Here is a 57,671-nt window from a genome sequence, read left to right as displayed (position 1 = left end):
GACGCCAACCCATAATCCTTTGGAGCCTAAAGATCGTGTGACAGCTAAAGCTGCCCGTTGGTTGCCATCCAATACCAGGATTCGAGATTCCATGCTTCTCTTATGTTCTGTGTAGTAAAGAAAACGATCTTAAGTTAGCATAATACTTAACAATTAGGAATAAAGTGCTGTATGAGAGCTGATTCAGGCACAACTGCCAAAATAGCGCGCTTAAATGACAGGAGTGTACGCCAGAAATATCTCTTTAACCGTCGATGAGGACCGGGGCCGTGCAGGTTCGGAAAATTTGAGTTCGCTAAGTGGTCACCATGGATCATACTATTGATACTCCATTGATTAGCTCGATATACAATCGATACGGTTCCAAGAAAGGGTTCTTGAGATACCTTTTTTTTCAGGCTGCCATGTATTTGGGTCGATATAATCGATATCGAATCAAAAATCTTGAACATATACAACGCATTGTATTCGTTTGTATGGGTAATATTTGTCGTAGCCCACTGGCTGAGGCTTACGCCACATCTTTTGGTATTGAGGCTGAGTCCTGCGGTATTTCCTGCCAAGAAGGATTCAAGGCTGATCCTAGGGCGATCGCCTATGGTAAGTCGCTGGGGGTGGGCCTCGAAAGTCATCGAACACGAAGTCTTCAGAATTTTGAGTTTAGACCAGGTGACCTGGTGGTGGGTATGGAGCCCGCTCATCTGACGGCGTTGAGGAAAATGGCCCTTCCAGGGGTATCCATTGGCCTTGCTGGCTTATGGTGCCGACGAAAAATTGCTTACATACATGACCCATACAATTGCTCGAAAGGCTATTTCAGTCATTGCGAGAGCTTGATCGTAGATTCGGTAGGGAGGCTTCTTGATCAGAAAAAAAAAGCACCTTAGCGAAGTCGACTTGTATCAACTGAAGGTTTCCGACTATTGGCGTGCCTTCTGGATGGAGTCTTTTTCCTATTGGATGATATGCGGATACCTGTTTACTGAGTACGTCAGGCCGCAGTCTATTTGGACTTGGGCAGATGTTTTACCATGGGCCAAGCTTTTTTTAGTATTTGCTCTGGTCGGGTGGTTTTTTAATTCCAAGGAGAAGTGGCAAAACTCCAGAATTAGCAGATGGCTCCTGTTATTTCTGTTTAGTGTGATTGTTTCAAGCGTCTTTGCCTATTGGCCTGAATATTCTTATGATCGCTTTTCTTATTTTGGCTTATGGGTGCTCATCTATTTTCTGATCATCAATATCGTCAACTCTGAAAAGCGACTGATCATCTTTTTGCTTATTTTCCTCGTTGCAAGCTATAAGATTTCACTGTCGCTCTCATTGGTTTGGGCATCTCGGGGATTCAGTTTTACTGACTGGGGGCTGCAAGGGCCTCCGGGTTTTTTCCAGAACTCGGGCGAACTGGCGATCCAGATGTTGGTGTATTGGCCTATTGCGGCGGCACTGGCACTGTCGTTCAGCTCCCAACTCTCCAGAGTTAAGTATTGGATAATGATGTCTTTTCCAATTACAGCAGCGATGGTCATCCTGGGAGCCAGCTCCCGCGGAGGTCAACTCGCGTTACTGGTTCAACTGGCGGTGTTTTTTCCCAGGAAGTTGCTGAACCCTAAGGCCATTGTCGCGCTGCTGGTGATCCTGGCGCTTGGCCTTGCGCTATTGCCTGAAAGTCAAAAGGAGCGGTTTCAGTCGATAGGTGATGATCGGAGTTCGAGGCAACGATTACTGTATTGGGAAAACGGCATTGAGATGATGAACGATCACCCAGTCACCGGGGTTGGGTACTTTAATTTTGCGCCATATTATGAGCGCTATTATACCGACGACATGCTCTATGATAAGGCCCAACTTGCGCACAATATATTTATTCAGGTGGGGGCCGATCTAGGATATCTAGGGCTATCTATTTATTTGATGTTGATTGTTATCACCATGTTGGAGACCAAGAGACTGGAAGTAATAGCGAAGGGGTTGAATAGTGCGATACTTCGAATACTTCCTCGTTATCTCAATGTTTCTTTTTTGGGTTTTTTGGTTGCCGGTCAGTTTGTATCTGTTGTTTATTATCCCTTTATGTGGATACATCTGGCATTTGTTGTGTGTACGGGGAATTTGATCAGAAAAAGGGCAGCCGAACGAAAGCATGTGAAGCCCGGCAAGCAGATTGTTAGGCGTTAATCCTGAATAAGCGACCAAAGGAAAGGACTGACTAAGATGCGAATTGCGTTAGTTTGGGATGCGGATTATCCATGGGATGTAAGAGTCGAAAAAGTCGCCTCCAGCCTGATCAAGGAAGGGCATGACGTTCATTTGATATGTCGAAATACCGATCAGCGTATCAGGTATGAGGAAATAGCCGGGATAAAGGTGAATCGCTTGCCAGTGGTCGTTCGCAGGCTGCGTTGGCTCAATTCGATTTTAACGTTTCCAGCCTTCTTTAATCCGATTTGGCTGTATTTTATTTGGCGGATCGCCAGTCAAAACAAGGTGGAACACATCATCGTTCGGGATCTTCCACTTTGTCCCGCCGGTATATGGGTGGCCAAGTGGCTGAAGGTGCCCTGTAGCATGGATATGGCGGAATGTTACCCCGAAATGCTCAGATGCATCTGGAAATTCGAAAAATTCAGATTTCAAAATATCTTGGTGCGGAACCCCTATTTGGCCGACCTTGTAGAAATGTATTGCCTAAAGCGGCTTAGCAAGATTTTTGCGATGATTGAAGAGTCCCGGGATCGGCTGATCAGGAAAGGGGTGCCTGCTGAGAGAGTCAGTATTGTTAGCAATACGCCAAGTCTGGCATTAGCGGACAGTTATAAAAAGGCCCGTGTTCCGCAAGAGGTTTTTCAGATTGTATACCTTGGAATTCTCAATCCCTCCAGGGGGCTTGACACAGTGATTGAAGGGATGAGTGTGCTCCAAAAGCAAGGAGTGGGCTGCAAGCTGGTCGTAGCAGGTACCGGCAAGGCTGAGGCCGACCTCCGCTCACTGGTTCAGCGCCATGGCGTCTCGGAAAGTGTGGAATTTCTGGGGTGGGTAACCCGGGATAAGGTCAAGGACCTTTTTGCCTCCGCCAGTATTGGCGTCGTTCCTCATCATGTCTGTGGGCACTGGAACTCTACGATCCCCAACAAACTGTTCGACTACATGGCGGCGGGTGTACCCGTCGTTTCGACCAATGTCGGCCCCATGGAGCGCATCATCACTCATAACGATTGTGGCCGAATTTATACAGACAATGATCCGGAATCCTTTGCCCGGACCATTGTGGAGCTTGGCGATCGTAATTTGAGGGAAAGGCTTGGCGAGAATGGCCGGCAGGCTGTACTGAAGACCTTTAACTGGGAAAATGACGAACTGAAGCTGACTCTGGCATTTTCACCTACCTGAGTTGGCTGTTGCGATCCGGGACAAGGCAGGGAGTCCACGTTGAATTGCCTGATGCAAAGTTTGTCACGCAGCGCTCCTCACGCAACGCTGTTTCAACCAATGCGCGCTTTAGCAGGGAGAGATTCGAGTCATGAACTCAGCCGCATCGAAATTTTTACTTTACTATCCCAGCACCTTGCTCAAAGGCGAGCCCATCCCGTGGCTGATTGGGGAGTACCTGGCCAATCAGCATGCTTCAAAGCAGGAACTGGAAGCCCTTCAGCTTCGCAGATTTCAGGCAATACTCGACTATGCGCTCACCCGCAGTGAATTCTATCGCCAGTTATACGGCAGGGCAGGGATGCAGCCTCACAACCTGCAGTCGTTGTCGGCGCTCGCTGAGCTGCCGACCATCGAAAAACTGGATTTGATTGATCACCTGGAACAAATCTCGCCAAAGCGAAATGGGCTGACCCGTTCCACCAAGACGACGGGCGGCTCAACAGGGCAGCCTGTCAGGCTGTACAAGAATCCAATGGCGTTGGCCAGAGAGCGGTGTGCTACTTGGCGATCCTATGGTTGGGCTGGTGTTGGCGTGGGGGACGCTCAGCTGCGTTTTTGGGGAGTGCCTCATGCTAAGGGGTCGGAACTGAAGGCAAAGCTCACGGATTTGATCGCCAATCGAAAAAGAATTTCTGCTTTTAATCTGACAGAGCAGTCGCTAGAAGCGTACTACCGTGAAGCAATCCGGTTTAAGCCCAGGTATCTGTATGGTTATGTCAGTGTGATTGATCAGTTTGCCAAGTACGTTATTGATAACCGGCTTCCGCCCATCCCGGGCGTGCAAAGTGTGATTACAACCTCTGAGATATTGAACAGCTCCGCCAGGGCGACCATAGAGCGAGCCTTCGGCGTGAAGGTTTTCAACGAATATGGTTGCGGAGAGGTCGGATCGGTTGCCCATGAATGTCGTGCAGGGAACATGCATTTGATGGCAGACAATCTCATGGTTCAGGTTGATGCTCCTCACGGCCAGGCTGGGGAGATCATCGTCACTGATTTCTTCAATTTGGCCACACCGCTGATCCGGTATCGTCTAGGAGATTTTGGAACTCTTTCGGATAAACAGTGTGAGTGCGGTGTGGGTTTGCCTTTGATCGAGGCTATCCATGGCAGGGCTTATGACATCCTGGAAACACCGTCCGGACGTCGTGTTCACCCGGAAGCAATAATTTATACCTTTGAAACACTCCAAACAAAAACAAATGCATTTAAACAATTTCAAGTTATTCAATTATCTCCTTTTAATATAAGTATTAATATAATTGCAAACACAAGTTGGAGTGATGAAGTAAAACAGGCTTTGCTTGAAGGTTTACGGTCAGATATCGGTAAAGATATTGATTATCGGTTAAACTTCGTTAACGAGATATCCAGGGAGAAATCAGGGAAGATGCGCTTGGTCAAGAGGGCCTTCTAATCGCTGTATTCTAAGCAGGTTGGCTGGAAATCTCATTAAAATTATTGGGTTGAGATACCAGCTTTTGGTCTGGAAATAAGGAGAGCGTCGCCAGGTTCTGACTAGGTGATCAACGCTTTGTCGTGTTGGGCTTGGTGTTTTGGTTAACTCTATTTTCACTAACAAATAACAAGTTGCAAGGCTATAATGATTTTGTTGTTGAGTAAAATGGATTAATTGATTGTATTTATTATGTTTTCTTTATTGGATGGCCGTCTTGGGATTTTAAGTCTTCAAGGATTGACGTGCTCCCTATGCCATACAATAATTTGTTAAATAAGGGTGAAGGTCTTTTATATTAAAATGTAATATTAGGGATTTTCATATAGTGCATTGGAAATCAAAGCCCAATGGGCAAGAATCAGAGGCTGATAACCATGACGCATTTACGATATCTTCTCGGATTTTCCCTGGCTTTAGTTCTAGGTGCGGGCTTGGGGTATCCGTCTTCAAGTACGGCTGCAGTCATTTTCGCCGATGACTTTTCGAGTGGGGATTTTTCAAAATCGCTTGGCAGCGCCACATGGGGGCATGCGACCCGCGTGGATGTTTCCGGCGCGCAAAACATCGTAGGGAGCAGCTCGGCCGCTCGCTTCACCTTTGAAGGCAGCAGCGATTTGTCTCGTGATGCGATGTCTGAGCTTCGTTTCGATCTTGGCAAAATCTATCCGGAAGTCTGGCTCCAGTACTACTTGTATGTTCCGTCAAACTATTACCATCGTGATGCCTCCGGGTCCGACAATAACAAGATGTTAAGGATTTGGGGCCAAGACTATGGCGACGGCGAGAAAGTGGGGCTCTCCACCTGGGAGGAGTCGGCAGGTACGTCCCGTGTCATGGCGGATTGGAGCCTGCGAGGGCAGGCCATCGGTCAAAAGGGTGATCGTTATGCTTCCTTCATAACCAGCTCAGACCGTGGAAAGTGGATGAAGATTCGAGTTCATGTTGCCGCTGCCCGATCAACGGGCGACTACGGCACGATACGGGTTTGGAAAAACGATGAGTTGGTCATTAACAACTACCAGACCGTGGACAACTTCCATTCTGGCGAGTCGCATGGATACCGTTACGGGTATTTGTTGGGCTGGTCTAATTCGGGATTTAACGAAACCACTCAATTGTTCATCGATGGGGTAACTTTTGCCACGTCAGTCAACGATCTGGACGGAGGGGCGGATGTCAAAGCGCCACCAATGCCCCCCGAAATTCAAGTGAATTGATGGCCGTTGGAGCACCCTCCTATGCTACACGCCTCCAAAGTCAGCCTCTGAGGGTGGTGTGGCATCCAGGAGGGGCGCTTCGTATCGCCCCGACTTGGGAAGGTTCGCTATAACGTCAGTGCACCCGCCAATGCGTCAGGTCTCGTCCTAGCCACTCCTCAAGCAGCGTGATTTCCTGTTCGAACTCCTTTGTCAGATCTCGACGAAGCTTGCCATCGAGCTGACTGCCGGTTTCCCGCTTTTCGTTGAGCTTCAGAAGTTGTTGGGATAATCCCAGCTTTTCGATGCCAAAAACCTTCTTTATCAATGCTACCAATCGGTCCAGGACTGAGTTGGTCAGTAAAAGCTTGTTGATAGACGGATAACGATTGGCCTTCCTCTGGTTCAACACGGGAAAGCTGTCGGTGTCATCAGGGGGTAAGCCGAGGAAGCCGAGCACTTCTTCGTATACCTTTTTGGTATTCGATTTAAAGTCGTCCAAAACAATGACCTTGAGTTGATCGCGGGGCACGATCTGGCTCACTCTATGAAGTTGACTTCCAAGGCTGCAAACATCTTTGTATTGAAGCCGGATGGGTTCGGCTATGTGTTTGGGGATGCTTCTGCCTGCTTGCCTTTCTGGCTGTAGTTTCCAGGCTTCCTCAAACGTTTTGGCATCTTCTTCCAGGCCATATACGAACTGTTTATACAGCGATTCCGCCATGTCGACCGGGTTTCTGATCATGACGATAATTTTTGCGTCCTGGTTGTAGTCCAGGATGTTCGGCACTGCCTCTTTGGAGTATAGGTACCAGGTTGAGGCCTCCCCGATACGGGCAGGTTGCTCTTGCTCATCCGCTGTGGAAAAGCAGGCTTCGTAGTCGTCCAGATTTCTGATTCGGCGATAGCCGGGAAGGTCAGTAAGGAAATAGTGCGGTTCCTTGGGAATCGAAATTGTGACTTGGCGGTGGTTGGCCAGGTAGCCAATCAAAGACGTTGTGCCACATTTAGGAGCACCAATGATAAAGAAATTAGGTTTGGGCATGCCTCAACCCCAAATGCATGAGTGTGTAGTGTGATGATCTGATCCAGGCGTTGGTCGTCAGGCGGACTCATTGCGCAGCGAGTCTGGCTTGCTGTCGGGGACAATAAGCGGGTAGCCGAAGCGCTCAATTTCCTCCCCAGCCACCTGGTTTATCTTATCGAACTGCTCCGGTGTCAGATTGGAAATACTCACCTGATTCAGGTCGGTTACTCTGCCCTGGCGCTCATGAACAGCGAATTCGGTGCCGCTAACGCTCTCAGGGAACGATGAAATACCAAGGAAGCCGGACAGCTTATTTAATGTGGCCTGGGGATCCGAAGCGAGCTCTTCGTAGGTTATCCAGATAATGTGCTTCAGTTTTTGCGCATCTTCTCTCAAAACTTGATTGCTGCGGGCCCATTGCCAAGCCGCCTTTTCGATGGGCCAGCCCTCTTTAAGATGCTTGGGATCGGCCTTGCGACTAATGCCTTCAGCCACTGCGTAGCCGTTGCGAACGATGGCTATGAAATAGGCATTTTCAAAATTCTCCTGAAGCCAGAGAGTCCGTGCGGTGTTTGGCGGTGACTTTTCTAGCAGAACGGGTTTTGAGCGGTTCAGTCTCATTCCCCATTCCTTCTTGAGCCGAATTACATCTGGGCCCTGGTCGTTTTCATCGAGTCGAAAGAGGTCTTCTCTATCCACCCACATTCGCGGGAGTCCGATTTGGTAGTCTTTAACGAATTGGTCGGTGATGAAATGCCCTTCGGTTGGCATTCCCGAAATATCCGGGTGCTGCGCCAGGAGCTTGGCGAGCAGGGTGGTGCCTGAGTTGTAACAGCCTACGACGAACAGCCACTTTTCAGGTTTCGGTACTGGGGTTAGGGCGATCCTTGTCTCCCGCCAAATATTCCCGATACTTTCTCTCAATACAGATTTAAGGCGTGTACCTTGCATTTATCTGTGCTCCGTCTTCAGGGTGAACGGCGTGGGAGCTATTAGATTCAATAATCGGTGGGTTTTATGGCCAAATGTGATGTGGGTAAGGCACATGGCGATTATTCTTCCTTGAGGGTGTGTAGTCTCCAATTTTCTACTGGGTTAGTATAACTGACTCGGATGGGTAATCGAGGGGAATGCGCGACTTCGTTAACTGGATCTCTATCCTGTTCTTCCGTCGATAAATGGACTTTGCAAACTAAAGGGGGAAGTGTGGTTGCACATTCCAAAGGCAAATCCAGGCCAGGATTCCTTATGGCAGCAAACTGGGATTCTGACGTCGGGTATGCCTGGTGGCTGATGGAGAGTTACTGGATAGCTCTTGCCGAACGTTACCAAAAGACGTTGGTTCCCCTCCTGGCCTATCCCAGCATTTCTAAAATTCCACATGGCATTCAACAGAGTCCGATTACCGTCCGACAGGTGAACTTTGCCAAGTTGGGATGGCGCTGGTTGTTACCGCAAATCAGCTTTTTGCTGTCGCAAAAGGTTCGGGTCATGTATTTGACCGATAAGCCGGTGTTTCACTGGACCTATTTGTTGTTTCGACTCATGGGGGTTCGACGAATTGTGGTCCACGACCATACCCCTGGCTTGCGCACAAAACCCCAGGGACTGCGTCGTGGGTTGAAAAGTCTGCTCTGTCGAACTCCGGGCATTTCCGCTAACGTTTGTATTGGAGCCACCGAATTCGTTCGCAATCGTTTTGTCGACGTGGGATGTGTACCGGCCACAAAGTGCTTTACCGTAGCCAATGGAATTCCCGTGGAACTCCCCGCCGCAGCCAGTGCACACGAAGCCTTTGGTATTCCCAGGGATAAAAAGCTGATTTTCACCGCGGCTCGCGCCCACCTGTACAAGGGAGGAATGTTTGCCTTGGACGTGTTGACCCAGGTTGCAAGATCAACAGGGCTCGATGGTTGGCATTACGTTTACTTTGGCGACGGTCCCCACCGAACGAGCCTTATCGAGCGCGCGAGGGAGTTGGGTCTCGAAAATAACGTCAGTTTCCCAGGCCGGGTAGAGGGCGTCGTAAAATTTTTTCAAGATGGCGATATCGCCTTTCACCCTTCCCGGGGGGAAGTAGGCTATTCCTTGTCGATTCTAGAATATATGTTGGCGGGCTTGCCTGTGGTAGTCCCGGATAACCCGTCGGTCAGCGGTGCAACTGAACATGAACGAACCGGCCTGGTCTACGCAGAGGACGATATCACCGATGCGTCCCTTGCCTTGCTTCGGTATTTGAAACATCCGCAAGAAGGTGCACGTATGGGGGCGCTTGGCTCTGCTCGGGTCAATGAGTGTTTTTCCCTCAATGTCACGCATCGTACGCTGCTGAGCGTGTTCGATGGAGCGCTAACAGGAATTGTCCGTGACTACTGAAGCGGTTGGTAGTAAACGCAGTGCGGCATCCAATATTGCGATCTATGCGATTGGCAATGTTATCAGGCAGCTCGCAGGTTTTATCATGCTTCCCATATACACCTCCTACCTGACTCCTGCGGATTATGGGGTTGTTGGATTGCTGGTGGTGATGGTGAGTCTGTTTGAGGCGCTGATTGGCGCTCGGTTCGCTCAGGCCATTCCAAAGTTCTATTACGAACGCCAGGACCCGGAAGCACGGAAAAGGCTGGTCAGTACGGCGTTAATCATTACTTCTGCAGTCAGCGCGGCTTCGGCTTTACTGGTCGCTTTGGCCAGCGGCCCTATTTCCAACGTTTTGTTCGGCAGTGGCGAGTACAAGGTTCACGTGGCGCTTTATGGCACCATGATGTTTACCACTGCGGTGGAGATCTACGGCCTGACCTTCATGAGGCTGCAGGAGAGGGCGATGCTGTTTGTCGCCAACTCGATTTGCAAGCTGGTCGTGCAGTTGGGGTTGAACATCCTGTTGGTTGTCCATTACGAAATGGGGGTCATGGGGGTGGTGGTCTCGGCGGTCGTTGCATCGGCATTGTTCGGCCTGATTTCTGGCGTCTACATTGTTTGGTACAACGGGGTTGAGGTCAGCGGAAAGCTTACCAAACGACTGGTCATTTTTTGCTGGCCTTTGTGGCTGGCAGGGATTGCCGGATTGTACATCGGCTCGTCTAATCGGGTTTTCATCCGCTTCTTCGCCGATCTGGATCAGGTCGGGTTGTTTGAACTTGCGGCCAAGTTTTCGCTGATCCTTGGCATGCTCATCTGGAGCCCTTTCCTGCAATGGTGGCAGGCAGAGCGCTTCAAGATTTACCAGAATTCGGATCGAGGTATCGCTATCTATCCTGCGGTATTTAATGGGTTGTTGTCAGTGATGGTGTTGGTGGGTGCGGTTATTTGTCTCTATGGCGATACCGTCATCGCCATTATGTCAGCGCCTGCGTTTCACCCAGCCTCGTTGGCGATTCCCTTTTTGATTGGTGCCGCCATCTTCGGTTTTCTTAATCAGTTTCTGTTGTTCAGTTTCATCGTGAAAGAGCGGACGATACTGGTGGCTTATATACGCTATGGAGCCGCTGCCGTGATCACACTGTTTTACGTGTTGCTGATTCCTGGCTGGGGCTTTATGGGTGCTGCTGCTTCGCTAATGCTGTCGCAGATGGTGATCTTCGGATTTTCTTACTATCAGGCCAAGCGTTGCTTCGATCAGGGTATTCGGCTGAAATTCCTGTTGATTATGATGGGTGGCGCATCGGCGATCGTGTTGTTGGATATGACGCTGTCGGTGGGAACCTCTACTTGGTTTAACAGCATGTTGATATCCAGCCTCATGTTCACACTGGTTCTTGGGCTGGTGGCAGTCATGATCATGAAAGATGAGACCCTGCGGCATTGGCTCTTGGGTATTTTCCGGCAATTAAGATCCCGCCATGCGCTTGCCAGGGAAGAAAAAAAATAGCGGGACTGAATCAAGCCTTATGCTCAGCCGTGGCAATGCTGCTTAGGCTCTGATATAGCTCAAGATAGTGCTGAGTACACACGTTGACATCAAACCGGGCCCTGATGTGGCCCAACCCTGCTGACGTTTTCATTCTGAGTTCCTCGTCATTGCTCAGGGCTGACCGTACCGCCTCCACATAGCCTTGCACTGTATGCTTGTCTACCAGCCAGCCGCATCGTCCGCCATCCAGTAATTCGGGGATGCCGCCGGTATTGTGAGCGATGATCGGCAATTCGAACGCCAGGGCCTCCAGGACCGTCATGGGTTGGCCTTCATGATCAGAAGGCATCACCAATGCGTCCAATTCGTTGAGCGCCGTTGTCAGCGGGTCGACGAACCCTCTGAACTCGATGAGTTCGTTTGCGTTCAATGTCATCGCCAAACTTTGCAAGTCAGCGAGCTGGGGACCGTCTCCCAGGATCGTGCCCCTACAGTCAAGGCCCTGGTCATTGAGTTGCCGGACTGCTGAAATGAACAGGTCGGCGCGTTTAAGGGCAACCAGTCTGCCCACGAAGCCCAAATTAATGGGCCGCTGGCCGATAGGTCTCTGTTGTTCTTTTCCCTTTCTGACTGTATCGACATCAATAAAATTGGAAATCTTGACTACTCGTCCCGAGTAAACCTGTTCCAGCTTGCTCTGCAGTTCAATTGAGACGGCAATGATGGCTTGGTGTGCTTTCTCGTTCAGCAGGTGGTCCAGTGCGTTGATTGCCCAAGACACCGGATTGCGCAGCGATTTCGGGGTTTCCTGATTCCCGTGGACGGTACGTACCGATTTGGGCACGCGAGCGAGCCATTTTGCCAGTGTGCCGAGAATGTTCTCTTTAAAACCATGGGTATGGAGAATATCGGTCTGATATTCGCGGCAATGACGGCTGATGGCCCGCACCATAGCGACACCTCCCGACTGGTTTTCATCGACGATGGTCACGGGTACTCCCAAGGCCTTGAGGCGTCGGCTCAGAACGCCTTCGTTGAAGAGTACGGCGGTGGGGCGAATGGAATGAATTGACTGGAAGCCGACAAACAAGTTGTAGACTTGATTCTCGGCGCCAGCCCAAAGATCTCCAGAAACGATGTGGGTAACGACCGATATCTGTTTCATAACAGGCCTCGGCCCAACGTCGCGAGAAAGGAGCGGGCAGACCCACTGTTATTGTCGTGCAAGTTATAGCGTTTCAGTGTGAACGGATCGCAGCCGGATGCATTGCAGCCGCTCCGGGTGGTGCAGGCCCCGTGGAAGTGTTGTCTTACCAGGACCTCTCCGTACTCGGAAATATCGCCATTCGGGTAGCAGAACGTCTTGGCTGGCTGCAATTTCAGCGCTTGAAGATCCTGTTGGCAGCCGGCGATCTCATCCATTAAAGCATGTGTCGAATTCAGGCGATTGAGCCGGAAATGGTGCCGGGTGTGGCCGCCGTAATGGGCGAGTCCGGAAGCGTGCATTTCCTGCAGTTCATTCAGATCGAGAATTACGCGTCTGGGGCTATCTGTAGCCGGGTCGGTACGAGCCAGGGAAGTGGTTTCCAGTCCGGCAATGATGCTCTGGTCATCAAGCTGCTTAAGGTTGGAGACGACACGGTCCGCCTCTTCTCGGGTCAATGGGCGTTCCGCTAGGGGCAAGCCCGTCAGATGAGGTCTGAGCCAGTCGAATTCAGGCCTGTCTATGGTCAGTGCGCCATGGTTCATCACCAACTGCATAACCCGTTCCGGCCAGAACGCCTGCCCTTGACCAATCGCGTTGGTGACCAGGAAAATTGTAAAGGGCACTTTTTGCTGGTGCAGGATCGGGTAAGCGTGTTCGTAGTTGTCACGCCAACCATCATCGAAGGTGACTGCCACGGTCAGCTTGGGTACCGGCTTTCCCTCCTGATCCAGTGCGATCCAGTCATCCAGGTGCATGAACGTAGCGCCGAGACGTTGCATGGTCCGAAGGTGGAGTTGAAACAGCTGAGGAGAGACAACCATGCCAGGCTGTTCGGAGTCTCTGTGTTGGTCCTTTGTAGGAAGTACCCGGTGGTATGTGAGGATGATCAGTGTGGGTCTGAGGAGCGATTTAATCCTTAGAAAGGCGTAGCCGGCCAGCACGCTATGGACCACGAATTTTAGCCACGATTTAACACTGGCCATGGACGCACTACCTCCTTTAATTACCCCGAATTGGTTTAGGGAGCCTCTGATTAACTCCGGATCGCCTCTGCGTGCTCTGATGGCCATAGGGTATCGGGAGTTAATCAGAGGCTCCCAGGGTTGTGTGTTCCGTACACAATAACCCGAACCTGAGTATTTACCAGTAGTTGCCGCCTAAGTCACGTGGTTGGGATCTGCCGCTACTAGTTTGAGATCCAGTCGTCTACTATGCTCATACACTATGGACAAGGTCTCGGGGAATAAGGAAAGATGCTCACGACCCTCTTCTGGATATCCGTATTCGGTGTTCTTTTCAGTTACTTTTTCTACCCACTGATTCTCGCTTTGCTACCAGCACGGCGGCCCGCCCAGTTTGGCAGTGGACCCGCAGTGGACCCATCGGTAACGCTGATCGTCACAGCACACAATGAAGAGCATCGGATTCGCACAAAAATTGAGAACTGCCTCGCTCTTGATTATCCCAACCTGGAAATCCTGATCGCCTCCGATGCGTCTGATGATGGCACTGACGCTGTAGTTGCTGAATACGCCAGTCAGGGTGTAAGCCTGGCCAGGGCCGAGGAGCGTAAAGGGAAGGAGCATGCCCAACTCCAGGCAATTCGTAAGGCCACCGGTGAAATATTGGTGTTCTCCGATGTCGCCACTACCATTCCGCCAGATGCGATCAGGCGCTTGGTACGATATTTTGAGGATCCCGAGGTAGGCGCTGTCTCCAGTGAAGACCGTTTTCTCAGCCGCGACGGCAACGTCGTTGGAGAGGGGGCTTATGTGAGGTACGAGATGTGGCTCAGACGCCTGGAATCCCGGCGGGCCGGCCTCGTTGGATTAAGTGGCTCATTTTTTTCGGCCCGCCGTACGGTGTGCGATGACTGGGATATCTACGCACCCAGTGATTTCAATACCGCATTGAATTGCGCCAGGAAAGGCTATGTGGCGGTATCCGCCTCTGACGTTTTGGGGTACTACCAGGATGTGGCGGACTCATCAAAGGAGTACCACCGCAAACTTAGGACTATCATCCGCGGCTTGACTGCCCTGGCTCGCCATCCGGAGGTGCTCAATCCACTGCGGTTTGGTCTGTACTCCTTCCAGGTTATCGGCCACAAGCTCATGCGTTGGGCGGTACCCTGGTTTCAAGTACTGCTTTTTACCCTGTCGCTTTTGCTTGCTGGCAAAGGGGGAGTGTATAGCCTGGCGTTGGTGGTTCAGTGCCTGTTTTACGGGCTTGTACTCATGGGCCATTCCAATCCAGCTCTGCGTTCGCGTGGCTATGTACGGATCCCGTACTTTTTTGTTCAGGTGAACATCGCGATCGCTCATGCGACGGTAAGCTTCCTGGGTGGCAAACGGATGACCGTGTGGTCGCCATCCCAGAGGTAAGAGGAAATCTGGAATCCACATTGGCGGGATGCTGTTAGATGATTGCCAAGTTACGACCCGTCGGAAGCAAAGTCGCTGTGCCGGGAAGCGGCCGCGATTGCAAGTCGCGAGCACTGCCCTGGAGTAGAGACTATCTCACGGTTTTTACCAATTCCGGGACAGCCGCATTGTCCTGGGCGGTGTCGATCGCCAAATCGGGTAAACCTAACGAACCCGCACCAGAAGTGCTGGTTTCTGCCTATGGATGCCCAGATCTGGTGGCTGCCATTGTCGCGCAGGGCGCTATTCCCGTACTGGTTGATCTTGAACCCGATCAACCTCGGCTAGACATTGACCAGGTTCGTAGCGCCATTAACCACCGGACAGTGGCTTTGATTGCGGTCGATTTCCTCGGATTGCCAGAGGATCTGGCAGGCTTGGCAAGGCTCTGTCAGGCCACGGGTATTGCGCTGATTGAAGATGCTGCCCAGATGTTCCCGCCAGCGAGCAGTCATGATCCGTTTGCGGATTTCGTTGTGCTGAGTTTTGGTCGTGGTAAACCAGTCAACCTCCTGGGTGGGGGCGCATTATTGATCCGGCGGGCAAAGGGGATGGGTTCGATTTTGCCCCCACCGGGGCTTGCTCAAATCAAGCATCCTCTCGGGTTGGCATGGCACGTCAAGCGGTGGTTATTTAATGTCCTGCTCTCGCGGTGGTGCTATGGAGTTTTGTCTCGCATTCCAGCATTCGGTGTTGGTCTCACCAGATTTCAGCCCCTTACCAGAATTGAGCAATGGTGCCTGAAGCCGGAAATACTGAATGCGGGTTTGAATCGTTATTGGTCCCAGAATTTACTGCATCGTCGGTACGATGCCGAGTTTCAGGTTCTGGTCGCCAAAGGGTGGGCCTTGCTGCAGCCGGAGTTCGGTGCCGTACCTGAAGGCGATGTCTACCCCAGGCTCCGTTATGCCTTATTGGCGCCCAACCAATCGCTTCGGGACCGGGTGCTCAAAGCTCTTAACAACAATGGGATAGGGGCCAATGCACTCTATGAGAAGCCGTTAACGGCCATTGATGGTGTGGCACCGTTGCTGAGGACTCCCCTGGTACACTATCCGTCTGCTCAGAAGTTTGCAGACAGGCTGATTACTCTGCCAACCCATGAAGACGTGAGCGACGTGGATTTGCACACCATCGTCAGGACGGTGAAGCAGATAGCCGGCGCATCTTAACATGTGGGCAACGGCGGGATGGATCAGTTCCCGTCTGAGGCGGAGCCTAGTGGTACAGTCTCCAGAAACTGGCGAAGGTTGTCTCGCGGCTGCTGGCACCCAGGCTGCTGTTGGGGTGAGCATTCAGAGGCTAATGCCCACATTACGGCGCGGCCATCGCCGAGAAGCTTCTTTAAACCGCCCATGATTTTCACATTGAATTCCGAAATATCCCGATAGCTTCCCAATTCGTACCAGGACCAAACCACCAGCGTGTCATCCCCGCGGCGATCTTCGAGTACCGTTTCCCTGAACCTGGGCCTCATGTCTGAGCCCGCGAGCTGGGCCGATTGCACCGTGCTGGAGGCTTCGCGCCAATCGCCGTTGTCATACAGCCGGTTCTCATAGTAAATCAGTTCCTTCCCTTGGGTTTGGTTACGGTAGCCGATGACTTGAAGCTGGATGCGATTCAGCTCAGGCGAAACGTATATACCGCTTAAATCAATATCTGGATTCTTAAAGCTGGGCTCCCAAAACTCGGCGAACCTGATGGGGCCGCGCCAGGCACTGGACGAATCTGGAAGTTCCGGGGACCAGTTCTGCTGCTCCGGCGATTGGGGGTTGGACTGAACGATTGTCACCGCAGGGATTAGCGCAATCAGCAAGGTGGGAAGCACTAGCCAGGCGGCAGCTTTGTTGCTGATGGCATTTTGCGATGGTTGAGCGCAGACGGCAACCGTTTGCCGGAGCGGGGGCTCCAGTTTTCTCGATATGAGGAAGAAGGGCAGTAGCATCACACAGACAAAAATAATCCAGCCAAAGACTTCATGATCGGTCACCAACGAAGTCTGCATTTGCGAATGGTGGCCTGCGTAGATGATGCCGAAGACTCTGATCCAGTTTGCCAACATCGACAGGAAACCCGCGATTACGAACAGCAACACCGAGCGGTAGACATTGTTGTAGAACAACAGGCCTGAAAGAGATGCCAGAAAAAGCCCGATCATAAGGTAACGAACCCCACTGCAACCATCGGCCACATGAAAGGTTCCATCGGGAATCAAAATGTAAAAGTCCTGAATGACGGCGGGAATATCGAAGACATCCAACAGTCCTTGGTTGACCCAGACAGTGATTTTCTGGAGTAACGGTGAGATGTCGCCCCAGATTGGGGTAGCGAATAAGATCAGCAGGAGCGGGGGGGCAACGATCCGTGTAAAGGCGAAACCAAATATGGCCGTTCCCCAAGCCAGAATGAGCATGGGAGCCAGGAGTAGCCTCAATACCTGAATATCGGCGAATCGTACAATCAAAAACACACCGGTTAAGGCCGTCAACAAACACAACGCGGGTACTGAGGGAGCGACGGTGAGTGTTCGTATGGCTTCCCGCTTGCGCAACAGCAAATAGCCGATACTGGCGGTTACCAGAAAGCCGTGGGAATAGATAATGGAGTCGGTCCAAAGCAGTGTGAAGTCGCGCCATTCCGGGTACAGGGCGAAAACGAAAAAAATGATGGTGAGCGATACCACGGCGTATCGGGCTGGCGTATTGGTGCTTCGAATCACGGGAAATCCTTTTTCCATATCACATCACGACTCGGCGAGAGCTGCATGCCTAAAGCCCACAGTATCCGGGAGGTATTCCTAACCTAGTATAAGCCAGGAATAATGCCGAATCAGGGCCTTGCGGGTACTTTTGCTCAACGCTTGCAGCCGAAAAAGGGCGTTTCCCATGGTTGCAGAAGCCGCCCCACCGGCCCAAAGTACGGCAAGTGGGGCCGGGGATATTAGTTAACCTGATACGAAACCGGGTCTGACGGGTTGCTGGCCAATCCATCGGTATCGACAACCTGAATACTGAAATACCAGGTGCCACTGTTCAGTCCTTCAAGTGAGTATGAGGTCTGCTCGCCACTGACCTGAACATTGTTGTCCAAATTGGCTTCCGACTGGCCATAGCTGATTAGGTAATGGCTGATTTCACTGAGTGAAAGCGATGAACCATCGGTACGCGTTGACGGTGCCGTCCAGGTCAGGTTAACCGTGTCTGACGGTGGCACCACGGTACCGCCATCGGAAGAGTCCGACGTGCCTGAAACATCCTCCAGTGTCCAAGGGTGCAGTTCGCTCTGGTAAGCCTCGATTGCCGTCACCCCTGAAGCGTTGTAGGCAGTGGCTGCGTCATTGAGCAGCATATTCGTGCCGTATTTGAGCTCCCAGTAATCCGGGATGGAGTCGCCATCGCTGTCTTGATTACCGGTGACTGAAAGGTCCGGACTTTGCACCGCGCTGCTTTGGGTCAGGACATCGCCCGTACTCGCATCTGTGATACTGAACTGGGCGGTGGCGCCGCGCGCGTTCTCATAGTACTCAATGGTAATGGGCACAGTTGTTCCGGCGGATAATGACGCCTGATGCTCATAGGTGGTGGGGGCTTGATCAATCCAACCGTTGATCACTGTATTGTTGCCGAGCATTACCCGAACCCCGTCGTCAGCTCGAACGGCAAATACGTAATCCCTTTGGCCTGAGCTGTGGGGTGCTGTAAAGATGCCCGTCCACCTGACACTGAACTGGTTTTCCGGTACTGGGCTGAAGGGGGAGGTCTGTTTCCAGGCATAATCCACGGTTTCTTGCGATCGGGATGCAATAAACTGGTCAAACTCCATACCGCTAAAATATTGCCCAACAAACCCGCCGGCGAACTCTTGGGTTACGGTTTCCGGGCTACTTTCCGGGTTGTCGATTTCGGTGTTGGCCTGATACTCCTCGAGGTTGCTGAAGCCGTCATTGTCCGCGTCTTCTGAGGCGTCTTTGGCATCCAGCGGATCAAGTTGGTAGGCAAACTCGGTGCCATCAGGAATCCCGTCACCGTCACTGTCCGGGTTGTTTTCGCGAGTCCCGAGCAAGAACTCATCAGCCGCAGTCAGGAAGTCGCCATCGGGGTCGGTTGTGGCGTCTCCGGCGTTCGTCGGATCGAGTCCGTTGACCACTTCCCAATTGTCGTAAATACCGTCCAGATCTTCATCCAGGGGCGGGAAGGACTGATTAAACGCCAGGTTTCCCGTTCCATCCAGATAACCGACGCGGTACCCCAGTGAATAGGCTTCCTGGGCGCTGGAATCCTCAAACTGCGATTTTGCGTAAGTCGACAGATAATTGCCATCGATGATTTGTTGACCGATGCCAGGGCCTTCCCAGGCTACAGTGAAATGATCTCCGCCAGAGCCTTCCTTGAACAGCACTTCGAAGTAATATCGTTTACCGGCCTCAAGCGTAATGTAACTGGAGACTTGAGAGCTGTATTTCGTATAGTTCTGGGGCCCAGTGTAGCCTGGCACTGTTGCCACTAAGGCTTTGTCACTTACGGAGGTTGAGGTGCTCAGCCAAAACTGTGTTTCGTCGTCGCCGCTGACCATAAACCGAAAATCGCCGCTGGCTGGCGCTGTAATGTAACCGCGTACCAAGCTGCCGTAGCTGTCGCCTCGACTGGCGGGAAGATTCAGTGAGGTGATCTCGGCCACTTGGCTGGGGGAGTCGGGAAAGGCGGGATTAGCTGTCAGATCAGTTACATTAGTACCTGTCACTCCGTCATAGTACCAGACTTGCACTTTCCCTTGCTCACTGACGTCTGGTAGAGCTGCAGGCGCATCAAGATCGCCCAAATCCCTGTATTGCCAGCTCTGACACCCAGCGAACACACTCACAGAGCTTGCGAGCATAAGCAACTTGACTGAGTTCATAGGTCACCTATCTAAACCGGGACGAGTTTATTCAATTAGTATTGAATCAGTTTAAACCCGCTGCCACTCAGTGCTTGGAACGTTTTGATATTTGACGGACAGCCTTATATCTAACCGAATAAAACTGGCCCATATTAGAGCCAGCCTGTTCGAATATTAAAATTAGGAGTGGATACCCGTGGGACGGGCATAATATTTATTGACGTTTATATTGCAGTAATCTGCAAGTTTATTGGCGAACGCGTTAGCGTTACATGTTCTGAAGTACTTGCTTGGCCTTTGATTCCTGTCCGGTGGCTTTATAGGCCTCTGCCAGATGAAAGGCGATCTCGTCAGCGTCGGGCTGCAAGGTGTGCGCTTTCTCCAGGATGGGGACACTTTCGATTTGGTTTCCGGCTTTAAATAGAATCCAACCATAGGTGTCTGCAATTGCCGCGCTTTCGGGTTGCGCTTCGTACGCCCGTTTCGCCAGGGCGAGCGCCCGCTCGTCGCCGGCCTCGAAGTAAAGCCATGCCAAATTATTAAGGGCTAGGGCATTGGTTGGAGCAACATCTATGACGGCTTCATAGGCGGCTTGCGCCTGAGCCTGCTGATTGTTGCCTTGATAAAGCAAGGCCAGGGTCAGCTGAATATTGGGATGAGCTGGATTGACCTCGACAGCGGATTCCAGTACTTCGATGGCTCGACCCGGTTGGCCGGAAAGTTGTAGGGATCGTGCGTAGGCGAGCGCAACCCCTGGCTCACGGCCTTTTGATAAAGCGATCTTGAATAACTCTGACGCTTCTCGGTATTGCTGTTGGGATTCCAGATAGCTCGCCTCAGCGATATACGGCTTGGGCGATTCAGGATGGGTACGCTTCACGTCCTGCAAAATAGCCCGGGCTTCAGCAGGATCGGACGAGCGGAATGCCAGAACAGCGGACTGAAGGCCAATGCCCAGATTGTTGGGGAAGAGGATACGGCCTCGGTTTAGCACGTCGCGGGCCTGATCGAACTTCTCCTCTTGCATCAAATGCTCTCCAACGCCGCTGTAGATGGTTGCCACCATGGACGCCGCCGGAGCTGGCTGGTGCTCGCTGTCACGTGCCATTAACTCTGCCGTCAACTGCTCGGCCTTGACATCGTCAGCGTCTTCCAGCGCTGTTTCCAACAGAACCAGTTTCGGGCCGATGGCATCCGGTTGCTCATTGAGAATGCTTTCCATCAGCGCAATGGCCTGATCTCGTTCAAAGGCGGTGGCAGCGCCCCTAAGGGCTGCACGATTGTTCGGGGCGAGGGTCAGGGCGCGGCGATAATAGTCCTGGGCAGCTTCTGACCGACCTTGATGACGTGCCAGGTTGCCCAAGGCAACCAGCGGATCGGCCTGATCCGGTGCCGCTTTGGCAGCCTGCTCAAAGTAACGGCCGGCGTCCACCTCATCACCGCTTTCCAAGGCCAGTTGCCCGCGGGACAGGAGTGCGGGAATGCTGTCCGGCTGGGCCTTGACCCAGGCAGTGGCCGATTCGGTGGCGGCGGCGTTATCGCCAATCTGCACGTAAGTGCGGATCATTAACAGCTTGGCGGCGTCCAGATCTGGCCGTGCTTCCAGCGCCTGGCGGGTGAGGTCCAGCGCCTTATCCGGTTGGCCTCGTTGGGCCAGGTAGCTCGCATACCGCAGTCGCAGGTTGTGGTTGTCAGGATTCAGTTCCAGGGCCTTCTCGATAAAATCCTCGCCGGCTGCAATGTCGCCACTGGCCAGTGATGCGATGCCAACAAGAGCGAGAATGTCGGGATCGGACTGATCGCTCTCAAGATCTTCAAGTAGGGCACGGGCGCCCTCGGGATCGCGCATTTCCAGCTTGGTGGCAGCCAACAGTTTGTTGACTGCCGTCGAGTCGGTGTATTCGGCAAGCGGGGCGAGTAGTGCCTCGGCCTCTTCAACTCGGCCCTGGCGAAACCGAATCATGCCGAGCATGAGCGTGCTTTGTTCATGGGTGGGGGTTTGCTCGAGAATTTCCTCCAGGTATCGTGCGGCGGTTTCAAGTTCACCGGAGGTAAAGGCGTCCCTGGCGGCAGCCATGTTGCTCTTTATGGTGCCCGGCGCCGACTTGGCAAGCATCTCTTCATAGACGAAGGCTTCAGAGGTTTTACCCTGTTCACGCAGTACACGGACCAGCGCGGACATGGTTTCATACTTCCGATAGGTCATGACATCGTACTGGCCGATGTCTTCCAGTGCCTTGATATAGGCGTCCTCTGATTTCTGCCATTGGCGGTTAGCTTCGCTAACCTGAGCCTTCCAAAGCCAAAGCTCTGGGTCTTCGGAATCTTTCTGCTCGGCCTCGGCAATGAGCTCGGTGACGCGAACATGATCTCCGTTTGCGAATGCAATGCGTGACAGTCCAATCAGCGGGTAAACTGCTTCGTTGTCCAGGGATCGCGCGGCTTCATAGGACTGTAGGGCGTCGGCGAGACGGCCGCTCGCCTCCTGGATCTTGGCCCGCATCAGCTCGACCTCGAGTTGCAGGGCCTTATCGGGTTCCTGAACCTGTTCGAGTGCGTTCAGTGCTGCATCGAACTCGCGCTGCATGAGTTGGGATTCGGCCAGGAGTAGTGCGGAACGGTTGGCCACCTGTTCGGTAAAGAACCCGTCAGGCATCACTTCCCTGAGTTGGTTGAGCTGTCTCTCGGCGTTGAGCGCATCGCCGGCGGTGATCAGATTGCGTACGATGATGAAGTAGGGGTCCGACTCTGAGGGTTGTAGCTCAATGGCGCTGCGCGCTTCCAGGGTGCTTGCCTTGAGCTCACCCTGGCGCTGGAAAAAGCGGGCCTGATCCAGATGGCCGATATACTGGATTTCTTCCTGGCTCATGTTGTTGTCGTCGCAACCGGCCAGGCCGAGCGCGAGGATGGCGGACATCATCGTGGCCCGTAGCAGTGGGGGGAGCTTTACGGACGCATTCCTTCTTTTCATGGCTGACTGTATCCCTGTGTTGCCTAATGCCGAGCGCCTAGTGTCTGGTGCTGTTCGCTTCCGCAGACGATTCGATCTTGTACTTGTCGGTCAGGTTGTAGAGAGTGGGGCGGGTGACCCCGAGCAGGCGAGCCGCTTGAGCCATGTTGAAATTGCTGGACTGAAGGGCCTGCATGATGGCCTGGCGTTCGGCCGCCTCCCGGACCTGACGCAGATTGAGCTGGTTGTCGAGGGGGTTACTGGCGGACTCCAGCTCCAGGTCTGAGGCGGTGACGCGCTTGCCTTCAGCCATGATCGTCGCCCGTTTCACCTTATTGATCATTTCCCGCACGTTCCCCGGCCAGCCGTAGCTGTTGATGGCGCCCACGGCATCATCGGAAAAAGACAGGGTCGGGCGGTCCATCTGCTTGCCAAGGCTTTTGAGCAACGACTGGGCAATAACCAGGGCGTCCCCGTCCCGGTCACGCAGCGAGGGCACATCGAGGGTGATCTCGCTAATTCGGTAATACAGGTCTTCGCGGAAATCGCCAGCATCGATCAACCCGCGTACATCCCGGTGGGTTGCGCAGACGACCCGTACATCCACCGGAATGGGGTTAATACTGCCCACCCGGTCAATGACCCGTTCCTGCAGGAAGCGCAATAACTTGGCTTGCAAAGGCATGGGCATGTCCCCGATTTCATCGAGGAACAGCGTGCCACCATTGGCGCTTTCAATTTTTCCCTTCTTGCTCTGGGTGGCACCTGTGAATGCGCCTTTTTCATACCCGAACAGTTCGCTTTCCAGCAAGGTTTCCGGAATTGCGGCGCAATTGATGGCCGCGAAGGGCTTGTCGGCGCGATGACTGAGATCGTGAAGTGCCCGAGCCAGCAGTTCCTTGCCGGTACCGGTCTCACCGGAAATGAGAGTCGTTACGTCCGTAGGAGCCACCTTCTCGATGGTACGGCAGATGGTGAGCATTTGCGGGCTAGAGGCGACAATGCCCTTGATGGAGGTACCGTTGGTTCGCTGGCTGAGTTCCTGATTCTCTCGTTCCAGTTCGGCGAGGCGCAACGCCCGATTTACTACAAACGTCAGAATGTCGGCGTCCAGGGGCTTTTGATAAAAATCGCATGCGCCCATGCCGATGGCCTTGACGGCATTTTCTTTGTCTTCCCGGCCGGTGACGACAATAACTTTGGTGTTTGGGGAAAGGCGGAGAATGTCTTCAAGAAGCGCAAAGCCTTCCGTAGCACCGCCGGGGTCAGGGGGGAGGCCCAGATCGAGCGTGACGACATCCGGTTCGAGCCTTCGCAGTGCTGCTAGCGCGGAATCGCGGCTATCCGCGACGGTCACTTCCAGGTCATCGCTGAAACACCAGCGCATTTGACTTTGAAGCCCAGGATCATCTTCAACGATCAGAAGTCGTTTACCCACAACCGCTACAAATCCTTTTTTGCACAGTGGAGAAGTTCAATGAATCAGTTTTAGCCGTACAGTGACATAATGCAATCTGGACGGCCAGTATTTTTCTAACCCGCCATTTATTCGGCTGTTTTTGCTCGAGAATAGGGTTGGGAATCTGTCGTTGACGCGGTCTCGCCAGATTTTAAGGTGGGTGGCTGGGCGATGGGCAGCCGAACCGAAAAGCATGAGCCAATGCCCGGCTCACTGGTGACATCAATGTTACCGCCAATTTTTCTCGCGTACTCGCGGGACTGGTAAGCCCCGATTCCCATACCCGTTAAGCCCTTGGTGCTTTCAAAGGGTTTGAACAGTTGGAACTTGATGAAATCCTCGGTCATACCGCACCCGGTATCCTGGATGAACAGCACCGCCTGGCCGTGGGAGGTCTTCAGGGTCAGAGTGATTTCGCCGTCAGGCGGCGTGGCATCCTGGGCGTTTTGAATCAGGTGGCTCAATACGTTGTGCAACTGCTCGCCGTCCGCTCGGATCAGCACTCGGTCGGAGCTGCCGATGAAGCGTGGGACCGGGCGTCCGGTGTTGTGCTGTGTAATCAGCTGGGTAACCGTTTGGTGGAGATCGACAAAGTCTGAATTGCTGGTGTCATCCGCCGGTTTTCGAATGTGCTTGACCAGATTCGACATCTTCTTGGTGGCGTGTTCAACGGTGTGGATCATGTCGTCAATGAACGCCGGATTATTCCGGTGTTTTGCGGCGTTGTTGGCCAGCAGCGTCATTTGAGCGATCAGGGTCTTGAGGTCATGCGCCATGAAGGCGGAGGCTTTGTTGACGGCTTCAAACTGCATGGCGCGGGACAGCCGATTCTGGGCATCCGCCTGCGCCAGCAGGTTGCAGGTTTGACGGGCTACCACTTTGATAAGGTCAAAGTTTTCCCAATTGAGTTCAACCTTGGCGTAGGGGTTGCCCACCAGAACCAGACCATACAGCGAGTTGTCCAGATACATGGGGATGATCAGCCAGCCCTCGCTGAACTTGGTGATGGCGTCCGGAATTTCCAGCAGCTTGTAACGTACCGGATCGTGATGGTATTCCTGCAGGTTGATGATCCACTCCCGGCTTTGCAGGAACCGGATCAACTCGGCCTGGCCGTCGATCGTGGTGTACTTCGGCGGGGTAAGGTTGGTTGCCGCCTGCAGGGCGAAATTGCCGTCTTCATCCTTGAGCCAAAGTACACCGGCGTTACTGTCAACCAGACCCGCCAGTATGCGGATGACTCGTTCCGGCAGCGGCGGGGAATCATCAAGATTGGCCAGTTCTCGGGTCATTTTTAGCCACTGTTCACGATAGTCGTACTTATAATCGAAAAAGTTCTGGCTGATAAAAATCATCAGCCGGGCACGAATCCGCCGAGACGTGATCAGGGTGGCGAAAAACACCATGGAAAGGGTAATGAACAGAACCTGCAGAGCTTCTCCCCAGTCACCTCCCATGACCTTAACGTAGTAGCCACCCACCGCCAGGAAAATGAGATACAGGCCTGCGAAGGTCAGAGTGCCGACGTGGTATACCGCACTGCGGGAAAGCTGGAATTCCACGGGTTGCTTGCGGGTGTTCACCACGTTAACGGCAAACAGCGGCACGAGTAGAGCGTTGACCAGACCGCGGGCCGTCCAGAAAGGATCGGAAATCTGTCCGAACAGCAGGGCATCGGCATACATGAAAAAGTCGAACGCCATCAGTGTGGCGGTGCCAATGCAGATGTACTTGAGGCTGGATCGTCCCAGTTTACCGGCGTTGCGCCAGATCTGTTCGACCAGAGAAAGGCCTAGCAGGGCGAGGGCGATCTGGCCTACGACCTTGGTTTTGCCATCCAGAACGGCAATGCCGAAAACGTATTCGAGAATGCCTGAGGTCAGTAGCAGCAAGAGCAGTGAAATGGCTGCGGCGCTCAGCGCGGAGCGAATCTTGCCCATGAAATGCCCGGTCCGGGCCGCATCCCGGAGTAATGTCAGCAATAACGCAATCCAAACGGCGTCGCGAAGCAACTCAAGAAGGTAGCGAACAAAGAAACTCGGCTGCTGCCAGAGCACCTGACCCAACAGTGAGAAGGCCCAGAGCGCGGACACCAGCGCGGCCAGGAACAGCGTGCGATCTACGTCACGGCGAAGGTATTTGCTGGCGATCAGAACCGCCAGCATCAGAAAAGCGAGGACTGACGAACCATGGCTGATTACGCTTAGATTAGTCACCATCCCGTACCAGCGGTTGAGAGATGAATCATGCAATCGGGAGCGCAGCGGCGTCAGTGGCAATCCATGCCGGCAAATGACCCGCCCTGGTCGGTCCCGATTGGTTCACTCGAGCTATTGGGTTATTCGAGCTAATGATTTACCCGAACTAATGGTTTACCCGAACTATTTTTCTCCCGAGCTAAAGGTTTGCGTGAGCCAAACCGTCAAACGGGTTTTTTGTTTTCTCGATAATAGCGGAAAATTTCCTTTAGCGGGCGTTTAGGGGTGAATCCAAACTCCTTGGCAAACAGCCGTCCGTCGATGACCACTGGATATTTGAAAAAGTTCATCAAGTACGATGGAAAGCTCTTCAGATTGAGGGTTCGAAGAATGAACGCACTCAGTGCCGGTGGGATGGACGGTATTGGAACCCGCGAGCAGCCACACAGTTTTAATGCATGCTGGTAGGCCACCCAATCGTCCGCTGCGACGTTGAACAGGCCTTTTTTGTTCTTGCTGTAAGCCAGCACAATGGCGTCTGCCATGTCGTCGATGTGAATGAATTGCATCATTGGCGAAAAACCGGCCAATACCGGCGCACGGGCGCTGGACAGCAGGGTGCTGATGGAATTGCGAACGCCGGGTCCGACGATGTTGCATGGACGCAGGATGGTGATATTGAGGTCTGGATAGCGCCAAAGATAAATATTGGCGAGATTCTCCAGTTCCACCGAGTCAACCAGGTCCATGGTAAGGCCTGCGCTCTTGAGCGGGGCATCTTCGTCAATCAGCGCGGGGTTGTAGGCAACGGCGCCGTAGACGTGATAGGTGGACAATACGACCACCCGGGAAACCCCATACTTGTGGCTCAGATCGAGGAGTTTCTGGGTGCCCAGCACGTTGGCATTATAGCGGCGCATACGGGTGAGCTGGCTCGACTGGATGCGTCCAAGGTGGATCACCCCATCAAACTGGTACCGTCGAAACAGGTCTTCAAACACCCGTTTGTTGAAATCGATGCAGTAACTGGGAATGTCATCGCCGAGGTAGACCTGTTCACGGAAATCGACCGCCACCAGGTCGCAATCGTTGCGCAGGCGGTTGATAACCTGTTGGGCCAGTGCGCCCGCTGCGCCGGTAACAAGAATGTGAGGTCTGCGTTTTTCCGTCATCAGAACAGCCTTTTCCTTTCAGTCAGTCCTTTATCAATCAATTCGCTGATCGCTGCCTTAACCTGTTCGACTCGCTCGGTGACGTCTTCTTCGGGAATCTCCGCATCGTCGAACACCATGGGGTCGCCAAAGTTGAGATACACCTTGGCGGGCAGGATGGCCGGCAGCGCGACCGGCGCATAGGGCACGCCCAGTAATTTGGCCAGAGGCTTGATGTTGGCGATGGCGGGAATGGTCTCCTCGCAGCCAACTACGCCGACAGGAATGATCGTTGCCCGGTATTTCATCGCCAGATGCATGAACCCGTTACCAAACCGCATCAGGCGGTAACGATCGCGATAGAGCTTGCCGGAACCGCGAACCCCCTCGGGGAAAACTATGACGGCCTCGTCGTTGGCCAGCATTTTGGCGCAATTGATGGGGTCGCCCAGCACCGCACCAAACTCGTTCAGTAAGTTGCCCAGGTAAGGGACGGTGGGGAAGAAGCGCTCAATCATGGCGCGAGGAATGCGTGGGTTCTCCTGACGAGACGCCAGTGCGTATCCGATCAGCAGGCCATCGATGGGCAACTGCCCGCTGTGATTGGCGATGAGCAGTACCGGTCCTTCGGCTGGAATTTTCTCCACGCCGGAAGCCTGTACTCGGAAATACTTTTCGTACAAATGCTTGCTCAGCGAGAAGCCGAGTTTAACCGACTCGTTATTGAATCCCCAGGGATCATAGCCCAGTGAGCCAATCGGCTTGCGAATCTTGTTGAGCTGTTCATCGAGGGTCGGGGAGACGAGTTTGGATTTAATCAGCGAAACTAGGCTCATGAATGTTCCTTGGTTACATGAGAACGTGTGATCATCACGCCGAGGGTATGGCTTTGCCCACTATTAAGCAGCCGGAAATCGTGGAGCACATTGGCGGTTTCGACGCAGACCATGGATTTCCAGTCCTGTGCCGAAAAGTCAGACAATTGACGGGCTTTGTCAGGGCCGGGGTTCCAAATGACCGCGGAGCAGCTACCGCTGCTGGTGAGGTGCAGGCATTGACTGCCCGAATGCACGGTAATGGCCTCGCCGCCTGTCTGATAGATGCGGTCGACTTCACCGGGAAAGGTCACGTCACCTTGCTGGCGGAACTGGGCCCAATCTTTCAGCGTATCTGTATAGCTGGCGCCATCCAGGCCAGTGATGACGGTGTCCGATATCGCTGCCGGCAGATAGGAGTGAAGCGCCTGGGAAAAGGCCAGCGCAGACTGACCCAGATTGGTAGTTGTCAGGGCGATCTGACAGGCGTCGCGAGTGAAGCGGAAAGTGAGCAGCGCCGAGGCGTGGCCGCGCCAGCGATCCTTGAAATCGTCATTCGCCAGTAGGCTGAGGCTGATCTCGACCGAATCCGTGGCTTCCACCACTTCCTCCAGTTGCCAGACCTCATTACGGGCAAAGCCATGGGCGGATCTGGTACGGATAGTTTCCCTGACATCGGGCGGGTTGCGGTCCGGCACGCCAAACCAGGGCCAGCAAATCGGAATGCCTCCGCGAATGGCGCGCCCGGTTTCGAACCGTGCGCTGTCGCTGAGCCAAAGCCAATTGGCGTGGCCGGTCGGTGCGAAATGGGTCAGGTGGGCTCCTTGCAAGAAGAGCCGGGCGCTGAAGAGTGGGTGGCGGACATCCAGTGCTTCTAACTGTTCGACGGAGGTCCATCGGGTGAATGACCACTGGCCTGGGATCGTTCTCAAAAGTTACCTCGTTACCGCTGAGACAGGAGTGTGCTGTGATGCCAAAGTCAATGCCCTGGTCAGGCTCCCAGGTCCGAAAAACCGGAGGCAATAGGGGCTGTCTGCGAATGTTCCCCAAGTATAGCGACAGCTTAGGGGAATCATAGTCCTCCGAACAGGTTTGGCTGCCCGAGAGGTTTGGCTCAACATGGCAGGTGAACCGACAATTGCGAAAATGGGGATTGAAGACCACATCGGTGCCTGTTAACATGCGCGCCGCATCTGAACGAGCTGGTTCGGAGCGTTATGGTGGCCCTGCTGGTGCCTCCGCAACAATAAACCGTGAACCCGGTCAGGCCCGGAAGGGAGCAGCCGCAGCGGTGGACTTGGGTGCCGGAGTGTTGCTGGTGGGGCCACCCCCATCCTTTCCTGTCTCCGTTTTCCCCGTGCTTTTTCAGGCAGTTGTATCCTGTGCCATTGGCTTCTTATCGAGTCGGGTCCATGCTATGGTTTAGCCCGTTCACAGTCGCAGTTGATGAAAAATGAGCTACCAGGTTTTAGCCAGAAAATGGCGTCCCCAGACTTTTCAGGACATGGTCGGCCAGGAGCATGTGCTTCAGGCGCTGGTCCATGCCCTGGACAATCAGCGCCTGCACCACGCTTACCTGTTTACCGGTACCCGCGGCGTCGGTAAGACCACCATTGGCCGCTTGTTGGCTCGTTGCCTCAATTGCGAAACTGGCATCACGCCCAGGCCCTGCGGTGAATGCACCAGCTGCCGTGAAATTCAGGAAGGTCGCTTCGTTGATCTGATCGAAATTGATGCGGCGTCGAGGACCGGTGTCGATGACATGCGGGAACTGACGGATAACGTGCAATACGCTCCCAGCCGGGGGCGGTATAAGGTGTACCTCATCGATGAGGTACACATGCTCACCAATCAGTCGTTTAACGCCTTCCTCAAGACGCTGGAAGAGCCGCCTGAGCATGTGAAATTTCTGCTGGCCACCACCGACCCGCAGAAGCTGCCTGTGACCATCCTGTCACGCTGTTTGCAATTCAATCTCAAACGCATGACTCCGGAACACATCGCCGGCCACCTTAAGCACGTGCTCACGGCGGAAAGTATCCCCTTCGAAGAGCCCGCGCTCTGGTTGCTGGCCAGGGCAGCCGATGGCAGTATGCGGGACGCGTTGAGCCTGACCGATCAAGCCATCGCCTTCGGTAATCAGAAGCTGGCTGCCAGCGATGTCAGCAGCATGCTGGGTACGATCGACCAGCGGGATATCGAACGGATGGTGGATGCGCTGGTTGCCAATGACGGACCGGCGCTAATGGCAGAGATCCGAAGAGTCTCCGATTTTGCGCCAGACTATGGCGTCATCCTGGCCGATATGCTCTCCCTGTTTCACCGTGTCACGCTCGAACAGGTGGTGCCTGGTAGCGCCGACAACGCCTTGGGTGATGCCCACCAGGTTCAGACCCTGGCACGCCAGTTGAGCGCCGAAGATGCCCAGCTTTTTTACCAAACGGCCTTGCTTGGACGAAAAGACCTGCTGGTCACGCCCGACGCCCGCATGGGCTTCGAAATGACCTTGCTGCGCATGCTGGCGTTCCGACCCGGCGCCGATCGCCGGGAACCGCCGGCAATGTCTGCCAGCCAGCACGGCAAACCGGCCGGTCAGGATGAACCCGAGCCTGCAGCTCTCGCTCCGGTCTCGGCCGAAACCGCCGAGCCGCCCCCTCCATCGATTCAGGAGAGTCAGCGCCCGCCCTGGGAATCCAGCGACGATCCAGTGGCTGCGAGTGGCGAGCCAGCCCAAGAGGGCCTGCCTCAGCCGCAGCAAGCCGGCGCCAGCCCGACGAGAGTGCCCGAGCCAGTGCCCGTGCCCGAGCCGGAGAACGGAGCCGCGGTTGACCAAGAAGCCTTTAACGAACAGAATCAGCCGCGCCCTGTGGGAGTAGCCGACGGAAATGCGTCTGCCTCAAGCCAGGCTGGCGCTGAGGCGCCGGTGGAGTATGGCGCGACGACCGGGCCTGAATATGGGGTGCCGGGTGACGAATCGGTTTCGCAGATCAGCGAGCAAGAGCCAGCCGAGTTTGTTTGGGCCCGAGATTTTCGCAGCCTCGATATCGTGGGGATGCCTGGCAACCTGGCCAGCCATGCGGCGATGGAACGGAAGGGCGATGACATTGTTCTTACCCTGGACCTGGGCCATCAGCGACTGTTGACCGAACGGCACCGGGAACGCATTGCGGAGGCGCTGAAACGCCGATTTGGCGATCAGGTGGTATTGCAGGTGGAGGTCGGGGAGCCGGGTGCGGATACCCCGGCGGCGTGGGAAGAGCGTGCCCGCATCGCCCGTCAAAAAGCGGCTGAAGCGTCGATACAGAATGATCCGCTGGTGCGTTCGATCGTTGAACGATTCGACGGGCGAGTGGTCGAAGATTCAATAAAACCGTTGCCTTAGCCTATCGCAAGGTGGCAGCGGTCATTGGCGAAAAATAGAGGTAGGCCAGATGATGAATGGTATGGGCGATCTAATGAAAAAAGCCCAGAAAATGCAGGAAGAAATGCAAAAAGCCCAGGAAGAAATTGCCAAGGCTGAAGTAATTGGAGAGTCCGGGGCTGGCCTGGTCAAGGTGACCATGAACGGGCGACACGACGTCAGTCAGGTCGCTATCGATTCGTCGTTGATGAGCGAGGACAAAGAAATTCTGGAGGACCTGCTGGCCGCAGCGGTGAACGATGCGGTGCGTCGCGTGGAAGCCAACCAGAAGGACAAGATGTCCGGCATGATGTCTGGCCTGGGCATGCCCCCGGGTTTCAAGATGCCATTCTGATGCTTGTGTCGCGCACCTACGAGGATTGACCATGGCGTTTAGTCCGCTGGTGGACGAATTGGTGGAATCACTTCGCTGCCTGCCCGGTGTGGGTCAGAAAACCGCCCAACGTATGGCGTTCCATTTGCTGGAGAAGGGACGCAGTGGGGGCGAACGACTGGCCCACGCCCTTGGTAATGCCATGGAAGGGGTGCGGCGCTGCGACCGCTGTCAGAACTTCTCGGACACTTCGGTCTGTGGCATTTGCACCAATCCCAAACGGAACAATGGCACCATTTGTGTCGTTGAAAGCCCCTCGGATCTGCTTGCCATTGAGCAGGCCGGCGACTATCAGGGCGGCTATTTCGTGCTGATGGGGCATCTCTCGCCGATCGACGGTATCGGGCCTGCCGATATTGGTATCGAGAAGCTGCTGCAGCGGGTTGATGCAGACGCCACGGCGGAATTGATCCTAGCGACCAACCCAACCGTTGAGGGCGAAGCGACGGCCCACTACATAGCGGATCGGCTCGATGGCCGGAACATCCTTGTCACTCGCCTGGCGCACGGCATTCCGGTTGGCGGCGAGCTGGGTTATGTAGATGGATTCACGCTGACTCATGCATTCCGCGGTCGTAAACCGCTTCAGGACTGAGTTTCTTTAACCCATTCAACCGATCATGTGACATGACGTCCGAAACATCACGCAAGGCCCACTGGATTACCGAACCTGCCCAGCTGGATCACTGGCTCAGTGAACACCCGGGCGAGACACTGGCGGTCGATACCGAATTCGAACGGGTCTCGACATTTTACCCGATACCAGGACTGGTCCAGTTGGGCATCGGCGCAGAGCTGTACCTGGTAGACCCGGACGTCGCCGCCGCATCGACGCAATTTACCCAGGCAATGGCGGATCCGGACAGGCCCAAACTGCTTTACGCCATGAGTGAGGATCTGGAGCTGTTTCGCCATTGGCTGAATGTCCGGCCGGTCGGCGTCCTCGATCTGCAGATTGGCGTTGCCTTGGCCGGTGGTGGGTTTTCCGTGGGCTATGCCCGCATCGTGGAAACTCTGTTTGGCCAGTCTCTGGATAAGTCCGCGACTCGATCTGATTGGCTCCAGCGGCCGCTGAAACCCGCTCAAGAAGAGTACGCATTGGAAGATATCCGATATCTTGCGCCACTTTACGATTGGGTTCGCGAGAAGCTGCAGGACAAGGGCCTGATGACGGCGCTGGCGGAGGAGTCCACGCGATTTGCCGAGGAACTGTTCCAGCAAGATGATCCGGCGAGCCATTACCTAAGGCTTCGTGGCGGTTGGGCTCTGGATGCCCGGCAGCAGCAAGTGCTGCAGCGACTGACCGAATGGCGGGAACAGCAGTGTCGCGATCGCAACCGGCCACGCAACCGGGTCTTACCCGATGCGGTGCTGATTGGGCTGGCGGAGTGCCTGCCCGCGAGCAAGGGCGAAATGCAGGCAGTGAAAGACTTACCCTCAGTGGTGGTGCGTAAGTACGGTGATCAACTGCTGACATTGATCAATGAAACTGGGACGACACAGGGCGAATTTACACGAATTCGACCGCCTTTGACCCGGGAACAACAAAAGCAGTACAAACAACTCAAGCAGGTTTTCCATACAATAGCGGAAGCCCACGCGGTGCCGATTGAGCTGCTGGCGCCGCGAAAGCGTCTGGAAGTTGCGGTCCAGAACGGACTGGCGCAGGCCGGGAACTTGCACGAAGGCTGGCGGACAGCACTGATCGAGCCAGTCAGTGAAACAATTGAGGCCATACTACAGCCATGAAAGATAAACAGTTCGTCTCCGTTTTCCGGAGCGGCAAGAAAGACGATACCTATATCTACGTTCGCCGCGGACAGGCGTGGGACGAGTTGCCAGAGCCCCTGAGAACGGTGTTTGGCGAACCGGTCCATGCCGTGGACCTGATCCTCACCCCGGACAGGAAATTGGCCCGGACCTCCGGCAAGGCAGTGCTGGTGGCGCTAGAGGAGCAGGGGTTTTACCTGCAAATGCCCGAAGAACAGGAAAGTTACATCGTAGAGTTTAAGGAAAAGCTCCGGAAACCGAGGCAATGATCGCGGCGGTTCCATTCTGGCAGCGCAAGCGCCTGGAGGAAATGTCCCCGGCAGAGTGGGAATCGCTTTGTGACGGTTGCGGACAATGTTGCCTGGTAAAACTTGAGGACGAGGACACCGAAGAGGTGTACCACACCGATCTGGTCTGCCGGTACATGGACAGTGACAGCTGCCGCTGTACCGTATATTCAGAGCGGCTTCAGAAAGTGCCGGGGTGTTCCGTGTTGGGCGCCGGCACGGTCGCCGATTACGGTTGGTTGCCGCGTACCTGCGCGTACAGGACCTTGGCTGAAAAACGTCCCTTGCCGGATTGGCATCCTCTACGCTCGGGGGATCCTGATTCGGTGCATGAAGCAGGGGTCTCGGTCCGCCATCGTGTTATCTCCGAGGCGGACGTGCCGGAAGAAGACTGGGAAGAACACATCATTCACTGGGTACTGTAAATGAACGCTGACGCTCAAATCGCGTATGGTATTTTCTGGGCAGTCTATGTCGTGGGCTTCCTGATTTTTTTCCTCATGATGAGCCGGCTCTTCCGGCTGATCCCGCTGTATGGATTGCGAACACTGCTGCAGGCCGTTCTGGTGGCCGCATTGCTGACACCGGTGGAATCATCGGAAGTGGCTGGATGGTGGATACCGGCGTGGCTGCATGGAGGATATGAAGCTATCCTCGGTAATGCCGACGAATCCATCAGGGCCATCTTCAACATGGCACTGGCTGGCCTGTTGGTGGCCTTGATCTGGATGCTCGATCTGGTTCGCTATCGGCTGGTAACCCGCTAACACTCTTGCCATTGAATCCACGGAGCTGACATGAGCCGAGTTGGACGTTTCATTGCCTTACTCTTGCTTGCCAGCGTAATGGGGGGCGAGGCGACGGCTCAATCGTCGAGCGGAGACATTGATGTCCGTGTGGTGGTCGATATCTCGGGCTCAATGAAGAGCAACGACCCGGGTAATTTGCGTCAACCAGCGGTTCGTCTGCTCGCCCGCCTGATTCCGGAAGGTGCCACTGCTGGTGTCTGGACGTTCGGCCAGTATGTCAACATGCTGGTGCCCCACGGTCAGGTCGATGACTCCTGGCGACAGCGTGCCATTGAACGCTCTGGCCAGATCAATTCTGTCGCGCTGAGGACAAACCTTGGCGAAGCCCTGGAAGTCGCCGGTAAGAGCTACTATAGCGGCGGCAGCCTCGATTCCACTCACTTTATTCTGCTTACCGATGGTCAGGTTGATGTGTCTGCACAGCCGGCGGCCAATGCCGCCGAGCGTGAGCGCGTCCTCGGCAGTGTGCTGGCGGAGATTGAACAGTCCGGGGCGACGGTGCACACGGTTGCACTATCAGACAAGGCCGACCTGACGTTGCTGCAAACCTTCGCGGACCAAACGGGTGGGAGCTACAGCTTCGCCGAAAATGCCGAGGAACTGAATCGTGTTTTTCTGCAGGCACTGAACGCGGCCATCCCTCAGGAGCAACTGCCGATTAAGGGCAATCGATTCCTGGTTGACTCCGGCGTCAAGGAATTCACCGCCCTTATTTTTCCCGGCGAACCGACCACTGCTTCCGCCGAACCCCTGGCCCTGATTGATCCCGATGGCCAGCGAAGGACCGCGACCAGACCCGGGTTGGATGCTCGCTGGGTTCATGAATCGAGCTACGATCTGGTCACCCTATCCAATCCCCAGCCGGGTGAGTGGCAGTTGGAGGGTATCCTGGGGCAAGGCAGCCGAGTAACGGTGGTCAGTGACCTCCGGCTGATGGTGTCGCCGCTCCCGCCCAGGTTTCGTGAAGGTGAAGTCGCTGAACTCGAGGCCTGGTTTCTGGAGCGGGATGAGCGGATCTCCAATCCGGAATTCCTGGGTGTGATCGAGGTGTTGCTGACCCTGACAGCCGATGATGGCCGTTCAGGCACCAAAACTTTGTCCTCAGCGCAGCCCCCGGAGGATGGCGTCTATCGTGACCAGATCAGCCGGTTGCCGGAATTCGGTGATTACCAGTTGGAGCTGATTGCAGATGGCCAGACCTTTTCGCGCAAATTCAGCCAAATTCTGACCTATGTCGGCCCGGAGGGGGAGGCGCCGCAAGCATCGGCTCCGATAATGGCCGAAGCGGAGAGCGAGCCTGAGCAGCCGGTAGACACGGCTGCCGAAACGGCAGAACCGCAACTCACCGCAGTTCCCGATGCCGGTCCCATCGATCTTGGCGCGCTTGAGCATCCAGAGCCGACCGTATCCGAAAGCGCCCCTCAGACAACTGACTGGACAGCCTATCTGGTGGTGGCGGGCTCTGTGATGGCTTTGGCGGTTGTTGGCTTTGGGTTGTGGTTATGGGGCAGCCGACGTGCCAAGGCCTCCCAGCAAGCATCCGCCGAGGCGGGGCCGTCAGGCGAGGTGGAGCCGACAGAACAAGCCGCCGTGGCGGAAGTGGAGGTGGAACGGCAGGAAGCAATAGAGGACGAACCTGAAGATGACGCCGTCGAGGTTGTTGAAGGCGGTATCGATGACCCGGTTGCCGCCGACATGACGGAGGAAGCGGACGAAGAGTTTGGCCTGGAAGACTTTGATCTCTCTGAAATTGAGAGTCCAGATGAACCGGCCACTGAGGATGAGGTCCCTGAAAAGCCCGACGCGACTGCACCCGACGCGCCGGAAATCTCACAGGAAAAACAGGAAGTGAGCCGGTAGCAGGGCCGCTCGCATCAGGCAAAGATAGCATCCTTATCAAACCGGCAGCGAATCGATATACTCCCTCCCGCACAGATCTTAAACCGAACAGGAACAGACACCATGAAGTTCACCGGTACCGAAAACTACGTCGCCACCGACGATCTGCAAATGGCGGTTAACGCCGCAATCTCGCTGCAACGCCCGCTGCTGATTAAAGGGGAGCCCGGTACCGGTAAGACGTTGCTAGCGGAGGAAATGGCGTCTGCGCTGGGGATGCGGCTGATTCCGTGGCACATAAAATCCACGACCAAAGCCCAGCAAGGGTTGTACGAATACGATGCGGTGTCCCGGCTACGGGATTCCCAGCTGGGCGATGAGAAGGTCAAGGATATCCGCAACTACATCGTCAAGGGCAAGCTCTGGGAAGCGTTCGAATCGGACGAACAGGTTGTACTGCTGATCGACGAGATCGACAAAGCCGATATCGAGTTTCCCAACGACCTGCTGCTCGAGTTGGACCGGATGGAATTCTTTGTCTACGAGACCCAGCAATATGTAAAGGCGAAACGTCGGCCCATTGTGGTGATCACCAGTAACAACGAGAAGGAATTGCCGGACGCCTTCCTGCGTCGTTGTTTCTTCCATTACATCAGCTTCCCGGATCACGACACCATGAAAGACATCGTGGACGTGCACTTCCCCAACATCCAGCAGGAGGTGGTACGGGATGCGTTAGAAGTCTTTTTCGATGTGCGCAAGGTGCCTGGTCTGAAGAAAAAGCCCTCGACCTCGGAGCTGATCGACTGGCTCAAGCTGCTCATGGCAGATGAACTGTCCGCCAAGGTGCTGCAGGAAGGGGAGTCCAGCTCCGCATTGCCACCCTTGTATGGCGCCCTGGTGAAGAACGAACAGGACGTCCACCTGTTGCAGAAACTGGCATTCATGGCCAGACGTCGAGGCTGATTGCACAGCGGCGTAAACTGATGGTGGACGACCGGCAGTGTTCTCGGAATGCCGCCCACTACCGCAAGAGACCTGGGGTATACGATGCTGATTGAATTTTTCCTCGAAGTCCGGCGCGCCAAGGTTCCGGCCAGCCTGCGGGAGTTCCTGGACTTACTGGAAGCGCTGAAAAACCGATTGGCCTTCGCCAATATGGAAGAGTTCTATTACCTGGCCCGTTTGTGTCTGGTGAAGGATGAGCGCCACTTCGACAAATTTGACCGCGCCTTTGATGCCTACTTCAAGGGCATCGAGAACCTCGATGCGCTGTTGGAGTCGCTGATCCCGGAAGACTGGTTGCGGGCCGAGTTCGAGAAGCAGCTTTCCGATGAGGAAAAAGCAAACATCAATGCTCTCGGTGGACTCGAAGAGCTGATCGAGGCGTTCAAGCAGCGCATGGAAGAGCAAAAGGAGCGTCACCAGGGCGGGAATAAATGGATTGGTACCGGTGGCACCTCGCCATTTGGGGCCAATGGCTACAATCCGGAAGGGTTTCGCATTGGGCAGAAGGACGGCCGCCAGGGTAGGGCGGTGAAGGTCTGGGAAAAGCGCGCCTACAAGGATCTGGACGACAGCCTCACTCTCGGTATCCGCAATATCAAGGTTGCCCTGCGGCGTCTGCGCAAGTTTGCTCGACAGGGCGCGGCGGATCAGCTGGATCTGGACGACACCATTGCATCCACCGCTCGAAATGCCGGCTACCTCGATCTCAAAATGGTGCCGGAGCGCCATAATGCGGTGAAGGTGCTGATTTTTTTCGATGTCGGCGGCTCAATGGACCCGCACATCCGCGTTTGTGAAGAGCTGTTCTCCGCCGCGCGGCTTGAGTTCAAACACATGGAGTATTTCTATTTCCACAACTTCATCTACGAGAGCGTGTGGAAAAACAACATTCGGCGGATGAATGAGACGTTGGATATCTGGGACATTCTGCACAAGTATACCCCCGACTATAAGGTGATCTTCGTCGGTGACGCTACCATGGCGCCTTACGAGATCTCCCATCCTGGCGGCTCTATCGAGCACTGGAATGAAGAGGCCGGGGCCACCTGGTTCCAACGGGTGAGCGATCACTTCCGCAAGGTTGTGTGGTTGAACCCGCTCCCGGAAAGCTATTGGGGCACCGGAGGTTCGCTGGGAATAACCAAGCAGTTGGTCAATGACCACATGTACCCCCTCACCATCGAAGGCCTGGAGTCGGCGATGAAACAGCTCAGCAAGTAGTGAGCAGTGGGTTGTGGACAGCCAGGATTCGGTTCAACAGCGCCTCTCCACATCCAAAAAAATCGGCCGTTGGTCGGTGGAAAAGAAAAGTCGTCGGTTGATGCCACGCTAAGCTGGGGACGGCAAAAAAAAGCCGATGCGGTTGAGGGCATCGGCAAAGCTCGGCATATCAAGCGGTCATCACTGTAAAGCACTCCCGCCAACCGGACCTTAGCAAGCCTGAGGCCATGATAATAAACCTCTTATAAAGCAGTTGAGTGCAGCTACCCATCTGGCTGGGCCCAACGCTCCTCTCCTTACCCTTTCCGCCCGTTGTAAAAGATTCCGACAGTGCCACTTTCCAAATTGGTGATCTGGATACCGTTCTTGCTCCAATGCCGGTGTTACCCTCCCTTTACATTTGTTACAAAACATTACAAGGGCTGGAACCGTTATGGCGGCATTGGGGTCACCGCTCAGAACTTCCACACTCCTGGGGGGGCTGGCATTCTGGTTGTTGCATCCTCTTTCGGGGTTGGCGACGGAATCGTTGGATCATCGGCTCGACCGGCTCAAGGGCGAAGTCGCGGCACTCAGTCAGGAGCTGTTCGAACTGGAAGATGCCATCCTGCACCCCGCCGATACCCGGGTGTCGATTTTTTTATCTGTCAGTCGCGGCGATGCCATCGCGCTGGATTCCATCGAGCTGAAGATTGACGGCGAGCCCGTCGCTTCTCATTTGTACACCGATCGTGAATACGCCGCCCTGAACGAAGGTGGGTTGCAAAGGCTGTATGTTGGCAATGTGCCCCTGGGACAGCACCAGATCACCGCCACCATGACAGCACGAACGGAGAATAATCGGTATCTGCGGCGAGAAACCCAGTTGCGCTTTCACAAGCGAAGAGGGGACTCTCGGGTGCGATTGCTGCTGGAAGCGCCCGCGCCAGATTACGAGCCAGTGCTGTTGATACAGGAAGGCCGCTAGGATGCGCCAGCGGATCGCGGTAGACCTGTGGAAGCGGTTGGCCGCCATGCTGTCCTGCCTCATGCTCCTACACGGCAGCCTGTCGGCTAATGAAGTTTCCGATGGGGAGCGACTGCGATTAGCTCGGTTTACCTACGCCAGCTCCGATCCGGTGATTGCCTTGAGTTGGCTCAACGGCCGGCGGGAATACACGCCAAGCCTGGTTCAGGCCCAAGCGTTGCTGGATACCGGGCGGGTGGCTGAAGGGCGGGCGATCCTGCAGCAGTTGGTCCAACGGGGAGCGCCTGGGGAGGGCGAACGGGGTACGGTTTGGCTGCTTCTTGCCCGGTTGGCGATGGCCGACGGTGACGCGGCCACGGCGCAGGCAGCCCTGGCCCAAGTCCTCAAGTTTGACCATGGCGAGGCGCGCGAACAGGCCCAGTACCTGATGGCCGAGGCAGCACGGACAGAAGGCCGGTTGAATCAGGCCGGGCAGATACTCGCCTCGATGAAGCCGGGCTATTGGACTGCCCTCGGCTATCAGGGGATGGCCAGCAGTTACAGTGAGATCGACCGTACCCCCTCCAGGGCGTTAGTAGCGCTCCGGGTCGCATTGGCCATGGCGGAAGCCGATGAAGTGCCGCAACGCAGTCTTGAACTGCAGTCGAAATTGTTGCTGCGGGCAGGATATGTCGCGATGCAGGCGGAAGAGTTCGCCAAGGCCGTGGGCTTCCTGGAGCGGGTTCGACTGGACAGTTTTGAGACTCCCCTGGCGCTCTACTATCACGGTCTGGCCAACGCCAGGCGGCAGAACCAGCGAGCGGCCATGCAGTCCTGGCACCGGGCCCGCAAGTATCCTCTGGTACTACCCGGGGTTTCCGATGCCTGGCTCGGCATGGGGATCGGCTACAGTGACTCCGGTTACCTGAACCAGGCCGGCGAAGCGTTCCTGGCCGCCAACGCGGCGTTTGAAAGTGAGCAGGTCACTCTGGCCCAACTTCGCGCAGCGGTTGCCAGCGATGGGGCTTACCAGGCGTTCGTCCTGGCTCCGGGGGTGGTGCAGGAGAGCTGGTTCCTGGCCAGCAGTCAGTCGTTCAGCCAACCGCGGCTGGCCTACTTGCTGCGGTTCGCTGAACAATCCGATTCGCAGCAGGCCATACAACGTCTGGCCGAGCTGGAGAAAATAACAGATTGGCTGGCGCTCCGTATCCGCGACATGGACATGTTGCAGTCGTCTTTGACCCACCAGCTTGACAGGCTTTCCCGGCCAGCGGCAGCGGAGTCGGAGCTTATGGCGCGCCAGCAGGCAGCGGTGGCCCTACAACTCAGACTCAGCGCGTTGGCACCGCAGGTTTCCGGCGCTCAGCGGGAAGAGCTTAAGTTCCTAGAGGCAACCCTGGCCGATATTGCCGCCACTAAGACGTCAATGGCCCGCAGGCTCGAGGCGGCCAAGCGTTCAGCAACGCGGCTGCTGGCGCTTACCGTAAGTGGCATCGAACGTCTGAAGCAGCTTCAGGACCAAACCCAGCCCCTTTATGACGAAGCCCTGGCCGCCCTGGACCGCTTGGCTGTGACATTCCTCGAATCAGAAACCCGGCGAATTGAGGTGGCATTGGAGCACACAGAACAACAGCTGGCCCATCTTTATGAACACCTTGCTTTGAGGAGTCTGGAGGGAGTGCGCCCATGAGAACGCGTCTTCCGTCGATTGCCCTCGGACTGGTATTCGTTAGCACTTTGCTAATGCGCTCGGCATGGGGCCAAGACTCTTTTCAGGTCAATCTGAATCAGGATGGCGAGACGATCGCCGAAATGCGCCCGGTGTTTCTACGGTTTTCGGCACAGGCGATGCCCGCAATTTCCCCGCGCGAGGTAGCCCGGCGCTATCAGCGGCTTTTTGATCACTCCGCCGAACCGGAAGTCCGCATTGACGCGTTAAACCGATTGGTCAACCTTCAGGCCCAGGCGGACGTTGAGCTTGGCTATTCGCCCGAGCAGGAGCAGAGGGTTTACCGGGAGGCCCTCGAAAGCTATGACGAGATACTGGAGCGAGGGGCCTTCCAGGGACGATTGGATGAGTTGCTTTACCAAATGGCCAAAGCCCACGCCTACGCCGGGCACGGGGACCAGTCCCGGGACCGGTTGAAGCAGCTCGTTGGGCTGTATCCAGGTTCGCCCCTGGTTGCCGAGGCCGGGTTCCGGGTGGCGGAATCGGCCTTTGCCGCCGGAAATTATCGGGAAGCGGAAGTCATGTACCAGGGCGTTCTTTCCGCAACCCCATCTGGGGCGGTGCAAGGGTTACGGGCCAAGGCCCGATACATGCTGGGTTGGAGTCAATACAAGCGTTCCAGCTACCGGCAAGCGGGAGCTACATTTCTTGAGGTGTTGGATCATTACCGTGACGTTACCGATAACTTCCAGCAGATACCGTCAGCCGCGATCGACCTGATTGACGATGCCTTCCGTGTCCTTGCCCTGATAGCCATGCAGCAGGGCGGAGAGGATTACCTGGCGATGCTGATTTCGGAGTTTGGTGAACGGAGCTATTCGGACTTGCTCTACGACCGTTTGGCGGATTTGTATGTGGCACGGCAACGACCGCTGCGCAGTGTCACGGTGATGAAAGCATTTCTTGAACGGATGCCGGAACACCCAAGCGTTCCGGCCGTGCGGGCACAATTGGTCGATGTGCTGGCCTCGAATGGTCATGACCAGGCGGCTCGTACCGCTCGAGCTGAGTACGTTGCAGCCTACGCGCCGCCAGTGTCTTTTGAGCGGCTAACGGCGGAAGACCGGGAACGCTGGCGGGATTACAGCCGACAGCTGGCCGATTACCATTACCACCACGCTTCGGCAGTTTCGGAGCAAGCCAGTCGCGGGCCGGAGTTTGCGAAAGCGGCCGGGTATTATTCCGGACTCTCAGCGCGCTTGCAGGATGATCCGGGGCCGGTGCTTCGATTGGCGGGCGATGCCTGGTTGCAGGCGAATCAGTATCAAGCTGCGCTGGATCACTACCACCAGGCAGCCTATCAAACCCCGAATTACCCGGAGGCGGCCGATGCTGCCTGGGCTGCACTGTCACTTCAGGCTCGGGCGCTGGATGGCGAGCTGATGTTGGACGGTGGTGTTGCCGACTATGCGCATGCCGCCGAGCGCTACATCGCCCGCTTTCCTCACGATCACCGTGGTAGCGGACTGTTGTCGGATCTGACCAACCGCATGTTGACGGCGAGGAACTATTCGGCCGTGGATCGCTACGGGCAGGAGGCTCTCGGCCATGCCGCGGTCACCCTTGAGGAGCGGTATAGCAGTTGGCTGGCGTTGGCGCAGGCATTTGCCGAAACCGGCCAACACCCGCCCTCGGAAAACGCCTGGCGCAAGGCGCTGGCATTGGCACTGGCCAAGCCTGCACTGCTGTCGGAGGAGCAAGGGCTGGAGCAGATTCGGCACCAGCTCGGCACCAGCATTTACCGTCAGGCCGAACAGGCCGATGCGTTGGGCCATACGGACATTGCCGTCGCCCATTACCTGCGTATAGAAGCCGTTGCGGCGGGCTCTGAACTTGCCATTCGTGCTCGCTTCGATGCGGCAAATTGCCTGCTCAAAGGCGAGCGCTGGCAGCCGGCGGTGAACGAACTGAAACGCTTCCGCAGCGATTTTGCCAATCATCCGTTGGGTGACCGTATCGGAACGAAGCTGGTGTATGCCTATCAGGCGTCAGGACAGCTCCGTCGCGCAGCTGAAGAGCTCCTGAACATCGCTGAGCAGGCCGACGATGGCTGGGCGTTTCGGCACCAGGCCGCCGAACTTTTTCACGAAGCGGGTGATACCGCTGACCGCAATCAACTGTATCAGTCCTATCTTGACCTCGGTGTTTCGGTAATGGATGGCGCCGAACATCTTCGCCAGCAGCGTATGCGTCAACGGCTCAGCGAGTCCTCGATGCAGCCCGGTCGGCTGCGTGAAGCGTTGGTGCGCAACGAGCTGGCCAGCGAATGGCATACTGACGATTCCTTGACTTGGGCCGCCAACGCCGCTTTGGCACTTGGTATTGCCGCCGGGGAGCGGTTTGCCGGCATTGAGTTAACGCACCCACTGCCAGATTCCTTGTCCCGCAAACAACACGCCTTGGATGAAGCCAGAAGCTACTTCCAGAAGGCCGGCCGACTGGGCGGTGAATCGCTGCGATCCGAGACCCGATACCGGCATGCGGAGCTGTATCGGCTCCTCGCCAGCCATCTGATGAATTCGAGCCGTCCCAATGGGTTGACCGAACTGGAGTCGAGCCAGTACGAAATGCTGCTGGAAGAGCAGGCTTACCCATTTGAAGAGATGGCCATCGAACTGTATGCCCAGAATCACCTTCTGTTGCAAGACGGTCACTACGATGACTGGATCGAACGGAGCATGGCGATGCTGGCCGAGTTGTTCCCGGGGCGTTATGCGCGGCAGGTTCGCTGGATGACCTGGCAGCCGGAGGGGGTGAACAATGGCTGAGAGAAAGGCGAACGCAGCCCGGACAAAAACACCGTGGTTGGTGGCCATGCTAGCCATCGCATCTTTGTTGCTCTCCGCTTGCGCCGTTGGGCCGGAGCGTTCTATCACCACAGAGGCAGGCAGTCGCCGTGCTCAGGTCGGGCCATTGACGCAAGCGCAACAGGCGCAGTTCCAGACTGCCCAGCAAGCCGCAACCGAGGGCCTCTGGGAGATCGCTGAAAGGGAGCTCCATCGGCTCATTCAGGCGCGACCTGATATCGGTGGGCTTAGATCACGGCTGGCCTGGGTCTGGCAGCAGCAAGGTCAGCCGGAGCGGGCCTTACCGCTGTACCAGGAAGCTCTGGCGTTGGCGCCGGACGATGTGCTGGCGGTCAATAACCTTGCACTGCTATTTCAGCAGCAGGGCGATTTTGAACGGGCGGCTGAGGTACTTCGAATGGGTATTGAGCGCACGCCGAACGTGGCCGAATTGCATTTCAATTTCGCAGTGCTGTGCGAACTCTATCTGTTAGACCTGCCAACCGCGCTGGAACACTATCGTCTCTTCCAACAGATGGCCGAGGTGGAGGATCCCCAGGTCTCCGGCTGGATTGCAGATCTTGAGCGGAGGGTGCATTGACATGATGACCCCAAAAGGCTGGTTGATAGCTCTGTGGCTGGTGGTTACGACCCAATCCGCGCTCGCCAGCGAGGAAGCCATGCAACACCGTGCCGGTGCGTTGGAAATCGCAGGAACGTCCGCGGCTGCCGGCGAAGATGAACCGCGGGTGCTGCACATCCTCCCTTGGCAGCCACCCAGCGTCGCCCGGCGTCCCCGTTCGGAATTCAATGGCAAGAGCCCGAGATTGCTTGCGCCAATTGAACCGGAGCTTTTCGACCGCCATCGACGCTTGTATCAGACCCTGGACCCGGCGCTGGATTCCCGTTTTTACCTGTATTAACCCATTGGAGATTGATTATGTTGGAGACTGTGGTTCGTTTCTTTCAGGACGGTGGCCCGTTCATGTACCCCATAGCGCTCGTGCTGGTGATCGGCGTCGCCATCGCCTTCGAGCGTTTTGTGTTCCTTGGCGCCGTGCGTCGAAGCAACCGAAAGACCTTCGAGCGGGGCATTTGGCCGCTTCTGCAAAATCGCGACTATCAGCGGGCCATGAAGGCGGCCTCAAGCTCTAACAGCGCCATCGCGGCCATCCTGGGCGCAGGGTTGGCGCGGCTGCTGAACAATCAACGCCGGGACGACATCGAATATGCCATGGAAGAAGGCTTGATGGAGGTGCTGCCACGTCTGGAGAAGCGAACCCAGTACCTGGCCACGTTGGCGAACGTCGCCACTTTGCTGGGTCTTCTGGGTACCATAATTGGTCTGATTGCCGCATTCACCGCCGTCGCCAACGCGGATCCGTCCCAGAAAGCCACTTTGTTGTCTCAGAGCATATCGGTCGCCATGAATACCACCGCGTTTGGCTTGATTACGGCGATTCCGCTGTTGATGTGTCATGCGCTGTTACAGACCCGGACCAATGAGATCGTGGACAGTTTTGAAATGGCGGGCGTGAAGTTGTTGAACAACATTGCCGACCAGGCACCAACCCAGGCTGTCTGAGGGGGCGTGCAATGATGAGACGCAAGCAGCGGCGGAAAATCTCCAATCCGGAGATGGATATCACCGCCTTTCTTAACTTGATGATTGTATTGGTACCGGTCTTGTTGCTCGGCATGGTGTTCAGTCAACTGCGCATGATTGAGCTGAACTTCCCGGGGATGGACCCGGGCAAGGCCCCCGCGGCGGAAGACCTGGCCCTGCGGGTTAGCCTGTCAGCCCATGGCATCGAAGTTGAGGATAGCGGGCACGGCCTGATCGGAGTTTTACCTCTGGTGGAGGGAAGGCATGACTACAATGGACTGCGTGAGCTGTTGATTCAGATCAAACAGCGGGTCCCGGATAAAACCGACGTAGTACTGGAAGTGCCACTCAGCACCGATTACCAGACCCTGATCGCCACTATGGATACCCTTCGTTCCTACCAGGCCGTGGTGGCAGCCAGCTTGGTGACTGCAGAGTTGTTTCCGGATGTGGCGCTGGCAGATGCAGAGATAGCGTCAGAACGCGAGTCCGCCTCCCTGGCGCTGGAGGCTGGACGATGAAGGCTTCTCGTCGGGCCCAGAGCCGGCGCCGTCATTACCAGCGAATGCATAAGCCGGGGGGGCTAAACCTGGTGTCGCTGATGGACATCTTTACCATTTTGGTGTTCTTCCTGATGGTGAACTCGTCCGATGTCAAGGTGCTGCGTTCTGAATCCGGTATGGACTTGCCGCAATCAACCGCTGAGGCGCCGGCGGCCGATACATTGACCGTTTTGATCACGACCGAAGCGATTTTGTTGAACGGTCGTGAGGTTGCCCGACTGGCCGACATCCCGGCGGCTGATGACGTCGTGGCCGATCTGGCAAATCACCTGCGGCAGTTGCGGCCGCAGCAGAGCGGAGTGCCGGAGGCGGGATTTGAAATCACGGTCTTGGCGGAAAAGAACACCCAGTACCGTCTGTTGCGCAAGATCATGCAGACCTGTGTGGAGGAAAACTACCGACAGGTGCGGCTTGCCGTCAGAACCCGCGGCGAGGTGGCCAATGGATAGCCGCGGAGACAGCGGTCACCTGTTACCCTGGTCGAATGACCGTAGCGATCAGGGACGCTTCGGGCTGGTGTTTGCCGCCCTGCTGGTGTTGGCCAGCATTCCGGCCCTTGTCATTCCCCGTTTGGAGTTGGCCTCCCTGCAAGCGCCTGCCAGAGAGTCCGTGGCACCTCAGGTGACACGGCTAATTCGTCCAGTTGAGCAGCGCCAACCGATACCGCCGGCAGCGTCGGCTGTGGAGCTTCCTGCTCCTGCCATACCGCGAGTAAGCGAGCCTGGCCCCGAGCCGGAGCCTGACAGGAGAGCACAAACTCCGAGAACACAAACGGTGGAGCAGGCCCGACAGGTTGCATCCCGGTCTGGCCTACTGGCCTTGCAAAGCCAACTGGCCGAGATGAAAGCGCCGGTAATGAGCGACGGGAATGAGCTGTCTGCCAACGTTTCGTCATCACCGGAGGAGGTTCACGCCGGTGCGCCGACGGTGACGGCAGACGCATTATCGGGCAGCGGCGGTGTGATTGAATCCGACGCGCCAACCCGGAAGGTGCTGCTTTCGCAGCATACCGTGGCACAGGTGGAAGCGCCGGTGGTGGCGCCGGTCGCCAAAGCCACACCGGCACCGGTACAAGCGACGTCGCAAAGGGCCATGAGCAATATTCGACAGGTATTTGAAGCGCAGAAGTCGGCCCTGTATGCGCTGTATCGCCGGGAGTTGCGTCAGAATCCGGCTCTTGAGGGCAAGCTCCTGCTGGAACTCATCATCGAACCCGATGGGCGGGTCTCACACTGTAAAGTGGTCAGCTCCGAACTGGCAAACCCGAGCCTCGAACAACGAGTGGCCAATCGGGTGCTGCTGTTTGATTTTGGTGCCAGTGATGTGGAGCAACGGACGGTGCGGTTCCCGATTGACTTCCTGCCGTCTTGATCGGTTCGTGCCTTGCCTGGCTAATATTCGATCGTGATCTTGGGCAACCGGGGTTTGGGTAAGGTCAGTGATTGGCTCGGCGCCATGACCTTGGCTTCGCCGATCACAACTTTTTGATCATGTTGATTGCGGACATCGCAACGGATCACTACCCGGTTTTTCGACTCCTTGGCCAAAACGGTCAGAGTGACGGTCAGGGTGTCTTGGAGCTTTACCGGCCGCTTGAACGCCAGGTTCTGCTCCAGATAGATTGTGCCAGGGCCAGGAAGCACCGTCGCCAGAGCGGCGGAAACCAGAGACCCGCTCCACATGCCGTGAGCAATGCGTTCCTTGAATGTCGTGCCGGCCGCAAATTGATCGTCCAGATGAACCGGGTTTATGTCCCCGGAAACGGCGGCGAACAGCACAAGTTCATCCTCGGTGAGCGTGCGGGAAAAGGTTGCGCTATCTCCGACCTGCAGTTCGTCGTAGGTCACATTTTTAAGCTGATCGGGAGACTGATCCATTACCTGGCCTCGTCGGGGGAGGGTGAACGACTCGAGACGTTGAAAGCTACCTCATCGTTCTCAAAACTGCTATTCTCTCCCGACTTTTTTGGGTTGAGACTTTCGTCTGGTTGTTTTTCGATCATTTGGTGATCAATGACGATGCCATGTGAAAAACAGTGCAGCCTGCCAGTCATAATATTCAATAAAATTTCAACCGGGCGGTGTTAGCTTGTTCCGGTCGATCGACGCGGTTCAGTCGGCCGTGCCCGATAATGATTATAAGCACAAATGGAAACAGGAGATGGTGTGATGGATTTTGCGCAGTTCTATCAGGATAAATACCCGGCGGGCACGCCCCGTGAGGTGGACCTGGAACAATACCAAAGCATGATTGAGGTATTTGATCAGGCGGTAAAGAAATTTGCCGATCGCCCCGCGTTCAGCGCCGTAGGTGTCACGCTGACCTATCGTGATCTGGACACGCAAAGTCGCAACTTCGCCGCCTGGCTCCAAAATAAGACCAACCTTAAGCCGGGCGACCGCATTGCTGTCCAGATGCCGAACGTGACCCAATACCCGGTGGTGGTCTACGGCGCCATGCGGGCCGGTCTGATCGTGGTCAACACGAATCCGCTGTACACCACCCGGGAGATGGAGCACCAGTTCAACGACTCCGGTGCCAAGGCTCTGGTGGTGTTGGCAAACATGGCCGAAAATGCCGAGAAGGTGCTCCCGCACACTGGCATTGAGCACGTCATCGTGACTGAGATCGCGGACATGCATTCGCCCATCAAACGGACCTTGCTCAACGCCGTGATCAAGCACGTCAAGAAGATGGTCCCGCCGTTCAATTTGCCGAAAGCTCATAAGCTTCCGGCCGTGCTGAGCGCTGGCAGCAAAGAGAAGTTCACCCCGGTTGAAGCCAAGAAGGACGATATCGCGGTACTGCAGTACACCGGTGGTACCACTGGTGTGGCCAAAGGGGCAATGCTGACCCACGGCAACCTGGTTGCCAACCTGCTGCAGACCCGTCCGATGATGGGCGCAATGATCGAAGAGGGTAAGGAAGTGGTCATCGCACCGCTGCCGCTGTACCACATTTACTCCTTCACCCTGAACTGCGGCATTATGCTGGAGGCGGGCTGCCACAATGTGCTGATTCCGAATCCGCGTGACATCCCGGGCTTCGTCAAGGAACTGAAGAAGCACAAGTTCACCGCGTTTCTCGGCCTGAACACGTTGTTTGTGGCTCTGTGCAACAACGAAGAATTCAAAGGTCTCGACTTCAGCGGCCTGAAGCTCACCGCATCCGGTGGTATGGCGCTTACCAGCGATACCGCCAAAATGTGGAAGCGGGTAACGGGCTGTGAAGTCACCGAAGGCTACGGTATGACCGAGACTTCTCCAGTGGTGACGTTCAACCCACCCAGTGCGATTCAGCTGGGCACCATTGGTCTGCCAATCTGCAACACCACCATCAAGACCATTGATGACGAAGGTAATGAGACTCCGCTGGGTGAACCGGGTGAGCTTTGCGTCAAGGGACCGCAGGTTATGCGCGGTTACTGGCAGCGTCCGGAAGACACACAGAAGTCCTTCACCGACGATGGCTTCCTGCGTACCGGTGACGTCGCGCTGATCCAGGAAGACGGCTTCATCCGCATCGTCGATCGCAAGAAGGACATGATTATCGTGTCTGGCTTCAATGTCTTCCCGAACGAAATCGAAGACGTGGTAAGCAGCCACCCGAAAGTGGTCGAGTGTGCCGCTGTTGGTGTGCCAGACAAGAAGAGTGGCGAGGCCGTCAAGGTCTTCCTGGTACCGTCTTCGGGGGATCTTTCCGAGGGCGAGCTGAAGGAATTCTGCCGCGAGCGTCTGACCGCTTACAAGGTGCCCAAACTGTTCGAATTCCGTGAGGAATTGCCGAAGACCAACGTCGGTAAAATCCTGCGTCGGGAACTTCGTGACGAGGCCGTCAAGTAAGGCTCCGTTAACGGACTGGCCGGTGTGTCCGGCCCCTGCTCTCCAAAGACCCTGCCACGGCAGGGTTTTTTCGTTCATTGCGATCGTCAATAACGGTAGACTACATCCCCGAACCGACTTCTCCGAACATACCCAGGGAGTCTTTGAGAGCCGCCGATGATTGGCGATAGATCAGAGCTTCCCCAGCTCCACGGTGTTTCCAGTCCATGAAGCAGTCACGAAAGCCCAGCAAACGATCCACGCCGGTCTACAGCCCCCAGGCAACGGCATTGCTGGATCAACTCGACCTGTGTGCACAAAGCGAAGCAGCCAAGATCCGCCGGCTGGTTCATCGCTATAAAGGCCAGCCCGATGAACGCCAGCTACAGCAGCTTGGCGAGGTGCTGGCCCGTGGCCAGGAGCGGGTGCGCCAGCGTCGTGACGGCCATCGTCAGGCCTCGTTCCCAGCCGGATTGCCGGTCAGCGACCGGGTTGACGATATCGCCGAGGCGCTGGAGAAACATCAGGTCATCATCGTCGCCGGAGAAACCGGCTCCGGCAAAACCACCCAGATTCCAAAAATCTGCATGAATGCGGGGCGGGGAATTCGAGGGCTTATTGGGCACACCCAGCCGCGACGTATCGCTGCGCGTAGCGTGGCTGCGCGAATTGCGGAAGAGCTGGGGGAGCAGACTGGCGATCAGGTGGGTTACCAGATTCGCTTCACCGATACCACCAGTGAGACATCCCGAATCAAGGTCATGACCGATGGCATCCTGCTATCGGAAGTTCAGCATGACCGGTTCCTGGATCGTTACGACACGCTGATCATCGATGAGGCTCATGAGCGGAGCCTGAATATTGATTTCCTGCTCGGTTATCTCAAGCAGCTATTGCCCAAACGGCCGGACTTAAAGGTTATCATCACCTCCGCCACCATCGAAGTGGAGCGTTTCAGCGATTTTTTCGGCGACGCACCGGTTATCGAGGTCAGCGGGCGCACCTATCCCGTTGAGATGCGTTACCGACCGTTGTCGGGCGACGAGGACGACCGAGATCAGAGCTGGTCGGACGCCGTGTTGAGCGCGTTAGCGGAAATCGAGAGCCACGAGCGTCAGGCCAAGAAGAGCCCTGGCGACGTCTTGATCTTCCTGCCCGGGGAAAGGGAAATTCGTAACCTGAGCAAACAGTTACGCCATGCCGATCTCAAGCACTCCGAAGTTCTGCCGTTGTACTCCCGGTTAAGCAACCAGGAACAGAATCGGGTGTTCCAGGCCCACCGGGGCCGTCGTATCGTGCTCTCCACCAATGTGGCCGAAACGTCGTTGACGGTGCCAGGCATTCGCTATGTGATCGATACCGGCGTTGCCCGCATCAGCCGCTACAGCGTGCGTTCCAAGATTCAGCGATTGCCGGTGGAACCCGTCTCCCAGGCCAGTGCCAACCAGCGGGCGGGACGTTGTGGCCGGGTGGCGCCGGGAATTTGCTTTCGCCTCTACGACGAAACCGATTTCCTGAATCGCCCCGAGTACACGGATCCGGAGATCCTGCGAACGAATCTGGCGTCGGTCATACTCCAGATGGCTACGTCTGGCCTGGGAGAGATCCGCAATTTTCCATTCCTGGAGGCGCCGGATAACCGGCTCATCAACGACGGCTACAAGCTGTTGGAAGAGCTCAATGCGGTGGATGGCCAACGCAGGGTCAGCCCCTTAGGGCGGACCATGGCCCGGTTGCCATTGGATCCGCGGCTGGCGCGCATGCTCGTGACAGCCGCTGAGCAGCGCAGTCTGGACGAAGTCCTGATTATTATCGCCGGCCTCAGCATTCAGGATCCCAGGGAACGCCCTCAGGAGAAGCAACAGGCTGCCGATCAGGCCCACGCCGAATTTGTTGATAAGGACTCAGACTTTATCAGCCTGCTCAATTTATGGAACTTCTACGAGGAACAGCGCCAGGAGCAGTCACAGAACCAGCTCAAGAAGCTGTGTAAAAAATATTTCCTGTCCTGGCTTCGAATGCGCGAGTGGCGGGATATCCATCGCCAGCTGACCCTGATCTGCCGCGAGCAGAAGTTGGCGTTCAATCAGCACGCCGCCAGTTACCAGGCCATTCATACCGCCATCCTTGCGGGACTGTTGGGGCAGGTGGCTACCAAACTGGAGAAGCGCGAGTACCTGGCCACCCGTAATCGTAAGGTCGCGATATTTCCCGGTTCCAAGGTCGCCAAGACCGCGCCCAAGTGGTTGGTCGCCGCTGAGGTGGTGGAAACCAGTCGGGTGTTTGCCCGGATGGTGGCGCGGATTGAACCGGAGTGGATCGAGCCGCTGGCCAGTCATGTGGTTAAAAGAAATTACTTTGAGCCCCATTGGGAGCGAAAGCGGGCCCAGGTCATCGGCTACGAGAAGGTGACGCTCTATGGTCTGGACATCGTTCCGCGGCGTCGAATCGGCTACAGCAAGATTGATCCGGTGGAATCCAGGATTTTGTTCATCCGCCGGGCACTCGTCGAGGGTGACTTTCACACCAAGGCGCCATTCATTCAGCGTAATCAGGCGCTGCTGGCATCCGTCGATGAGCTGGAGCGAAAGAGCCGCCGGCGTGATCTGTTGGTGGACGATGAGGTGCTGGCGGAGTTTTACAATCAACGCCTCCCGGCAGCAGTGGTCAGCGGCCAACACTTCGAGCGGTGGTGGCAGGCGTTACCAGAACAGGAACTGCAACAACTGGAACTCACCGAGGCCGACATCCTGCAGCGTACAGTGCAGGAGTCGGCAGACCAGTTGTATCCGGATTACCTGGAGTGGGAGGGAGTCAGTTACCCGCTGTCTTACCAGTTTGAGCCCACCGCGGCGGATGACGGTGTCACCTTGAAGGTGCCGGTGATGGCACTGAAGCAGTTGCCGAACCAGCGCCTGGAGTGGCTGGTTCCGGGTTTGGTGCGGGAAAAGTGCATAGCCCTGATCAAGGGGTTGCCGAAATCGCTGCGCCGTAATTTTGTGCCGGTGCCTGATTTTGTCGATGCGGCCCTGGAGGCCATGGAGCCTACCAATGAGCCGCTGGCGCTGAAGCTTGGCGACCAGCTGCGCAGGATGACCGGGGTACGGATTGATCCGGGGAGCTGGGCCGAAACGGCGTTGCCAGCCCACCTGCGAATGAACGTTAAAGTGGTCGACGACCAGGGCAAGATCATCGCCCAGGGCCGGGATGCCGATGAACTGCAGGATCGCCTGGAAGGACGCGCCGAAGCCGAGCTGATCGAAAGTGGATCCCTGACCCAGGCGGAGACCCTGCCAGATGCTGAGGATTGGCAGTTCGGCGAGCTCCCAGAGGTTATTAAAACCGAAAAAGGGGGGATGCAGGTCACGGTCTATCCCGCATTGCAAGACCGTGGCAGGAAGGTGGGCTGCACCCGCTATCTCGATCCGCTCACTGCCGAAGACGAAACCCGCAAGGCCGTTGCCCGGTTGATACTGAACCGCCTTGGCAATTCACTTGACGGCATCGACCGACGCTTGCTTCATTTTAAAGCATCGGCGTTGTTGTTCGCTCCGGTAGGTCAGGCCCGTGTGTTGTTGGATGATTTCCTGTTAGCCACCGCCATGACGCATTTTCTGGGCGACGTGCTGCCCCGCAGCGGAAATGCGTTTGATGCCGTCTACGAGAAACACCGGGGCGATTTCTTTGCAGCCCTGGAGCGGGCCGACGAGGTGCTGCACCGTGCGATGACGGGCTATCATCGGGTGATGAAACAGCTTAAGGGCAAAATTAATCTGGCCCTTGCCAACAGCATGGCGGATTTGAAGTTTCAGTTGGAGCAGCTGGTCTACCCGGGTTTTCTGGTGGCTACGCCGGTCGATTGGCTCGAACAGCTTGAGCGCTATTTTGAGGCCGCCGATATCCGTCTTGAGAAAATGCCCCGAGAGATGGGGCGTGAGCGGGAATTTCTGCACGCCATCGAACCGCTGTGGGCGCGATATGCGAAGAAGTTGGAGTACCAGCAGCGCCAGGGTGTTCGCGATCCGGAACTGGTGCAGTACCGGTGGATGCTGGAGGAGTTCAGGGTGTCCTATTTCGCGCAGCAACTGGGCACCCGAATGCCAATCTCCGTTAAACGACTCGACAAGCAGTGGGCCGGCGTCAAAGTCTAGTGAGCCTTGTCGACGGCCATTGATCCGGCCATCAGGGCCATTTTTTGTCCGCCAATCAACCCGCTAGGCCGGTGGGCTCAAGAGGGAGCAAGTAGTTAATAAAGAATATGCTAGTATTCTCGCTCTACGAGATTACTTTCAATAACACACTGTGGGGTTACGCGTGATTAAAGCTGTTATCAGCGGTACGGGACTCTATACACCGCCAGCAACAATTTCTAACGATGAATTGGTCGAGGCGTTCAATGCTTTCGTCGAACTCCATAACGCTCAACATGCGGAAGCCATAGCCCGGGGCGAGATGGAGGCGTTGCAGCCTTCTTCCTCTGCCTTTATCGAAAAGGCTTCCGGCATCAAGAGCCGGCATGTCGTTGACCGTGAGGGAATTCTTGATCCCGAGCGCATGTGCCCGAGCATCCCGGAGCGAAGCAACGACGAGCCATCGGTTCAATGTGATATGTCCGTCGCGGCGTGCAAGGAAGCGCTGGAACAGGCCGGTAAAACCGCGGCTGACGTGGATGCGGTGATCGTAGCCTGCTCAAACATGCAGCGTCCGTATCCGGCTATTTCGGTTGAAGTCCAGCAGGCACTGGGCATCGACGGCTTCGCCTATGATATGAATGTGGCGTGCAGCTCCGCCACCTTTGGCTTGCAGGCCGCGGTGAACGCCGTTGAGAACGGCACCGCACGAGCAGTGTTGGTGGTGAACCCGGAAATCTGCTCAGGCCACCTAAATTTCCGTGATCGGGACAGCCATTTCATATTTGGTGATGCCTGCACCGCCATTCTGGTGGAGCGCGACAGCGACGTGGCTGAGGGCAAGGGCTTCGATATTCTCGGCACTCGCCTAAAGACCAAGTTCTCCAACAACATCCGTAATAACTTCGGCTTCCTGAATCGCGGTGATGAAAGCGGTATTGGGCAATTGGACAAGCTGTTCGTGCAACAGGGTCGAAAGGTATTCAAAGAAGTGTCGCCGATGGTGGCGGAGACCATTCAGGGCCATCTGGAAAGCCTGTCGATGAGTCCCTCCGATCTGGCCCGGCTCTGGCTTCACCAGGCCAACCTTAATATGAACCAGTTAATTGCCCGCCGTGTGCTCGGACGAGATGCCACGGTGGAGGAGGCGCCGGTTATTCTTGACGAATACGCCAACACCTCGTCGGCGGGTTCCGTCATAGCGTTTCACAAACACAGCGGTGACCTGGAGTCCGGCGCCTTGGGTGTGATTTGCTCCTTCGGCGCCGGATATTCCATTGGCAGCGTGATTGTGCGTCGCCGATAGATCGCGGGGGCCTAAGCTCCGTCTGCCAGGCTGCGAAGGCTGTCTGGCAGACGGGTGGAGGACCTCAGTTGTCGGTCTACCCAGACCACTTTGGCATAGCCTTCGGCATAGAGCTCCCCGTTCTCTGTGTCGGTCAGGGTGTAGTAGGTATCCAGGCTGGAATTTCCAGCCTTTCCCACGTATGTTTGCACCTCGACAGTCGCCGGGTGCCTGATTTCTTTGATAAAGGTTGCACCGGTTGTCACGATGACCGCACCGGTGGGGGCATTGTTGTCACCCAGGCCGAGTGAGGCCAGCCAGTCCATCCGGGCCTCCTCGAAGAATCGGAAGTACACGGTGTTGTTTGCGTGACCCAAAGCATCCATATCGCCCCATCGTAGGGAAAGGGTGATGCTTCGAACGGGTTTGCCGGGTACGGGCATGGCGGTTCCTCTGGTTATTTCACAAGGCCAGGAATAGGGTGTTCCGTGGTGCGGTATTTTTGACGAAACAAGATGGAAAGCACAACCTCAGGATCGATATGAGCCAAAGTTTCGCGTTGCTTCGTAAACAATCCCTGCTGCTAATGGTTTTACTGGCCCTGGCCCCTGGCCTGTTTGCCCAGCCCAGCCCGCCGGAAAGTTCGGTATCTACCGTCGCTGATCCTTTTGAAAACTGGAACCGCAAGATATTCCGGTTCAACGAATTCATGGACCAATGGTTTCTACGACCGGTGGCCCAGGGCTATCGGACGGTAACTCCCAATTTCGTTGATCGCGGTATCACCAATTTCTTCAGCAACCTCAGTGAAGTGCGCAACCTGGTCAACAGCATTCTCCAGCTCAAAGGGGAATCCGCCGTGGTTGCAGCGGGCCGGTTCACCTACAACACGGTATTTGGACTGGGCGGTCTGATCGACGTGGCCACAGTCTTTGACCTGCCGGAGCGCCCCGAGGATTTCGGCCAGACCCTGGGGCATTGGGGCGTGGGTGGCGGGCCATACCTGATGTTGCCATTTCTCGGGCCATCCAACCCGCGGGACTTCACCGGATTGACTACCGATTTAGTGGTACTTCCGTCGTTATGGGACTATGTTGAAAGTCCGGATAACTATTATGCACGCTTTGTGCAGGTGGTTGATCGGCGTGCCGATTTGATCCCTGCGGAAAGCTTCCTGTCCGGCGACAAATACTCGTTTCTCAGGAGTGCTTACCTGCAACGACGGGAGTTCCTGATCAACGATGGGCAACCGGTTGAAGATCCGTTCGCCCAGGATGGCGACGATTTGATGCTCGACGATTTCTGATGAACCCACGGCATGCTCGGTGAGGGGTGTCGTGGGTAATCAAAAGGAACGCTGGCGATGGCAGATTCGCGCATTCGCAAATATCGGAAAATGCTAGCGACCGCACCCAATTACGAGGTTTGGAAAGCAGCGGCGCTTGAACTCGATTACCTGGAAGGCAACGTAGAATGGAAGGAGGATTTCGCGTCCGACCTATACCACTACGAGTTGATCTACGACAGACTCAGTAATCTGAGACAGTATCATCAACAGTCTGATTTTGAACGCCTGAGGCGTGCCCTCCGGGAAGGGCTGCATCATGATTTGGGTAACATGGGCAATGCCGCCTTGTACTCCCGTTCCCGGGTGGGCACCAAGCACCTGATTGAGGAGTATATCAATCAGGTCTGTGAATCCCTCAATTTCCTCTGTGACAAGCCCATTCCTGAATTCTCCCTGGAGGACAAGCTCCAGTTTTTTCGAGATACTTTCACAAGCTTTGGCCGTCCCACGCTGTTGCTGAGCGGCGGCGCCACCCTGGGCATGTTCCATTTTGGCGTTATCAAGGCGCTTTGGGAAAAAGGGCTGTTGCCTCAGGTGGTGGCCGGCTCCAGTGTCGGTGCGATCATTGCGGGTATTCTCGGGGTCCATACTGACGACGAAATCCCCGACATGCTTGTGCCGGAGAACCACCACCTGCAAGCCTGGAAATGGAAGGGCTTGCTGAGCGCCTTCCGTGGCGATGGC

General features: G+C 55.6%; 48 protein-coding genes and 1 other RNA gene (2 of these 49 running past the window's edge). 34 read left to right on the top strand and 15 right to left on the bottom strand.

Going from position 1 to position 57,671, the window contains the following annotated elements; genetic code table 11:
- Nucleotides 1-93, bottom strand: the 5' end (the start) of a protein-coding gene (locus tag N6L25_RS05205) for a carboxylate--amine ligase (RefSeq protein WP_271978615.1). It extends 1,092 nt beyond the left edge of the window; only the first 93 of its 1,185 coding nucleotides appear in the window; its start codon is at nucleotides 91-93; its stop codon lies beyond the left edge, outside the window.
- 215 nt (nucleotides 94-308) lie between these two features.
- Between N6L25_RS05205 and N6L25_RS17685 the strand changes: the two genes are divergently transcribed.
- The 5 genes from N6L25_RS17685 to N6L25_RS05185 all read left to right on the top strand — a co-directional run bounded on the left by N6L25_RS17685 (nucleotide 309) and on the right by N6L25_RS05185 (nucleotide 6,105).
- Entirely contained in the window at nucleotides 309-887 is a 579-nt protein-coding gene (locus N6L25_RS17685; RefSeq protein ID WP_442915206.1) for an arsenate reductase/protein-tyrosine-phosphatase family protein, read from the top strand.
- Complete coding sequence (locus tag N6L25_RS05200; RefSeq protein ID WP_271978613.1) at nucleotides 862-2,175, top strand: O-antigen ligase family protein; 1,314 nt, start codon at nucleotides 862-864, stop codon at nucleotides 2,173-2,175. Before N6L25_RS17685 ends, N6L25_RS05200 begins: the two co-directional genes overlap by 26 nt.
- Nucleotides 2,176-2,211: 36 nt before the next feature.
- Entirely contained in the window at nucleotides 2,212-3,387 is a 1,176-nt protein-coding gene (locus N6L25_RS05195; protein WP_271978611.1) for a glycosyltransferase family 4 protein, read from the top strand.
- Between the two features lie 130 nt (nucleotides 3,388-3,517).
- The gene (locus N6L25_RS05190) at nucleotides 3,518-4,846 is read left to right on the top strand and encodes a phenylacetate--CoA ligase family protein (RefSeq protein ID WP_271978608.1); all 1,329 of its coding nucleotides are present in this window, start codon (nucleotides 3,518-3,520) and stop codon (nucleotides 4,844-4,846) included.
- A 389-nt stretch (nucleotides 4,847-5,235) separates the two neighbouring features.
- Nucleotides 5,236-6,105 carry a heparin lyase I family protein gene (locus tag N6L25_RS05185; RefSeq protein WP_271978606.1) on the top strand — a complete coding sequence of 290 codons (870 nt, stop codon included), beginning with the start codon at nucleotides 5,236-5,238 and terminating at the stop codon, nucleotides 6,103-6,105.
- Nucleotides 6,106-6,220: 115 nt separating this feature from the next.
- Here N6L25_RS05185 and N6L25_RS05180 read toward each other — a convergent pair whose 3' ends face one another.
- Entirely contained in the window at nucleotides 6,221-7,129 is a 909-nt protein-coding gene (locus N6L25_RS05180) for a sulfotransferase domain-containing protein (protein WP_271978604.1), read from the bottom strand.
- Nucleotides 7,130-7,186: 57 nt separating this feature from the next.
- On the bottom strand, nucleotides 7,187-8,062 hold the full coding sequence (locus tag N6L25_RS05175) for a sulfotransferase family protein (protein WP_271978603.1): 876 nt from the start codon (nucleotides 8,060-8,062) through the stop codon (nucleotides 7,187-7,189).
- A gap of 297 nt (nucleotides 8,063-8,359) precedes the next feature.
- Here N6L25_RS05175 and N6L25_RS05170 point away from each other — a divergent pair, with 297 nt between their 5' ends.
- Nucleotides 8,360-9,487, top strand: coding sequence for a glycosyltransferase family 4 protein (locus tag N6L25_RS05170; protein ID WP_271978601.1), 1,128 nt, complete (start codon nucleotides 8,360-8,362; stop codon nucleotides 9,485-9,487).
- The gene (locus tag N6L25_RS05165) at nucleotides 9,477-10,982 is read left to right on the top strand and encodes a lipopolysaccharide biosynthesis protein (RefSeq protein WP_271978599.1); all 1,506 of its coding nucleotides are present in this window, start codon (nucleotides 9,477-9,479) and stop codon (nucleotides 10,980-10,982) included. The genes N6L25_RS05170 and N6L25_RS05165 overlap by 11 nt, the downstream gene beginning before the upstream one ends.
- Nucleotides 10,983-10,992: 10 nt before the next feature.
- Here the strand turns inward: N6L25_RS05165 and N6L25_RS05160 are convergent, their stop codons facing one another.
- Both N6L25_RS05160 and N6L25_RS05155 read right to left on the bottom strand, forming a co-directional pair.
- Nucleotides 10,993-12,129, bottom strand: coding sequence for a glycosyltransferase family 4 protein (locus tag N6L25_RS05160; RefSeq protein WP_271978597.1), 1,137 nt, complete (start codon nucleotides 12,127-12,129; stop codon nucleotides 10,993-10,995).
- Nucleotides 12,126-13,154, bottom strand: a complete 1,029-nt coding sequence (locus tag N6L25_RS05155; protein WP_271978595.1) for a polysaccharide deacetylase family protein — start codon at nucleotides 13,152-13,154, stop codon at nucleotides 12,126-12,128. Before N6L25_RS05155 ends, N6L25_RS05160 begins: the two co-directional genes overlap by 4 nt.
- A gap of 270 nt (nucleotides 13,155-13,424) precedes the next feature.
- Between N6L25_RS05155 and N6L25_RS05150 the strand changes: the two genes are divergently transcribed.
- Both N6L25_RS05150 and N6L25_RS05145 read left to right on the top strand, forming a co-directional pair.
- Nucleotides 13,425-14,555 carry a glycosyltransferase family 2 protein gene (locus N6L25_RS05150; protein ID WP_271978593.1) on the top strand — a complete coding sequence of 377 codons (1,131 nt, stop codon included), beginning with the start codon at nucleotides 13,425-13,427 and terminating at the stop codon, nucleotides 14,553-14,555.
- A 38-nt stretch (nucleotides 14,556-14,593) separates the two neighbouring features.
- Nucleotides 14,594-15,766, top strand: coding sequence for a DegT/DnrJ/EryC1/StrS family aminotransferase (locus tag N6L25_RS05145; protein ID WP_271978591.1), 1,173 nt, complete (start codon nucleotides 14,594-14,596; stop codon nucleotides 15,764-15,766).
- Between the two features lie 23 nt (nucleotides 15,767-15,789).
- Here N6L25_RS05145 and xrtA read toward each other — a convergent pair whose 3' ends face one another.
- The 8 genes from xrtA to N6L25_RS05105 all read right to left on the bottom strand — a co-directional run bounded on the left by xrtA (nucleotide 15,790) and on the right by N6L25_RS05105 (nucleotide 28,977).
- The gene (gene xrtA, locus N6L25_RS05140; RefSeq protein ID WP_271978588.1) at nucleotides 15,790-17,313 is read right to left on the bottom strand and encodes an exosortase A; all 1,524 of its coding nucleotides are present in this window, start codon (nucleotides 17,311-17,313) and stop codon (nucleotides 15,790-15,792) included.
- Nucleotides 17,314-17,534: 221 nt separating this feature from the next.
- The gene (locus N6L25_RS05135) at nucleotides 17,535-19,490 is read right to left on the bottom strand and encodes a PA14 domain-containing protein (RefSeq protein ID WP_271978586.1); all 1,956 of its coding nucleotides are present in this window, start codon (nucleotides 19,488-19,490) and stop codon (nucleotides 17,535-17,537) included.
- A gap of 250 nt (nucleotides 19,491-19,740) precedes the next feature.
- Complete coding sequence (locus N6L25_RS05130) at nucleotides 19,741-22,443, bottom strand: tetratricopeptide repeat protein (RefSeq protein WP_271978584.1); 2,703 nt, start codon at nucleotides 22,441-22,443, stop codon at nucleotides 19,741-19,743.
- Nucleotides 22,444-22,480: 37 nt separating this feature from the next.
- Nucleotides 22,481-23,860: a PEP-CTERM-box response regulator transcription factor gene (prsR, locus tag N6L25_RS05125; RefSeq protein WP_271978582.1), complete on the bottom strand. Its 1,380-nt coding sequence runs from the start codon at nucleotides 23,858-23,860 to the stop codon at nucleotides 22,481-22,483.
- Nucleotides 23,861-23,967: 107 nt separating this feature from the next.
- Nucleotides 23,968-26,100 carry an XrtA/PEP-CTERM system histidine kinase PrsK gene (prsK, locus tag N6L25_RS05120; protein WP_271978579.1) on the bottom strand — a complete coding sequence of 711 codons (2,133 nt, stop codon included), beginning with the start codon at nucleotides 26,098-26,100 and terminating at the stop codon, nucleotides 23,968-23,970.
- Nucleotides 26,101-26,303: 203 nt separating this feature from the next.
- Entirely contained in the window at nucleotides 26,304-27,251 is a 948-nt protein-coding gene (locus tag N6L25_RS05115; protein ID WP_271978576.1) for an SDR family oxidoreductase, read from the bottom strand.
- On the bottom strand, nucleotides 27,251-28,066 hold the full coding sequence (locus N6L25_RS05110; protein ID WP_271978574.1) for a lysophospholipid acyltransferase family protein: 816 nt from the start codon (nucleotides 28,064-28,066) through the stop codon (nucleotides 27,251-27,253). The genes N6L25_RS05115 and N6L25_RS05110 overlap by 1 nt, the downstream gene beginning before the upstream one ends.
- The gene (locus tag N6L25_RS05105) at nucleotides 28,063-28,977 is read right to left on the bottom strand and encodes a D-hexose-6-phosphate mutarotase (protein ID WP_271978572.1); all 915 of its coding nucleotides are present in this window, start codon (nucleotides 28,975-28,977) and stop codon (nucleotides 28,063-28,065) included. The genes N6L25_RS05110 and N6L25_RS05105 overlap by 4 nt, the downstream gene beginning before the upstream one ends.
- A 295-nt stretch (nucleotides 28,978-29,272) precedes the next feature.
- Here N6L25_RS05105 and ffs point away from each other — a divergent pair.
- The 20 genes from ffs (at nucleotide 29,273) to N6L25_RS05005 (ending at nucleotide 47,774) form a co-directional block, all read left to right on the top strand.
- Nucleotides 29,273-29,369: signal recognition particle sRNA small type (gene ffs, locus N6L25_RS05100), an RNA gene on the top strand.
- Between the two features lie 129 nt (nucleotides 29,370-29,498).
- Nucleotides 29,499-31,427, top strand: coding sequence for a DNA polymerase III subunit gamma/tau (gene dnaX, locus N6L25_RS05095; protein ID WP_271978570.1), 1,929 nt, complete (start codon nucleotides 29,499-29,501; stop codon nucleotides 31,425-31,427).
- A gap of 49 nt (nucleotides 31,428-31,476) precedes the next feature.
- Nucleotides 31,477-31,800, top strand: a complete 324-nt coding sequence (locus tag N6L25_RS05090) for a YbaB/EbfC family nucleoid-associated protein (RefSeq protein WP_271978568.1) — start codon at nucleotides 31,477-31,479, stop codon at nucleotides 31,798-31,800.
- A 31-nt stretch (nucleotides 31,801-31,831) separates the two neighbouring features.
- A complete protein-coding gene (recR, locus tag N6L25_RS05085) occupies nucleotides 31,832-32,434 on the top strand; it encodes a recombination mediator RecR (protein ID WP_271978566.1) in 603 nt (200 codons plus the stop codon).
- Nucleotides 32,435-32,466: 32 nt separating this feature from the next.
- A complete protein-coding gene (locus N6L25_RS05080; protein ID WP_271978563.1) occupies nucleotides 32,467-33,588 on the top strand; it encodes a ribonuclease D in 1,122 nt (373 codons plus the stop codon).
- Complete coding sequence (locus tag N6L25_RS05075) at nucleotides 33,585-33,878, top strand: YcgL domain-containing protein (protein WP_271978561.1); 294 nt, start codon at nucleotides 33,585-33,587, stop codon at nucleotides 33,876-33,878. The genes N6L25_RS05080 and N6L25_RS05075 overlap by 4 nt, the downstream gene beginning before the upstream one ends.
- Complete coding sequence (locus N6L25_RS05070) at nucleotides 33,875-34,321, top strand: YcgN family cysteine cluster protein (RefSeq protein ID WP_271978559.1); 447 nt, start codon at nucleotides 33,875-33,877, stop codon at nucleotides 34,319-34,321. Before N6L25_RS05075 ends, N6L25_RS05070 begins: the two co-directional genes overlap by 4 nt.
- The gene (locus N6L25_RS05065) at nucleotides 34,322-34,663 is read left to right on the top strand and encodes a hypothetical protein (RefSeq protein WP_271978557.1); all 342 of its coding nucleotides are present in this window, start codon (nucleotides 34,322-34,324) and stop codon (nucleotides 34,661-34,663) included. It begins immediately after the preceding gene.
- Between the two features lie 30 nt (nucleotides 34,664-34,693).
- The gene (locus tag N6L25_RS05060; protein ID WP_271978554.1) at nucleotides 34,694-36,565 is read left to right on the top strand and encodes a VWA domain-containing protein; all 1,872 of its coding nucleotides are present in this window, start codon (nucleotides 34,694-34,696) and stop codon (nucleotides 36,563-36,565) included.
- Nucleotides 36,566-36,667: 102 nt separating this feature from the next.
- On the top strand, nucleotides 36,668-37,510 hold the full coding sequence (locus tag N6L25_RS05055; RefSeq protein ID WP_271978552.1) for an AAA family ATPase: 843 nt from the start codon (nucleotides 36,668-36,670) through the stop codon (nucleotides 37,508-37,510).
- Between the two features lie 84 nt (nucleotides 37,511-37,594).
- A complete protein-coding gene (locus N6L25_RS05050) occupies nucleotides 37,595-38,773 on the top strand; it encodes a vWA domain-containing protein (RefSeq protein ID WP_271978550.1) in 1,179 nt (392 codons plus the stop codon).
- Between the two features lie 433 nt (nucleotides 38,774-39,206).
- Nucleotides 39,207-39,740 (top strand): AraC family transcriptional regulator, encoded by a 534-nt coding sequence (locus N6L25_RS05045; RefSeq protein WP_271978549.1) that lies wholly within the window; start codon nucleotides 39,207-39,209, stop codon nucleotides 39,738-39,740.
- Between the two features lies 1 nt (nucleotide 39,741).
- Entirely contained in the window at nucleotides 39,742-41,409 is a 1,668-nt protein-coding gene (locus N6L25_RS05040; RefSeq protein ID WP_271978547.1) for a hypothetical protein, read from the top strand.
- Nucleotides 41,406-44,216 (top strand): tetratricopeptide repeat protein, encoded by a 2,811-nt coding sequence (locus tag N6L25_RS05035; protein WP_271978545.1) that lies wholly within the window; start codon nucleotides 41,406-41,408, stop codon nucleotides 44,214-44,216. Before N6L25_RS05040 ends, N6L25_RS05035 begins: the two co-directional genes overlap by 4 nt.
- Complete coding sequence (locus N6L25_RS05030; protein WP_271978543.1) at nucleotides 44,209-44,835, top strand: tetratricopeptide repeat protein; 627 nt, start codon at nucleotides 44,209-44,211, stop codon at nucleotides 44,833-44,835. Before N6L25_RS05035 ends, N6L25_RS05030 begins: the two co-directional genes overlap by 8 nt.
- A gap of 1 nt (nucleotide 44,836) precedes the next feature.
- Nucleotides 44,837-45,157 carry a hypothetical protein gene (locus N6L25_RS05025; protein ID WP_271978541.1) on the top strand — a complete coding sequence of 107 codons (321 nt, stop codon included), beginning with the start codon at nucleotides 44,837-44,839 and terminating at the stop codon, nucleotides 45,155-45,157.
- A gap of 17 nt (nucleotides 45,158-45,174) precedes the next feature.
- Nucleotides 45,175-45,819, top strand: a complete 645-nt coding sequence (locus tag N6L25_RS05020; RefSeq protein WP_271978539.1) for a MotA/TolQ/ExbB proton channel family protein — start codon at nucleotides 45,175-45,177, stop codon at nucleotides 45,817-45,819.
- An 11-nt stretch (nucleotides 45,820-45,830) separates the two neighbouring features.
- Nucleotides 45,831-46,361: an ExbD/TolR family protein gene (locus N6L25_RS05015; protein WP_334312383.1), complete on the top strand. Its 531-nt coding sequence runs from the start codon at nucleotides 45,831-45,833 to the stop codon at nucleotides 46,359-46,361.
- Nucleotides 46,358-46,852, top strand: coding sequence for an ExbD/TolR family protein (locus N6L25_RS05010; protein ID WP_271978537.1), 495 nt, complete (start codon nucleotides 46,358-46,360; stop codon nucleotides 46,850-46,852). Before N6L25_RS05015 ends, N6L25_RS05010 begins: the two co-directional genes overlap by 4 nt.
- Nucleotides 46,845-47,774 (top strand): AgmX/PglI C-terminal domain-containing protein, encoded by a 930-nt coding sequence (locus N6L25_RS05005; RefSeq protein ID WP_271978535.1) that lies wholly within the window; start codon nucleotides 46,845-46,847, stop codon nucleotides 47,772-47,774. Before N6L25_RS05010 ends, N6L25_RS05005 begins: the two co-directional genes overlap by 8 nt.
- A 20-nt stretch (nucleotides 47,775-47,794) precedes the next feature.
- Here the strand turns inward: N6L25_RS05005 and N6L25_RS05000 are convergent, their stop codons facing one another.
- Nucleotides 47,795-48,280: a MaoC/PaaZ C-terminal domain-containing protein gene (locus N6L25_RS05000; RefSeq protein WP_271978532.1), complete on the bottom strand. Its 486-nt coding sequence runs from the start codon at nucleotides 48,278-48,280 to the stop codon at nucleotides 47,795-47,797.
- Between the two features lie 291 nt (nucleotides 48,281-48,571).
- Between N6L25_RS05000 and N6L25_RS04995 the strand changes: the two genes are divergently transcribed.
- The 3 genes from N6L25_RS04995 (at nucleotide 48,572) to N6L25_RS04985 (ending at nucleotide 55,660) form a co-directional block, all read left to right on the top strand.
- Nucleotides 48,572-50,245: an AMP-binding protein gene (locus N6L25_RS04995; RefSeq protein WP_271978530.1), complete on the top strand. Its 1,674-nt coding sequence runs from the start codon at nucleotides 48,572-48,574 to the stop codon at nucleotides 50,243-50,245.
- A 206-nt stretch (nucleotides 50,246-50,451) separates the two neighbouring features.
- A complete protein-coding gene (hrpA, locus tag N6L25_RS04990; protein ID WP_271978528.1) occupies nucleotides 50,452-54,375 on the top strand; it encodes an ATP-dependent RNA helicase HrpA in 3,924 nt (1,307 codons plus the stop codon).
- A gap of 163 nt (nucleotides 54,376-54,538) precedes the next feature.
- The gene (locus N6L25_RS04985; protein ID WP_271978526.1) at nucleotides 54,539-55,660 is read left to right on the top strand and encodes a beta-ketoacyl-ACP synthase III; all 1,122 of its coding nucleotides are present in this window, start codon (nucleotides 54,539-54,541) and stop codon (nucleotides 55,658-55,660) included.
- 11 nt (nucleotides 55,661-55,671) lie between these two features.
- Here N6L25_RS04985 and N6L25_RS04980 read toward each other — a convergent pair whose 3' ends face one another.
- Entirely contained in the window at nucleotides 55,672-56,082 is a 411-nt protein-coding gene (locus N6L25_RS04980; RefSeq protein ID WP_271978524.1) for an acyl-CoA thioesterase, read from the bottom strand.
- A gap of 98 nt (nucleotides 56,083-56,180) precedes the next feature.
- Between N6L25_RS04980 and N6L25_RS04975 the strand changes: the two genes are divergently transcribed.
- Both N6L25_RS04975 and N6L25_RS04970 read left to right on the top strand, forming a co-directional pair.
- Entirely contained in the window at nucleotides 56,181-56,945 is a 765-nt protein-coding gene (locus N6L25_RS04975; RefSeq protein WP_271978522.1) for an MlaA family lipoprotein, read from the top strand.
- Nucleotides 56,946-57,002: 57 nt separating this feature from the next.
- Nucleotides 57,003-57,671, top strand: partial view of a DUF3336 domain-containing protein gene (locus N6L25_RS04970; protein WP_271978520.1) — the 5' portion only. Its footprint extends 819 nt past the window's final position; 669 of the gene's 1,488 nt are visible here — the first part of the coding sequence; its start codon is at nucleotides 57,003-57,005; the stop codon falls past the right edge of the window.

The sequence above is a fragment of the Marinobacter sp. SS21 genome (genome assembly GCF_028369065.1).
GTDB lineage: Bacteria > Pseudomonadota > Gammaproteobacteria > Pseudomonadales > Oleiphilaceae > Marinobacter.
Note: the sequence above shows the minus strand (reverse complement) of the source record. Positions and strands in the feature narration are given on the sequence as shown.

Coding starts and splice junctions, on each gene's coding strand:
- N6L25_RS17685 (WP_442915206.1), top strand. CDS start 309: ATGGATCATACTATTGATACTCCATTGATTAGCTCGATATACAATCGA.
- N6L25_RS05115 (WP_271978576.1), bottom strand. CDS start 27,251: ATGACGGAAAAACGCAGACCTCACATTCTTGTTACCGGCGCAGCGGGC.
- N6L25_RS05010 (WP_271978537.1), top strand. CDS start 46,358: ATGAAGGCTTCTCGTCGGGCCCAGAGCCGGCGCCGTCATTACCAGCGA.
- N6L25_RS05175 (WP_271978603.1), bottom strand. CDS start 8,062: ATGCAAGGTACACGCCTTAAATCTGTATTGAGAGAAAGTATCGGGAAT.
- N6L25_RS05090 (WP_271978568.1), top strand. CDS start 31,477: ATGATGAATGGTATGGGCGATCTAATGAAAAAAGCCCAGAAAATGCAG.
- N6L25_RS05070 (WP_271978559.1), top strand. CDS start 33,875: ATGATCGCGGCGGTTCCATTCTGGCAGCGCAAGCGCCTGGAGGAAATG.
- N6L25_RS05130 (WP_271978584.1), bottom strand. CDS start 22,443: ATGAAAAGAAGGAATGCGTCCGTAAAGCTCCCCCCACTGCTACGGGCC.
- N6L25_RS05185 (WP_271978606.1), top strand. CDS start 5,236: ATGGGCAAGAATCAGAGGCTGATAACCATGACGCATTTACGATATCTT.
- N6L25_RS04980 (WP_271978524.1), bottom strand. CDS start 56,082: ATGCCCGTACCCGGCAAACCCGTTCGAAGCATCACCCTTTCCCTACGA.
- N6L25_RS05000 (WP_271978532.1), bottom strand. CDS start 48,280: ATGGATCAGTCTCCCGATCAGCTTAAAAATGTGACCTACGACGAACTG.
- N6L25_RS05040 (WP_271978547.1), top strand. CDS start 39,742: ATGCGCCAGCGGATCGCGGTAGACCTGTGGAAGCGGTTGGCCGCCATG.
- prsK (WP_271978579.1), bottom strand. CDS start 26,100: ATGGTGACTAATCTAAGCGTAATCAGCCATGGTTCGTCAGTCCTCGCT.
- N6L25_RS05020 (WP_271978539.1), top strand. CDS start 45,175: ATGTTGGAGACTGTGGTTCGTTTCTTTCAGGACGGTGGCCCGTTCATG.
- N6L25_RS05135 (WP_271978586.1), bottom strand. CDS start 19,490: ATGAACTCAGTCAAGTTGCTTATGCTCGCAAGCTCTGTGAGTGTGTTC.
- N6L25_RS05190 (WP_271978608.1), top strand. CDS start 3,518: ATGAACTCAGCCGCATCGAAATTTTTACTTTACTATCCCAGCACCTTG.
- hrpA (WP_271978528.1), top strand. CDS start 50,452: ATGAAGCAGTCACGAAAGCCCAGCAAACGATCCACGCCGGTCTACAGC.
- dnaX (WP_271978570.1), top strand. CDS start 29,499: ATGAGCTACCAGGTTTTAGCCAGAAAATGGCGTCCCCAGACTTTTCAG.
- N6L25_RS05050 (WP_271978550.1), top strand. CDS start 37,595: ATGCTGATTGAATTTTTCCTCGAAGTCCGGCGCGCCAAGGTTCCGGCC.
- N6L25_RS04995 (WP_271978530.1), top strand. CDS start 48,572: ATGGATTTTGCGCAGTTCTATCAGGATAAATACCCGGCGGGCACGCCC.
- recR (WP_271978566.1), top strand. CDS start 31,832: ATGGCGTTTAGTCCGCTGGTGGACGAATTGGTGGAATCACTTCGCTGC.
- N6L25_RS05060 (WP_271978554.1), top strand. CDS start 34,694: ATGAGCCGAGTTGGACGTTTCATTGCCTTACTCTTGCTTGCCAGCGTA.
- N6L25_RS05035 (WP_271978545.1), top strand. CDS start 41,406: ATGAGAACGCGTCTTCCGTCGATTGCCCTCGGACTGGTATTCGTTAGC.
- N6L25_RS05025 (WP_271978541.1), top strand. CDS start 44,837: ATGATGACCCCAAAAGGCTGGTTGATAGCTCTGTGGCTGGTGGTTACG.
- N6L25_RS05015 (WP_334312383.1), top strand. CDS start 45,831: ATGATGAGACGCAAGCAGCGGCGGAAAATCTCCAATCCGGAGATGGAT.
- N6L25_RS05045 (WP_271978549.1), top strand. CDS start 39,207: ATGGCGGCATTGGGGTCACCGCTCAGAACTTCCACACTCCTGGGGGGG.
- N6L25_RS05160 (WP_271978597.1), bottom strand. CDS start 12,129: ATGAAACAGATATCGGTCGTTACCCACATCGTTTCTGGAGATCTTTGG.
- N6L25_RS05030 (WP_271978543.1), top strand. CDS start 44,209: ATGGCTGAGAGAAAGGCGAACGCAGCCCGGACAAAAACACCGTGGTTG.
- N6L25_RS05155 (WP_271978595.1), bottom strand. CDS start 13,154: ATGGCCAGTGTTAAATCGTGGCTAAAATTCGTGGTCCATAGCGTGCTG.
- N6L25_RS05150 (WP_271978593.1), top strand. CDS start 13,425: ATGCTCACGACCCTCTTCTGGATATCCGTATTCGGTGTTCTTTTCAGT.
- N6L25_RS05180 (WP_271978604.1), bottom strand. CDS start 7,129: ATGCCCAAACCTAATTTCTTTATCATTGGTGCTCCTAAATGTGGCACA.
- N6L25_RS05075 (WP_271978561.1), top strand. CDS start 33,585: ATGAAAGATAAACAGTTCGTCTCCGTTTTCCGGAGCGGCAAGAAAGAC.
- N6L25_RS05080 (WP_271978563.1), top strand. CDS start 32,467: ATGACGTCCGAAACATCACGCAAGGCCCACTGGATTACCGAACCTGCC.
- N6L25_RS05110 (WP_271978574.1), bottom strand. CDS start 28,066: ATGAGCCTAGTTTCGCTGATTAAATCCAAACTCGTCTCCCCGACCCTC.
- N6L25_RS05145 (WP_271978591.1), top strand. CDS start 14,594: ATGATTGCCAAGTTACGACCCGTCGGAAGCAAAGTCGCTGTGCCGGGA.
- N6L25_RS05065 (WP_271978557.1), top strand. CDS start 34,322: ATGAACGCTGACGCTCAAATCGCGTATGGTATTTTCTGGGCAGTCTAT.
- N6L25_RS04975 (WP_271978522.1), top strand. CDS start 56,181: ATGAGCCAAAGTTTCGCGTTGCTTCGTAAACAATCCCTGCTGCTAATG.
- N6L25_RS05195 (WP_271978611.1), top strand. CDS start 2,212: ATGCGAATTGCGTTAGTTTGGGATGCGGATTATCCATGGGATGTAAGA.
- N6L25_RS05055 (WP_271978552.1), top strand. CDS start 36,668: ATGAAGTTCACCGGTACCGAAAACTACGTCGCCACCGACGATCTGCAA.
- N6L25_RS05170 (WP_271978601.1), top strand. CDS start 8,360: ATGGCAGCAAACTGGGATTCTGACGTCGGGTATGCCTGGTGGCTGATG.
- N6L25_RS05005 (WP_271978535.1), top strand. CDS start 46,845: ATGGATAGCCGCGGAGACAGCGGTCACCTGTTACCCTGGTCGAATGAC.